The sequence below is a fragment of the Proteiniphilum sp. LBM24028 genome (assembly GCF_056629195.1).
Window position 1 is genome coordinate 57,672 of sequence record NZ_CM152817.1, and the last position, 57,671, is coordinate 115,342.

Below are 57,671 nucleotides of genomic sequence, written 5' to 3' on the forward strand. Positions count from 1 at the left end.
ACTGCCCAACATTATCCGGCAACTGGATCCGCACTCTGAATATTTCTCTGCGGCCGACATGAAACGGGTAAACGAAGATCTGGAAGGACATTTTTCAGGCATAGGTGTCAGTTTTTATGTGTTGAGGGATACCATCGTGGTGACAAGCATTGTTCCGGGCGGTCCGTCGGAGGCCGCAGGAATCATGCCCTGGGACAGGATTGTACGGGTAAATGATACAATAGTTGCCGGAACGAAAATACAGAATGAAGACGTGTTAAGGAAGTTACGTGGAGAAAAAGGTTCAGAAGTGAAGCTGGGCATCAGGCGTAACAATCAGAGTGATCTTCTTTATATAACAGTAACCCGTGGTGATATTCCCATGAGTAGTGTGAATGCTGCATACATGCTGACTGATAAAATAGGTTTTATCAAGTTGGGAAGAAACTTCGGCTTTAACACCTTTAGTGAGTTTATTTCTGCTATTTCAAAATTGAAATCCCAGGGGGCCGGTTCCTTCATGATTGATTTAAGAGGAAATGCCGGCGGATCGCTCGACATCGTGGTGGCGATGGTGAATGAGTTTTTACATAAAGGTGATCTGATTGTATATGCAGAGGGACGGAATTTTCCACGAACCGACAATTATGCAAATGGCTCAGGTACCTGTAAGGAAGATGATGTGATCGTTTTGGTGGATGAGTTGAGCGCCTCTGCAAGTGAAATATTTGCCGGTGCTATTCAGGATCATGACAGAGGATTGGTGATTGGCAGACGTACTTTTGGTAAAGGATTGGTGCAAAGTCAGCGGAATTTTCCCGATGGATCAGCTGTCAGGCTCACTGTGGCCCGGTATTACACTGCGTCGGGCAGGTCCATTCAACGAGGTTATGAAAAAGGAAAATATGATGAATATGAACTGGATGCGATCAACCGCTATATTGAAGGAGACTATATCAATGTGGATACAGCATCAAACAATCTTATTCCCACTAAAACCCTGGGAGGGAGAACAGTGTATGGAGGAGACGGTATTATGCCCGATATTTTTGTCGCCCGTGATACTACGGGAATCAACTCCTATTACAATGCGTTGGTAAACAATAGGCTGGATGAGATGTATGCCATGGTATATTCCGATATGTACAGAGACAGGTTAAGCAGTTTTGATACATGGCAGAATTTGTATAAGTATCTTCTCCAGCAACCGCTTTTATTGAATCTCGTAAGTTTCGCCGATAACAACGGCATCAGGAAGAGGCCCTATTATATTCAGGAATCGGGTGAGTTATTGGAAAATACAATGTATGCATATATTGTACGTAATTTTTTTGGAGAAGAGGCTTTCTGGTCTGCTTACTATAAGGAGGATCCATTGATTAAAAAGGGTATTGAACTAATAGAAAAGGGAAAAGCTTCTCATGAGGCTGTCATAAATGAAGCATATAATAATAAAAGATGAATAATTTACCGGTCGTCTGCAACTGAATGACGCAATAAGTGTTTATATGTATATTTGAAACTTTATTCAATTTGAATTAACATTGCCTTTATGAGTGATATAATACAAAATTTCTTGTCCAACAGGGTATTATCTCGATTTTCTATCCTGGCGATGGATCTCATCATAGTCTTGTTTTCATGTCTTTTCATGTATTTTGTAAAATATGGATTTGGCGGACTAACACCGGAGGTAAGAGGAGATGGCACTATTTTGTGCTTCCTGCTGATTATTTTCAATACAATATCATTTATCTCTTTTCGTACATTCCGGGGTATTCTCCGGTTCTCTTCCTTTTCCGATTTGTTGCGGATCATTTATTCCCTTGCATTGGGTTACGCACTCACGTTCATGGCCGTACTCGCATTGAAAAGATTAAATGCCGCATTCAATATTACTAATGTGACATTTAGTGCCATATTTCTGCTAAACATCTTTTTGATGATCTTTTCACGAATCCTTGTAAAGGAGGTTTATGAAGCAATCACCGGGAGCACAGTCAAACCGGTGAATGTGTTTATATACGGAACCAAGCAGGCCGGTATCAGTGTGGCCAAAGCTTTGAAGGGAAACAATGAGTTTAACTACAGGGTATTGGGTTTTATATCCGACGAGAGTCACATGATTGGAAAGGAACTGATGGGAGTGAGCATACATGCCAACAACGAACATCTTTTCAGAACACTGGAAAGCAAAGATGTGAAAACAATCATAGTTTCTCCCCAGAAGATGGAGGAGATCAAAAACTCCAGTTTGCTAGCCAACTTTGTGGACAATAATATTGCATTGTTGACAACTGTTCCGATAAACGAGTGGAATGGTAACGTCATGAGCAGAGAACAGTTGAAAGACGTGCAAATTGAAGACTTGTTGCCCCGCGATCCTATTCATATTAATATGAGGGAGATAGCTTCCAATATTGAAGGACGGCGTGTGCTGGTTACCGGAGCTGCCGGATCTATAGGAAGTGAAATTGTAAGACAGGTTGCATCGTTCAATCCTTACAGTGTCATCCTTATTGACCAGGCTGAAACGCCACTCCATGATATGAGACTTGAGTTGCAGGAGAAATGGCGGGAACTGCGCACGGAGATTGTGGTAGCCGATATAAGCAACAAATCCCGTATGGAAAAGATCTTTTCCAGAACGAGACCTCAGTATATTTTTCATGCCGCAGCTTACAAGCATGTTCCAATGATGGAGGACAATGTGTCGGAATCGGTTCAGACAAATATACTGGGAACCAAGATTGTTGCAGATCTGGCCGTAAGGTATAATGCACAAAAGTTTGTGATGATCTCCACCGATAAAGCTGTAAATCCTTCCAATGTAATGGGTTGTTCCAAACGAATTTGTGAAATTTATGTGCAGGCTTTGGCCAAACATGTCGAGAAGACCGCTCAGACTTCTACACAGTTTATCACTACCCGTTTTGGAAACGTATTGGGATCGAATGGTTCGGTTATTCCCCTGTTCAGGGAGCAAATCAAGCATGGTGGACCGGTGACAGTGACGCACCCGGAAATTATCCGTTATTTCATGACCATACCGGAAGCCTGTCAGCTAGTGCTGGAGGCAGGAGCGATGGGGAAGAACGGGGAAATTTATATTTTTGACATGGGCAGGCCAGTGAAGATATTGGACTTGGCCAAGCGGATGATTCGTTTGTCGGGATCCAAAAACATGAAAATTGAATTTACCGGGCTACGGCATGGCGAGAAGCTTTATGAAGAGTTACTGAATCAGGCCGAACGAACCAAACCCACACATCACGAAAAAATTATGATTGCCGATGTGCGTGAGTATGAATACGAAGAGGTAAGTAGAAACATCAATACCCTGATTCAGATTTCATACGATTATGACGATATGCGCACGGTGAAGGCGATGAAAGAGATGGTCCCCGAATTCCAGAGTATCAATTCACCTTTTGAAGCGGTGGACAGGCTGCTGAATAAGATGTCGAAAGATACCTTTATTGTATCACAATCCAGGCAATAGCAGCTATTGCAGATTACCCTGCATGTCGCACAATTTTGTGTAATATCCTCCCTGCGCGTACAAGGAAGCATGTTGGCCCCATTCTACAATTTGGCCCCCCATCATCACATAAATTTCATCCGCGTTTTTTATCGTGGATAGCCGATGGGCAATCACAATGGTGGTGCGGTTTTTCATCAGGTTGTCCAAAGCCTCCTGGACAAGTTTCTCAGAGTCAGTGTCGAGCGCGGAGGTTGCCTCATCCAGAATCAGAATTTCAGGATTTTTCAGAATGGCACGGGCAATACTGATGCGTTGCCGTTGTCCTCCCGACAGCTTTCCGCCCCTGTCGCCTATATTGGTATGGTATCCTTTTTCCGTGGCCATGATAAACTCGTGTGCATTGGCAATCTTTGCTGCTTCCATTATTTGACTTTCCGTGGCCTGACTTACACCAAAAGCGATGTTATTATAAAAAGTATCGTTAAACAGGATTGCTTCCTGATTTACATAACCAATCAGTGATCTCAGATCCTGTAGCCTGACATCTTTAATATTGGTGCCGTCGATATAAATGCCCCCCTTTTGTATGTCGTAGAAACGGGAAAGAAGATCGGCCAGAGTGGATTTGCCGGAACCCGACTGACCGACAAGGGCAATGGTTTTACCTTTCTTTATAGTCAGATGTACATCCTGTATTACCCAATCGGTATCGTAGGAAAACCACACATTGTCATACTCAATTTTTTCCTGGAAGTGCAGGGGTTGCGGATGAAGTGGGTCTGATATGGAATTTTCTGCCTGCAGTATCTTGTCGATCCGTTCCATTGAAGCCAGTCCACGTTGCACTGCATAGGCTGATCTGGACAACTCCTTGGCCGGGTTGATGATACTGTAAAATATCGTCAGGTAATAAATGAATGTAGCCGCATCAATCACCCCGTTACCTCCCAGAATAAGCGAACCTCCAAACCATAGTACAATGGCGATAGTAAGGGTTCCCAGTAACTCGCTCATGGGATGGGCAAGCTGTTGCCGGCGCGCTATTCTGTTCGACATCTTCCTGAATATGTAACTGCCCCTATGAAAGCGATTTGATATTTTACTTTCCGCATTAAATGCTTTAATGACACGCAAGCCGCTTAATGTTTCCTCCACCTGCGACATTAGCTCCCCCCACTTGTTTTGTGCCTCAAATGAACTTCTTTTCAGTGACCGGCCTACTCTTCCCATGATAAAACCCATCACGGGGAGGACGACCAATACAAATAGCGTAAGCTGCCAGCTGAGGATGGTCATTGTGGTCAGGTAGATGAAAATGAGGATTGGATTTTTGAAAAGCATATCGAGAGAACTCATTACAGAGTTCTCCACTTCATTTACATCTCCGGAAATTCTTGCCAGTATATCTCCCTTGCGCTCTTCTGTAAAAAAGCCAATGGGAAGAGTAAGTAGCTTGTCGTTGATCTGGTTTCGGATATCTTTTACCACACCGGTTCTGATTGGAATAATAAAATAGGAACCCAAATAGGCCGTCCCGGTCTTAAGCAGGGTCATCACCACCAGTACTGCCGCCAGCATCATCAGCGCGAAACCGCCCCCGTAGGAGTCAATCAGCTGCGTAACATACCAGTTCACATTATTCAATACAGTATCTATTAGTGAATAATCTGTATTACGCCAGGAAATGAATGAGTATGTTTTTGTATTTACCTTAAATAATACCTGTAGAATAGGTATGATTGTGGCAAGCGAAAACACATTGAGTACAGCTGTCAGGATATTGAAAGTAAACGTAAGAAACAGATATTTCTTGTAAGGGGGTAAAAAGCGCTTTAAAATATAGATGATACCTTTCATCAATTTTTTTCTATTTATAGTTTATAGACGGATGGAGACTCAAATACCTTCTCGGAAATTTCTACGAAGATACGCAATAAATCTAATCCGAAAATTTAAACTGGTTGTTTCTTCCGGTTTTTTTAAATATTTGAGAAAAAAAATATTTTTTCTTCTAGCGATAGTTGCCTGTAATTCTTGCCTTTGGGATAAATTGAGGAAAAAGGTTGAAAAAAACATTGATTTTTTTTGCTGAATTGTTTGCACAGTAAAAAAACAAGCCCTATCTTTGCACCCGCTTTTGGAAGGAACCCCCCGGGGAAACGGAGAAGGCAAAAGGAGATCTTTAGAAATTTTACATATACGTTTAAAAGACAAAGCAGAGTATACAAGGGTTCTGTAAGTAAGATTACGGAACAATTTGGTACCCGTTCAATAAAATTTAAGGAGCTATTTCCTTGATGCCGGACAAATGCAGCTTGCAGATATTTTTGCAGCTGGCACGGCCCTGGAGATAGCAACTATCAGGAAAAAAAATAAATCGTGAATCCGGGAGTTAATTTTGAAGGATCTTCAAGGACTGCTTCTTTTGTATGGACGTTTTTATTTGAAATGTTGCTCGAGAAAGGTGATTAACCTCGTTAGAGGTGGCCACAAGGCAGTTTCAAGGAAATATAAAAACAAATTTACAATGAAGAGTTTGATCCTGGCTCAGGATGAACGCTAGCGATAGGCCTAACACATGCAAGTCGAGGGGCATCACATGAAGCAGCAATGCGGATGGTGGCGACCGGCGCACGGGTGAGTAACGCGTATGCAATCTACCTACAACAAGGGAATAACCCGTTGAAAAACGGACTAATACCCTATAATACAGGGGTCCCGCATGGGAATATTTGTTAAAGATTTATCGGTTGTAGATGAGCATGCGTTCCATTAGCTAGTTGGTGAGGTAACGGCCCACCAAGGCAACGATGGATAGGGGAACTGAGAGGTTTATCCCCCACACTGGTACTGAGACACGGACCAGACTCCTACGGGAGGCAGCAGTGAGGAATATTGGTCAATGGACGCAAGTCTGAACCAGCCACGTCGCGTGAAGGAAGACGGCCCTACGGGTTGTAAACTTCTTTTGTAAGGGAATAAAGTGTAGTACGTGTACTATTTTGCATGTACCTTACGAATAAGGATCGGCTAACTCCGTGCCAGCAGCCGCGGTAATACGGAGGATCCGAGCGTTATCCGGATTTATTGGGTTTAAAGGGTGCGCAGGCGGGAGATTAAGTCGGCGGTGAAATTTTGCAGCTCAACTGTAAAAGTGCCTTCGAAACTGGTTTCCTTGAGTGTAGATGAAGTAGGCGGAATTTGTGGTGTAGCGGTGAAATGCATAGATATCACGAGGAACTCCGATTGCGCAGGCAGCTTACTAAACTACTACTGACGCTCAGGCACGAAGGCGTGGGGATCAAACAGGATTAGATACCCTGGTAGTCCACGCAGTAAACGATGATTACTAGCTGTTTGCGATATACAGTAAGCGGCTGAGCGAAAGCGTTAAGTAATCCACCTGGGGAGTACGTTCGCAAGAATGAAACTCAAAGGAATTGACGGGGGCCCGCACAAGCGGAGGAACATGTGGTTTAATTCGATGATACGCGAGGAACCTTACCCGGGCTTGAAATGCATCTGACGTAGGCAGAGACGCCTATTCCCCTCGGGGCAGATGTGTAGGTGCTGCATGGTTGTCGTCAGCTCGTGCCGTGAGGTGTCGGCTTAAGTGCCATAACGAGCGCAACCCTCATCATTAGTTACCATCAGGTCAAGCTGGGGACTCTAATGAGACTGCCATCGTAAGATGCGAGGAAGGTGGGGATGACGTCAAATCAGCACGGCCCTTACGTCCGGGGCGACACACGTGTTACAATGGGTGGTACAAAGGGCAGCTACATGGCGACATGATGCTAATCTCCAAAACCACTCTCAGTTCGGATCGGAGTCTGCAACTCGACTCCGTGAAGCTGGATTCGCTAGTAATCGCGCATCAGCCACGGCGCGGTGAATACGTTCCCGGGCCTTGTACACACCGCCCGTCAAGCCATGGAAGCCGGGGGTACCTGAAGTTCGTAACCGTCAAGGAGCGACCTAGGGTAAAACTGGTGACTGGGGCTAAGTCGTAACAAGGTAGCCGTACCGGAAGGTGCGGCTGGAACACCTCCTTTCTGGAGAGACGCCTTACATACGGCCGGCAATTGCCCGAAATGGGCAACAAGTAAAATGAAAGCTGCATACGAATTAAAAGAACAAGTAACGAGAATTTCTTTTCAGAATGCACTTTCGGTTCACGATTTTTTTTCAATTTTTTTCGATAACGGTACCATACGACAAGTATCCGCTGCCAGAAAAGATCTTTAGACGTATATTGATGATATAAACCTGCATTCAGGCGGAGATTCGCTCCGGTTCTTCTTCTTCAAGGGGGGGGGAGGCCGGGAAACGATGAGCGGATCGCCGGAGAAGACATCCCCGTCCCGTTCCAGGTCCCGGGCAAGACGAGTGGTCAGAAGGGATGCCGACAGCAAACCAGCCAGTCCTATAGCTCAGTTGGTTAGAGCGCTACACTGATAATGTAGAGGTCGGCAGTTCAACTCTGCCTGGGACTACAAGGATACAAACGGGGGATTAGCTCAGCTGGCTAGAGCATCTGCCTTGCACGCAGAGGGTCAACGGTTCGAATCCGTTATTCTCCACGGGTTTAAAAAAGGGAGGCATGCGGCAGGCGAGTCGCAATGCTTCAAAAGACGGGAAAGAAGGAATATTGATGTTTGAGAGGTCCGTTCGGGGACCGGAGAAAAGATGAAAAGATGGACAACGGTCCACTTCTCACCTTGAAAGAAGCGGTTCGACTCCGTATCAGACAGCTATCGATCAGCATCCTGGACATCGCGAGATGGTTCCGGGGCCTGGTTGAAGCGATCTTTGACATGATGAAATTAAAACAAGAGCAAATAACAAAGTAAATAAAGTTCATTAGACGGACCATTGCCATTTATGGCATGAAGTCTGTTGAGATACAATTGAACATTAGACGCTAGTATTTATCAAGCCCGGCTGCAGGAAGACTTGTCTTCGTGCGGAACCGGACGGCGAAAAGAAAGTGAATAAGGGCACATGGGGGATGCCTGGGCTCTGGAAGGCGATGAAGGACGTGATAAGCTGCGAAAAGCTGCGGGGATTGGCAAATACGAATCGATCCGCAGATATCCGAATGGGGCAACCCGGTACGAGAAGATTGTACCATTCCACGTAAGTGGAAGGCGAACGTGGGGAACTGAAACATCTAAGTACCCATAGGAGGAGAAAACAAAAGTGATTCCCGGAGTAGTGGCGAGCGAAACGGGAGAAGCCCAAACCGGTGTTGTTTCGGCAATACCGGGGTTGTAGGACTGAGACGTGGCAAGAATTCAAGGAAGCGGAAGCATCTGGAAAGTTGCATCATAGAGGGTGATAATCCCGTATGCGACTCCTTGAGGAAGCCTATCAGTATCCTGAGTAACGCGGGACACGAGAAATCCTGTGTGAATCCGGCGGGACCATCCGCCAAGGCTAAATACTCTCCAGAGACCGATAGTGAACCAGTACCGTGAGGGAAAGGTGAAAAGAACCTCGAACAGAGGAGTGAAATAGACCCTGAAACCATGTGCCTGCAAGCGGTCGGAGCCCCTTTACGGGGTGACGGCGTGCCTTTTGCATAATGAACCTACGAGTTACTCTTGCCTGGCAAGGTTAAGCATTTCAAGGTGCCGAGCCGCAGCGAAAGCGAGTCTGAACAGGGCGCACAGTCAGCAGGAGTAGACGCGAAACCAAGTGATCTACCCTTGGGCAGGTTGAAGTTTTGGTAACACAAAATGGAGGACCGCACCGGTAAACGTTGAAAAGTTTTCGGATGACCTGAGGGTAGGGGTGAAAGGCTAATCAAACTTGGAGATAGCTCGTACTCCCCGAAATGCATTTAGGTGCAGCCTCGGACTACGAACTTGCATGAGGTAGAGCTACTGATTGGATGCGAGGGCTTCGCCGCCTATCAAGTCCAGACAAACTCCGAATGCGTGCAAGTGATATCCGGGAGTGAGGGCGCGGGTGCTAAGGTCCGTGTCCGAAAGAGGAACAACTCAGACCATCAGCTAAGGTCCCGAAATATATGCTAAGTTGCATTTAACGAAGTTTTGCCGCAGAGACAGCTAGGATGTTGGCTTGGAAGCAGCCATTCATTTAAAGAGTGCGTAACAGCTCACTAGTCGAGTGGCGAAGCGTGGATAATAATCGGGCATAAGCATATTACCGAAGCTATGGAATTCTTATGAATTGGTAGGGGAGCATTCCAGTCTGCGTTGAAGGCGTACCGCAAGGTATTCTGGAGCGTCTGGAAAAGCAAATGTAGGTATAAGTAACGACAAAGGGGGAGAGAAACCCCCTCGCCGAAAGACCAAGGTTTCCTGATCAACGCTAATCGGATCAGGGTTAGTCGGGGCCTAAGGATAAGCCTTTGTGGCGATTCCGATGGAAGAAATGGTTAATATTCCATTACTAAGATGATAAGTTACGCGGGGACGCAGGAGTGACACCACTGCCTACTGACGGAATAGTAGGTTGAAGGGGGTAGACGTTGAGGGAGGTAGGCAAATCCGCTTCCCGAGTTGAACCTGAAAGTATGGCAAGTCTTCGGATGAGCTAATAATGTGGGTAAGCCGACTGCCGAGAAAAGCCGCTACGCATTGATTATCATATTACCCGTACCGCAAACCGACACAGGTAGTTGGGTTGAGAATACTAAGGCGCTCGAGTGATTCACGGTTAAGGAACTAGGCAAAATAGTCCTGTAACTTCGGGAGAAAGGACGCCCATGGCAACATGGGCCGCAGAGAAATGATTCAGGCGACTGTTTAACAAAAACACATGGCTATGCGAATTCGAAAGAAGCTGTATATAGCCTGACACCTGCCCGGTGCTGGAAGGTTAAGAGGAGATGTCATCGGCAACGAGAAGCATTGAATTGAAGCCCCAGTAAACGGCGGCCGTAACTATAACGGTCCTAAGGTAGCGAAATTCCTTGTCGGGTAAGTTCCGACCTGCACGAATGGTGTAACGATCTGAATACTGTCTCAACCGTGAGCTCGGTGAAATTGTAGTATCGGTGAAGATGCCGATTACCCGCGATGGGACGAAAAGACCCCGTGAACCTTTACTATAGCTTTACATTGAATTTGGGCATCCGATGTGTAGGATAGGCCGGAGGCTATGAATCAGGTACGCCAGTACTTGTGGAGCCGCCGTTGAAATACGGCCCTTCGGATGTTTGACTTCTAACTCCGTGCAACGGAGGACACTGTATGGTGGGTAGTTTGACTGGGGTGGTCGCCTCCAAAAGAGTAACGGAGGCTTCTAAAGGTGCGCTCGAGACGATTGGTAACCGTCTTTAAGAGTATAATGGCATAAGCGCGCTTGACTGGGAGACCTACAAGTCGATCAGGTAGGAAACTAGAGCATAGTGATCCGGTGGTTTCAGTATGGAATGGCCATCGCTCAAAGGATAAAAGGTACTCCGGGGATAACAGGCTGATCATTCCCAAGAGCTCATATCGACGGAATGGTTTGGCACCTCGATGTCGGCTCGTCACATCCTGGGGCTGGAGAAGGTCCCAAGGGTTGGGCTGTTCGCCCATTAAAGTGGCACGCGAGCTGGGTTCAGAACGTCGTGAGACAGTTCGGTCTCTATCTATCGTGGGCGTTAGAGATTTGCGAGGCTCCGACACTAGTACGAGAGGACCGTGTTGGACAGACCGCTGGTTTACCGGTTGTGCCGCCAGGTGCATTGCCGGGTAGCTAAGTCTGGGCAGGGATAAGTGCTGAAAGCATCTAAGCACGAAGCCTACCTCAAGATTAGATCTCTTTATAAGGGTGGTTGTAGACGACGACCTTGATAGGCTGCAGGTGTAAAGGCGGTAACGTCAAAGCCGAGCAGTACTAATTGCCCGTAAGCTTTTTTTCGACGAAAATATCCGTATGAAAAGGGTTTGATAAATACAATTAATAGCATCTCCAAGTACGTTCAGTGACAATTTCGATGGACGTCATATTCACGGCGTGACCTTGTCTCCTGTTTTCATCATGTCAATTCTTACAAGCGCACTCAGGCTGCGAGCCTTCATGGCTCCAGTCGGCAGCTGGCAATCATTCAGGTGGTTATAGCGTCGGGGTTCCACCTCTTCCCATTCCGAACAGAGAAGTTAAGCCCGATGGCGCCGATGGTACTGCATCACGTGGGAGAGTAGGTAGCCGCCTTCCTTTACAAGCCCCCGGGAGAAATCCCGGGGGCTTTTTGTATGCTTATAAAGTGTGTCATTATTGTACGTTTATCTTTTTTTATGGCCGAGAGAGGCTCGAAATCAAATTCAACATCTATTTTTGTTGTGACAACAGAACGGTTATGAAACATAACCTTTAAAAAATGAACGTATGAGAAAATGGATATTCTTTTTTACAGTGATCAGCCTTTTGGCGGGGCTTTCTGCCTGTGGCAGTGATAAGCCCGATGATCTGCCGATGTCGATGAATGCCTCTGCAACACAGTCATTCAAACTGATTACGGCTGCAGGTACCCCCCAATCGCCGGAAGTCGTTTTTAATCTGACTGATTTCACGGCCATCGCCCAGTATGTGAAATATATTGAAAAGGTGGATGTGCTTGCCACTTCCTATTTTGAGTTTACAGGCATCCCCACTTCCGACGGGGTAAAACTGACTAACATGAGTCTGACACTGGCAAGCAACAGCAAGACACAAATCGCATTGCCTGACATTACCGCCAATGAGAAGATCGCTGCAGATACGGCCGCCTATTTGGGTTTTCTACAATCGGTGATGGATGAGATTAAGAGGAAAGGCTCATCAAAAGTAGTTTTGAAGTATACCTCCGCAACTGATTTGCTCAGCCCGGATACGCTGTGTAAGATTTCACTGAATGCGAAATTTTCATTCAACTGAGTACCCTGTCCACGCGGTCAAATTCGGCAGCGTTGTTTTTGTAGTTGCGTACCAGGTCGTGTTTGCCCACCACGTAGTTGAATGTCGCCGTATGGCGATCTGAACGTGCTTTCACCGGCTCCACTTCAGGGACGATGTATGTCAGCTTGTATGTGGGCATGTAAGGTTCACGCAACACCCTGCCTGTCAACAATTGCTCCCCGCCGCCTTTGTCGCACTCGGCGCAGCCGGTAGCGTTTTTAACCAGCTTCAGCGAAGCATCGCTCATCCAGCTTTCAAAAGGTACGGCGGCACTATAGCTGATGGTCTGGCGCGTGTTGTTATTGCGTTTCAACACTGTCTGGGGTGTCTCGGCAAACACGGGACCGCCGTTTAATACCCGCGCCCGTTCCACCATTTTTTGGCGGCGTCCGCCATTGACCACCGCGGGAGGCAAAGCCCGGCTCTGCGTTCCCGTATTGGCCGTAAGAACGGGAGTGAGGGTAAGCATTTCGTCGGAGCCTATCTTCAAGGCGTCAAGCACAATGTCCATGTATACCGAAAGGGTGTTGCCTTCCTTTATGCCGGTGAGGTTCTCTACCGCAACCTGCCCCTGGTAGACTCGTTGCCCGTATGCCGCAGTTGTAACTCCGAGAAACAGGGCAACCGGTAAGATAAATATGTGTGTAAATGTTTTCATCGCCGCTTATTTGAGAAAATAAATGAGTGACAGGGCCGCTTTGGTTACGCCCCAGTAGTTGTACTTGCCTTCGTCGAGTTTTGTCCCACACTCGGCACACGGGTATTTGTCGTAATGGATACGGGCGAAGCCGCCGCCCAGACTTGTTTCAAAATTCCATCGGGGGCTTAGTATCCATTGATAGCCATAACTGATACCCCCGCCGTACAGATACCCTTCGTAACGGCGGTCTTTAAAATTCTCCAGACGCCCCACGGGAATATCCCAATTGCCGATGTTGAATTGTGCTCCGTGAGCGTGAAGGCCGAGGAAATGACCGTTGAATCGCTCGCAAAACCAGTATCGGAACTCGGGTTGTGCCAGCCAATGCTTGACTTTTCGGTTGTCTTTGAAATCCCAAAGGTTAAAGCCTCCACCCAATTCGAGCGAGGATTTCTTTCCGAGGGAGAATTCTAACCCTGCATTAGGCGACGCGGCAACTCCCCAATAAGCGAAATTGGTTTTAACCGCCGCTTTTTGAGCGTTTAGCGTAAACAAGCTACATGTAAATGCGATAACCGTAAAAAGAATGCTGTGCAGATAATTCTTAAACATACCTTGGAAATATTTTTTTAAGCTTTTGTTCATTTGACTGATTGAACGATGCTAAAGAATCAGAGATTATTGATCTATCTATCAGACCTTTAATTTTGCTTTTACTTTATCGTAAAAATGAAAAACAGATACGTTTCTTGATTTTGGCGACCGGTGCAAAATTAAAATGATAACCCTTTATATGAAAAGGAATAACGGACAAAAAATATAGAAAACAGGACATTTTGAACTCGTGAACCGATCAACTGTTTGCCTTTCGGATCTCGGACGGGGTTTTATTTAAATAGCGGCGGCAATAGTTACTGAGCTGTGTCTCAGAACCGAATCCCAACTGTGGTGCGAGTATTTTAAGTCCGTCTTCAGACTTCATCAGCTCCAATTCTACCTGTTGTTTATGTTGTTCCAGCAGCCATTGTTTGGGGGTGATCTGGAAGTATTGCTTGAAATGTCGTCTGAAGGTGCGTTCCGTCATATTGCAGGCTGAGGCGAGTTCAGCCACTGTTTTCACTTCCCGGCTTTTTTTCTTCACCGTTATAATGAATGGATTGTTTCCCCGGATAAGGGAATGAAAAAACAGGGCGTTCTCTTCTTTGGTAAAAAAAGCCCGCATAAGAAAGAACCATTCACTTTGCTTGATGTCTTGTAGATGGGCGCAGTACATTTTGTGAGCGATATAGAATCGCATTCCGTTCAGATAGTCCGTGATCTGCGGTAGTATGGGCAGCTTTTCGATGCAGTGGGTCTCTTTCGGAATGTATTTGCGGAGTTTGATGAGCGAAAACTCGTCACACCGTATATGCGGATTCTCGAACATCAGTATTATGGATTCCGCATCGCTCAGCGTGATGCCGGTATAGGTGTACTGCTCGTTCAGGGAGTACATGTTTCCTGCCGTGAGCCGGTGGGTCTGGTCATAACAGCAGTTGATCTCCACCTCTCCTTTCAGCATGAAGATAAAAGCATACAACCCCTTTGAATCTATAACGATACGATGGTGGGCGGGCAACTCGTGTACCTTGAAAAGAGAACGTACCTCGGAAAGGTAGTGCCGGCATTGTTGATGCTCATTGAAGTAAAGTATGTCCATAAAAGATCTTTTTATATGTTTCTGAAATTAAACCCTTGTTACAGGAATTCCAGGCCTTATTGAAAAACCTTGTTGTCCTTTATGGCTTCGTTTCTTATTTCTGTGGGACTCGAGCCAATCTTGGACTTACAGAAATGCGCCAGATGCGACATGCTGCAGAATCCTGTAAACGACACAATTTCATTAATGGGTATATTGGTGTTTTGCAAATAATGCATGACTTCATTTTTCTTGATCAAGAACAACCATTGTTTGGGTGTAGTGTTAAGTATCCGCTTGAAATACCGGGTAAATGTCTTTGTGGATTTGTAACCGCAGCGCCTGGAGAAATCCTCTATCGAAACAGAGTCCTTATAATGCATTAGAACCCGTTCAACAAAATTCACTTCCGTTCTCGATTTATGGTTGTATCTTACTATATTCACGGAGAGTAAATTCTTTGCGTTATCACTGAAAATTGTCTTGTATTTACCGTTGTTAAAATATAACACACACTTCACAACACCATTGTAAGACACATTTTCGTGATTTGCCTGCTTCTGAATATTATATGGTTCCGGTAAAATATTGTTTGTTAATTCTATAACGTTCATAATAGAATAGACCTCTTTGTATCATTCTTGTCCGATATTTCCTCTTTTTTAATGTCGGGAAAAATCATGACTTATCTCAAACATAACTGCAACTTCATATTTTATATGTAAAAAATAACATGAATTGATTTGCTATAAAAGTGTAACTTATTGACAGACAAAGTTATTCTTAATATAAATGAATTTTGAACATGTGTCTTTTTTTTATAGTTTTTCGGGTATTTATTCCACATAATGCGGAGGCATGTGTGTGTCTGACATCTCCACGGTTACAAAAAAATCCACTCGTCTGAAAGTCTCAAAAGAGTGGATAAAACCGGATAACCTTGTCTTCGGTTGTTCAGAAGTAGTTTCCTTTATTTGCTTAATTCTATCACGGCGGGGATCTTGAAGGTTTGTCCTGCCGTAACCTTTACCGGAACTTCCCGGGTTTGATATCCCGATGTGTTTTTTGTTACAAACTTAATGGTCCAGTCGCCCGGTTGCAGGCAGATAAAAGCAAAATATCCCTTGTCGGTACCATCAATGGCCCCTGCAATTTTCTCGGCAATGGTATACAACTTGGTCGTGCCGTTCGTAATCTCGATATATTTGACAGCGGTGGCCGGATGCACATAACCCGAAACATTGCCTCCGAAAGCCTCCACAAAAGCGCGGACATAGGGTTCTGGATCGAAGTTGAGATCTAAACTCACCGATTGTGCTGCATCAATATCTACGACAAAAGAATAATCTTTGCCTGCCTCGATGTCCCAGTCCACTGAAAAAGTGAAGCTTCCGTTGGTTTTCAATGTGGATGTGTTGCCTGTAACCAGAGTTTTTACCGAACAATCGCTGCCCAGGTTAAATCTCACTTTCGTGATATTGCAAGCTGAAATTTCCTGATCGACCAGCAATTTGTATTTTCCGTTCATGAAATCGAGCAAATTCACAACACCCGCGCCTTGCAGGTTCAATTTCATCCATCCGTCCTTTACTTGGGCACTTCCTTCCATTGTATTCCCCACATACACATCAATCCCTTGAATGTCGATGTTTACCTGACTATACAAAAACGAAGGGGCATCCGTCAATTTCAGCTGAAACTTTGAGGTTGTTTCAGGCATATTGTCATTCGAGCAGCTTGTTCCCGCCAATAATAAAGTGAAAGCAGCCGTCAGAACAAAAAACGATTTTGATAGTTTTTTTCTCATAAGCTAAAGTTTAAAATAAGTAATACTTAAATGGTTATTGGTAAACGCAAATTTCTGCATTTTTTGGATCGTGTACTGGAAGTCCCGTTAAAAAAATAAAAAATGATGCCAAAATATACATAATCCAGCTTTCTACTTTATTTCCAATGTATATCGGCAATATTTGCCGGTATGTCCGTGGCGGATGTTTTTACGGTTAATGCAACGGCAGTGTCATTTGTAATGTCAATTTAAGCGTAGGATATTTGAAGCTATATGTATATTTTACAAGGGTATCCTTATTGGTATTATAATCATGACCACTGAATACGCAATCGGTTGTGTTAAATTGAACGTTCAAAGCAAAACCATCCACATACCCACGCCAGCGAGAACCAATGATTAGTGCGCTGTTAGTTGGTAATTCTTTGAAAGGATCACCGTAATTAGGCCTTGAAGCTCCCAGTGAGTCTTCATCTCCATCATACACTTCAACGCAACCCGTTGCGAGTATGCCGCCCATCACCAAAATCAGTATCGTTTATAACCACTTCTCTTTCTTAACAGTACATGCATTTTTTAATAATAACCTCATATCTGTTTCCGAATTCCCTTATATGGGAGATGAAAAATCCAATTTCCGGCTTTAGTATGTTTTTTTCCTCCTATAGTACAGTTGTATCAAGCCTGTTTCGAAAGTTTTTGCTGTGATAAATTCAAGTCTTTGTTCAGGTCTTCCATCTTTAAAGAGCTTGATTCCATCCCCCAATAAAACAGGTATGACAGAAATTATAAACTCGTCTATCAAGTCATGTTTCAATAGTTCATTTATTATTTCTGCTCCACCGTCACAATAAATATTTTTCCCTTTTCCAGATTTTAGTCGTTTCACTAGTTCGGTTATATCTCCTGTATAGAAAATTGTTCTCCCTATTTGCGGCCTTTCAGTTCTTGTTATGACGTAAACATCTCGTTGTCCGTTGTCATAATGAGATGGACCTATTTCTTCAAGCACATAATCGTAGGTTCTTCTTCCAACAATTAATGTATCAATTGTGTTTGTAAATTCCGCATAACCATAGTCTTCGCCTTCCTTTTCTATGAGTCTTAAAAAACTAAGGTCGTTATCAGGTTTTGCTATGTAGCCATCCAGACTGGTTGCAATGAAAAGTGATATTTTTCGCATTTGTTTTGAATTTAGCTGTTTCTAAAAAATTACTTTTGAGCAACCACTTATTCTTTGTAAAAATGCAACAAATTAAAGTGGGTGAAGGTGAAAGTCCCGTGTTTCGCTTGATTTCATTGGCAAGATGCGCAAATGACTTTTTCCCATAATCATCAAAGTTGATATTTAATGAGATCAACGAGTCCGTCACCATCACAAACATTTTCTTTCATTAAAAAGTTCCCTCCTCTTTCTAATTTGATATGTTCTTCCATGGTATGCGCTATTAATGCCATTATCGCAGTGCCACATCAGCATCTTATCCATTTAAAATTGGCTTGAATGATATCCCCGCCAGACTGTCCTCGACCTCAAACAGTTGTATAGGGGCTGTCATTTTTGTGTTTGATGGAGAATTAATAAGCAGACCCTGATTATATCAAAAAAATGGGCAGAAGAAAATAGTTTTAGCAAAAACAGTATCTTTGCAAAACAATGATTATATACTATAAAATAACATGAGCGTTTGCTTTTAATTGATTACTTCCGCACAATAAACCAATTATCATCATAAAGACATGAAGAAAACGATTTTTTTGCTGATTGCTGTGTTCTGTTTATCAGCTACAGTCAAGAATGAACCGAAAGACTCCAAGACAAGTTATGCAAAAACAGTGCTGCAACCCTACGTGGACAGTGGTCAGTTGGCCGGTGCCATTAGTGTATTCTACAAGGACGGCGTGCAGGAAACCTGCTGCATAGGCTATGCCGACGTATCAAAAAAGCGCCCAATAAAGATGGACAATGTATTCATGCAATGTTCACAGACAAAAGGCTTCTGCGGAGTGACAATCGCCAAGCTGGTGGAAGAGGGCCGTATTTCACTCGACGATCCTGTTTCAAAGTATCTTCCGGAGTTTGTGGAATTATGGGTGTTGGATGCTGCAAATGACAGTGTCAAGACCCTTCGTAAGGCTAAAAACGTCCTTACCGTCCGTATGGTGCTCAACCATACTGGAGGCTTCCCCTTCGAAATTAGTGCCAAGCGCTCCGACGTCAGGGGTGGCGGATGGTCCGGAGGAGCTCCTCTTCGCCAGACAGCCTCCATCGCTGCCGCATCGCCCATCATGTTCGAGCCCGGTACCCGCGAGCTCTATTCCAATACGGGAATTGACATTGGTGCAGCTATGGTTGAGGTCGTCACAGGGATGAAGTGGGAGGTATATCTCAAGCAGGAGGTGCTTGATCCCTTGGGAATGAAGTCCACATGGTTCTGGCCTACCGACAAACAGCTTAAGAACAAGATAGAACTCTATGAGAACAAAGAGAACGCTCCAGCTGAGTGGCGTGAAGAAATGCCATGGCAGCAACGGCCTTATAATGACTCCCATGTATTTGCTTCTGCCGGTGCGGGTCTCTGGACCACCGCCGATGACCAGCTGAAGTTCTATAAGATGCTGATGAATCTTGGCTTGGGAGAGAATGGCGTGCGCATCTTGAAAGAAGAAACCGTGAAGAATCTTCTCGCTCTTTCCACCCGTCCCAAGGGTCTGGGCGGCTATTCCCTCGGCTTGTCAGCACCGGAACAGGACAGCGAAGACGCCTGGTTTGGTCATGGTGGTGCCTGGGGCACTAACTGTTCCGTCAATTGGCACAAGAAAGAGCTTAAGCTCTGGGTGGTCCAATCCGCCGGAGGAGGACAGCCATGGCTTGCCGAAATCGGCAAAGCTGCCGAGAAGTTCTTCGCACAGCCATTAAGCAAATCTGGCGTTGATGCATATACTGGAAGGATGGAATAATTCATTTCATGAGTCGGCTTGAATGATATCCGTGCCAGACTGTCCTCGACATTCTACTTTTTTCAGTGACTGATTTTACTTTACGGCCAGCTCTTCAGATTCCCTGGCTTCTCCCCGGAGCTTGACATTCTGTTCCGGCAAAGCGCGAAACGAGATTTCTTTGTACCATCTTGCTTGATTTTTATTTGTTACAATCATAAGACTTCAATTCTCTTTATCCGGTTACAATAGTTTTCTTTTTTCCCTTTCCCTGGGAACTAAGCGGCTGTCTCTTTTGGTAGTTTGAAATACATTCACTACATTTGTGCAAAATAGAAATTGTATTTATGATATGCAAAAACTGATCGACAGAAAAATAGAAACATTTGTAAAAGAGAATCTAAGCGTATTTCCTGCGGTTGTCATTTTAGGCCCAAGGCAATGCGGAAAGTCCACCTTGGTGAAAATGCTCTATCAAAATTCGAATGCCTATCTATATTTGGACCTTCAGAACCTGGATGACTTGAACAAGTTGAGAGAGCCTATGTTATTCTTCCAGGCTAATCAGGATGTAACAATTTGTTTGGACGAGATTCAGTTAGTACCGGAACTTTTTTCTGTCTTACGAAGTGAAATAGACCGTCACCGTCGTCCAGGACGGTTCATTTTGCTTGGATCTGCTTCGCAGGACCTTATACAGAAAACGTCAGAATCGCTAGCCGGAAGAGTCGGGCTTATTGAACTCACACCCTTTACAATTGAAGAAGTTGAGCAAAACATAGATTTTGAATTGAATAAGTTCTGGCTTCGTGGAGGATATCCTGATAGCTATCTCGCATCATCTGAACAAGGAAGTGTACTTTGGAGAGAAAATTTCCTTAGAACATATGTAGAACGGGATATTCCACAGCTCGGATTTCAAATTCCCGCATTGCAACTTCGTCGTCTGCTGACTATGTGTGCGCACAATCAAGGGCAACTTTTTAATTCGTCCAAATTGGGAGAATCGCTAGGTGTAACCTATCAAACTATTCGCCGGTATATCGACCTGATGGAACAGACCTTTATTATCCGTTCGCTACCGCCATTTGAAAAGAATATCAAGAAACGTCTGGTTAAATCCCCAAAAATTTTTGTGAGAGATAGTGGGTTATTACATAGGCTGCTACAAGTGGATGATTTCAATTCACTAATGGGCAACCCTGTTTTCGGATCATCTTGGGAAGGATTTGTAATTGAAAACATCATTTCTTCATTGAGAGATTGTAAGTTTTCTTTTTATCGCAGTGCTACAGGGGATGAGTTAGACTTGCTTATTGAGAGGGGTTCCCGAACGATAGCGGTAGAATGTAAAGCCTCATCGGCACCACAGGTGACCAAAGGCTTTTGGAGAGCTCTAGAAACCACAAAACCGGATAAAACATATATTGTTTCTCCCGTATCAGCATCTTATCCATTTAAAAATGATGTGGAAGTTTGCGGGTTGAGTGATTTTTTGAAAAAAGTCGTATAAATATAATCTGATCTCCACGAATTCTACTTTTTCATAAAAGTCAACTGCTTTTACTTTACGGCCAGCTCTTCAGGTTCCTTGGCTTCTTCCCGGAGCTTGACATTCTGTTCCGGTAAAGCGCGAAACGAGATTTCTTTGTACCCGTCGACGGAGAACTTCAGCATTTTGTTTACGCTTTGGAGATTTGTGAATGCAAATTCACCGTGCTCATCGGTCGTGGTTTCGTTGATCAGTACCGAGTCCGGCAGAGAGTAGACAGTTTTTATCTTGGCGCTCATGGGTATGATCAACCCGCTTTTTTATTTTCACTGGAAACTAAGCGGCCGTCAGGTACATTTCCACCGGCCTTTTACGCAAATTGTTTTGTCTAACTTGGGACTGTCCTACAAAAAGAGAAGGTTACAAGGGTAAGAATTATTTTGATATAACAAACCAAATGTAAACAAAATTGTTTATTTTTGTAGAAAGAATTATTTATGAATAATCTTATCGACATAATAAAAGGTATTCATCCTGGGAAATTTATTGAAAGGGAATTGAAAAAGAAGCACCTCACCCAACGTGCGTTAGCTGATGAGACAGGTATTCCGTTTCAAACTATTAATGCCATTATCGCAGGTAGGCGTAGTTTGACTACTAAGCAAGCCTTAAAAATAGATCAGATATTAGGGTATGAAGAAGGCTTTTTCGCTATTCTTCAAACTCACTATGATATTAAGCAATACAAGGATAAAGATTTAGCTAGTATTTATACAGAAGCTCCCCACATTCGCAAATCTTTATTTTGGGATACTGATTTCAATAAAATTAATTGGGCTAAATATAAAAATGCAGTTATCAAACGTGTTTTTGAAAGAGGAAGCAAAGACGAAATAGAAGAAATTACCCGATATTATAATCTATCAAATTAGACAATGGCTATCAAACTACATTATGAAACGGTTACTCCCTTGATGAGAAAGATTCTCAAAGAGATTATGGCTAACCCTATATTTGAGCCTTTTTATTTGGTTGGTGGAACTTCACTTAGTTTACGTTTAGGGCATAGAATTTCGGTTGATATTGATTTGTTTACCAATGCTTCTTATGGTAGTTTGGATTTCTCTGTTTATGAAAAGTTTTTTCGAGATAACTACAAATATTATTACTGTACAGACACATCAAATATTATCGGTTTTGGTCGTTCATACTATGTTGGAGAATCAATAGATGAAAATATAAAAGTTGATTTATATTACCATGATGAAATTTTTAATCCATGTGATGTGATAGATAATATTCGAATTGCTAGTCTTGATGATGTTGTTGCAATGAAAGTCGATGTTGTTTCTCGTGGTGGAAGGAAAAAAGATTTTTGGGACTTACACGAACTTTTGAATACTTACTCCTTCCCTCAAATGTTAGAACTACATAAACAACGACATGAATATACTCATGATCGGGATCAAATTTTTGCTAATTTTACAGACTTTACTTCTGCCGATGAGGATATTGATCCCATCTGCTTAAAAGGTAAAGAGTGGGAGTTGATAAAATTGGATTTTGTGGAGATACGAGTATAACTTTGCTTATAGTCACTTTGCAGGTAACCGGTAATGGAAGGGCGAGTTTTGAGTTACCTAGAAAGAAAGTAGTACTTTCCTGATGGGGGATGACCACCAAAAGTGACGAAGAACCTAAAAAATCGTTCATTTTTTTTCATAAAAGTCAACTGCTTTTACTTTACGGCCAGCTCTTCAGGTTTCTTGGCCTCTCCCCGGAGTTTGACATTCTGTTCCGGCAAAGCGCGAAACGAGATTTCTTTGTACCCGTCGACGGAGAACTTCAGCATTTTGTTTACGCTCTGGAGATTTGTGAATGCAAACTCACCGTGTTCATCGGTCGTGGTTTCGTTGATCAGTACCGAGTTCGGCAGGGTGTAGACAGTTTTTATCTTGGCGCTCATGAGGATGATCAACCCGCACATAATATTTATCGTTGTCTGTGTTTTTTTGTACTTTTGCCTAGTATGCTTATTGAAAACTAAATGGATATCTGGGATAAGGAAAAGCGGTCAGAGGTTATGTCAAAGATCCGGTCGAAGAATACAAGACCGGAAATGATATTACGGAAAGCTCTTTTTGCAAGAGGCTTCCGGTATCGTGTGAATGACAGGAGGCTTCCCGGAACACCCGATATTGTTTTACCCAAATACAGGACCGTCATTTTTGTACACGGCTGTTTCTGGCACGGTCACGACGGTTGCAAGCATGCAAGTACTCCCAAGACGAATACCGGATTCTGGGTCGAAAAAATTGACACAAACAAGAAGAGGGACAAGCTTCATACGGAGCAGCTTATTGTGCAGGGGTGGAATGTACTGACTGTTTGGGAGTGTGATATCCGTCACCATTTCAAGCAAGACTTTCCCAAGCTGATTGATGCTGTTGAAGCAGGAATCCTGCGGGGCAAATCCGGAAAGATATCCCTGAAAATCTATGAAGAACGGGAAAACAAGGTCGTATTGGTGGCAGAAGATATTGTTGAATATGGCCAGACCCCGTCCGTTTCGAAGACCGAAAATCATTGAGAGGCCCGCGTGATTTTAGATTTAAGCACTTCCGATAAAGTCGCTGAAAACGGTTTGGCCGAATTTCTATATGTTTCAAACCGGCTCAATCCCCTTAAATCGATTTTTATTTTCTCAAAATCGTCAGAAGCATCTCTCTCAAGTTGAAAAACGACATACAGCTCACCTCTGGGTTCAGGATAGCCCTTTTTCAGTAAATCATTTCTGGAGAAGATTCTCGGGCCTTTGACAGTTAGTTTGAAAATCTTGTCTGTCTCCAGTTCATCTTTCCCGTGAAGAATCAGGTATTTTGCATGAAGGTGCATATCGGACAGGGGAAGCGATCCCCTATCGGTACCGGTACGGAAGTTATAAAGATTGTTCTTCAAGATCCATTGCAGATGTTCCTCGTTCTTATAGAATCCGATCAGGACAGCTACTTCATCTGCAAAGACCTTCTCCTTATCTACATACTCGGGTATCCGTTCGTGCAGGACATTGTCATCCTCTTTTGGCTCCTTGAAGATATGATAGGTCTCGTCCGATAACTTTTCATGCTGGGAAGTCCTGTCGAGCAAGTGATCGATCACAAGGTCGATAAAATTCGAAAGCTTGTATGTCATCAAAAAAGGACCTTAAAGCCACTGAGAATATTTTCATGCCGAAAAATTTGTATCTATCTTACAAATAAAAACTATGAAAAAAATTATCACCCGTTGAAACCATATGAAATGAATTTCTCAGAAAAGAAAATCCAATACATCAAAGCTTATGTAACTTGTAAAGCAACTTCTGATCAGAAATTTGCAGAAAGGTGATTCAACTAGGAAATCTGACTTCAGAGAATTAAGAAACTTCGTATGTTAATTACAGAAGGTTTTGAAAGCAGTAAAAGCCTCTATAATCTATGATTATTATAATGTTCACAGTGGGTTGTGTAATAAGACTAAAGAATATAAGAGCCATAAGAATGCAACGCTATTTGTAACAAGTTATTAAAAACTAATTTTTGTTTACTATGCATTATTTTGATTATGTTATTATCTTTACACTAAATATCAAAATTTGACAATAAGGCACTTATACAATCCAAAAGAAGTTCTTGTTTAACAAAATAAGACTGATTAGCATATATATTAAAAAAACAAAGTTACATTATCATGTTGGGGCACTAATGAATTCTAACTATCAAATGAGATACTTGCAGTTAAAGCGAAAGTACTAAATATGGATGACCTACTATTCTATACCAAATTATGTAAGCATTACAACCTGATTTATGAAATATTTTGATTGGAACATAGCTATTGGCAACTACTTTTTTAATTACGATAAAGCAGGGAAAGATATACACCTTTTTATTTCAGCATCTGAGATTGGAGAAATAGGAATAAATCAACTAGGTTTTATCTCAACAGAAGATGCTATATTGGATTACTACAATGCATTATGTAGTGGTTATGGTGGATTCACTAAAGCAGTTCCATTTGTTAGACGTATTGATATATTATTTTCATTGTGGAATAAAAGGAAGGTTGGGATATTCAAATGGAATAGGACGGACTTACAAATAGAAGGTTCTTATATTACTGATCAAGTAACGTATATTACTTATCCATTTTATTTAGCGATGCTTGCAGCTTTCATTATACCTCTGACAGGTAATGATGAAGACTATAGAGCGAATGCATATTATCCTAGATTAAACAAATTTTTAAATGAAAACGGCTTAGATAAAGGGAACATTGGAGCTACAGACTTTGGAGTTATTGACAAATTATGGATAGATTTATCAGAATGGTCTACTTCTATTTATAAAACAGATATAGGGATATTTAATGTGGGCCACTTTGGGAACCGAAATTGGATACATGTTGGGAAAGTATTTGCTCAATGTGTGTTAACACCTTCTGATATAAGAAATCTTCCCAGATTATTTTCATTAGCTGGACTTATGCCAGATACTAATATCTCCCCGCAGGTTATTAAAAATGCTTTATTGGAAAATGGTTCTGATGCAGGACTTTCTAAGAATGCGCTTAAAGTACTGAGAGATGGGGATAGCGATTTACAAAATGTAATTATCAATATTGCAAAAGAGGAACATTATAAATGGAAAGGAAATGTTGACCGGAAACAAGGTGATAAAATAGCTGAAAAAGAAGCATGGATTCATGCACGCTTATTTTCTTCATTCACAATTGACAAAGTAAATGAAGAACTTAATCATTGCTATTTTATTTATTCAACAAACGATTTTCCTGACAACTTGAGTTATAATGATTTTACTATCAAATCATTGGTTCATGGATTTTCCTATCCAATTAAGGCTGCGTTTAACCCTTTATTGGAGTTAGAAGATAAATATAATAAGTGGAAGAGTCGGCCAGTTTTAGATGATGTAATTTTATATAGAAATAATATTAATGGAATACCTAATGATTATTGGATACAAACAGATAAACTATATCCAACTTCGAAAATGTATTTGCTTTGCAAAGAGCGAAAAAAGGAATCAATAATAAGTTGGGGTAAATCTGCTTTTTCTAATGATAACTTCAAAGAAGTTGACTTAGACGGAATTCCTCAAGGTTATACTTTATTTAGCATTTTAAATCCACAAAAAAGTCATCCGGAAGAACCTATTCTCCAGTTACAGACACACTTGGAAATACAATTTATAGGTGGTCTTAAAGTGAAAAATAGGGTTTTTCTTAATTATTACTTACCTAGGATAAGAATTGAAGGAGTTGAAGAATCAGCTAAAGTATATGCCTTATTTTGCCAGTCAAAAACTAAAATATACTTGGATAAATCTGTTCCATGGTGTGAAGAATGGGGATTTCCTGAGAAATTTCCACTTGATGAGGATTATATAATAAAAGTTGAAGAAATTGAGGCACTAGAAACATATCCACACCAAATTATATCATGCAGTATGGGAATAGATAGCATGGATAAATACAATCTTCCATTTCGGAATTGCTATGATGAGATTTTACAAGATCCGTCTGAAGCTCATGTGATAGGGAACAATGCTATACTATCTAATTTTTCTCAACAGGCCGGTGATTTGCCTGAGTTCTGGGGAATCCAACAAGTTTCTAAACCTTATATAGAATGTCAATATTATTACTTTCATGATAAAGGGAATACTCTTCTATATTATCTTTCAAGCATAGGGACATGTAATACTCAAACCTTTGGACTTGCTTTTGATACAATTTTCAGTGCTGAGAATATGTTCGACATTCTAACAAAATCCAATTTGAGAACGATAAAAAGATATGCTCTACTTTATTTGGATTATTTAGGATACATCGACCTAGATAATTCACAGCAACAAATTATAATTAATAAGCCTCAGATAATGCTCATTCCTGACAGAACTGAAGTAAGAGCATATTTAACTGGAGCAAGAACCAGAGAATTTATAGAGAGAATATTTAAGTATGCCAAACAGGAGTCAATAGAAATAACAATTTTTAAACAAGATTGTTTTTTTGAAAGTTATCTCATTCCTAATACGATTATTCTTACTCCCAAAAATCGTCAACATACTACAGCCGGACTAAAAGCATTGGAAAAACTAGCGCAACAGTTCAATATTTGTTTTGATTTTATTGAAAAACCATATCCACAGCCCAAAATAATCCAGTGGGGACTACGAGATTTTTCTGCGGATTTAAGCGGGTATCGAAATAACATGCAAGAGAAAAGACAAACAGAAGAAATCGATTATCCATATAAGCGTGATGTTTTCGATGAAGATACATTGAAATTTAACCGTTCTGAGGAAGGAGAATTACTAAATAGGGAATTATCTTTAGTACAGTACAACATTCATTACGAATGGTTGTATAGATTTTGGTATGATTCAGTTTGCTACGATGTAGACAAAAGTTGGGGACAGTTCTTGTTACTTTCGGGAAAGAAAAGAAATGTAATCTACTACGATGAAGAAAAAAGAATCTTGGGCGCGCCATCACATGTCCATTTGCCAAAATTTATAGCTAAGTCGCTTATTTTATTAAGTGGTAAAATCCCATATTTCCAAAATATACAGATAAATGGGAGTTACATTTCCTACCAGTTATATAAAAACGTCCCCAAAACGTTCGCAGATAACTTATTTAGAAAACTTGAACAATCTGTACAATCTATAAATCTTGATTAATATGAGAAATCCAATCCAATCATTTGATACTATAAAAAACAACTTCATAAGATATATTGAAACTGCATTTGGAACCCGTTTTGAAAAGTTTGAAGAAGAAAGACGGAAATTGTTAGATACAGACAAAGTTTTGTACCGCGAGCCTTGGATTGAACCACTTCCTGACTATTTATCAAGTGATAAGAAAATTGACGACTTAACGTCAGAGGATGTTAGTCAAAGTATGTCACTTTCCCAATTAAAATTATTCCAAGGATTAGTGAAATGTGGGTTATTCCCAAAAGATGTCCCTCTTTATAGCCATCAAGCTCGTATGCTAAGTGAAGCAATGAGTGGAAAAAATTGCATCATAACATCCGGAACGGGTTCTGGAAAAACGGAATCATTTTTGTTGCCTCTTTTTGCCCAACTCTCTAAAGAAATGGCCTCATGGGGTGTACCTACAATAAAAAATGATTTATGTGATAATTGGTGGAAAGAAGATTTACAACCTAATGAAATAGTTGATGATAACACTTTTGAATTAAAAGATTCATGCCAACAACGTTCTCATGACCGACGTCCGATTGGTCTACGAGCAATAATTCTTTATCCAATGAATGCATTGGTTGAGGATCAATTAACAAGACTGCGTAAGGCTTTGGATTCTGACGATGCACGTAACTGGTTTAGTAATAATTTACATGACAACCGTATCTATTTTGGTCGTTATAATAGCAATACCCCAGTATCAGGAGAATTGAAAGTAAAAAAAGAAAATGGAACTTATGCAATAAATAAGTACAAGATAGAGGCATTGAAAAAAGAGTTGGAAATAATTGAGAAAGATGCTAATCGTGTAAAAGAGTACATTGACGAGAAATTAGAATCGGTAGAAGATGCGAAAGATCTCATCGCATTTTTTCCAAGACTGGATGGAGCTGAAATGCGGAGTCGTTTTGATATACAAGTCTCTCCACCTGATATACTTATAACAAATTACTCAATGTTAAGCATTATGCTAATGCGTGATATTGACAATGGAATTTTCGATAAAACAAAAGAATGGTTAGAGTGTAATGATAAATATTCCAATAATTTAAGTCCAGAAGAAAAGGAACAGGAAAGAAAAAACCGGATTTTCCATTTGATTGTGGACGAATTGCATTTATATAGAGGAACTCAAGGGACAGAAGTAGCTTATTTGTTAAAACTGGTTTTGGATCGATTAGGGCTACACCCCGGACATCCACAGCTTAGGATTTTAGCCTCTAGTGCTTCTTTAGTAGCTGATGAAAGTGAAGATGGGCAAAAAAGCTTTACATTCATTCAGGACTTTTTTGGCGTTGTCAATGCTAAGCAAGACTTTGAAATTATTGACGGTGAGAATAATAAAATTAATGATTTATCGGCCGATACTCATTTTTTACCCGCCAGTCCATTTGTGAAGCTTTACGATACATATTATAGCGTCGATGAAAACATCAATAATCAAGATTTTCAAGAACAATGTAAGAATACAGCTCAATACCTTACTAGATATGCAAACATAGAAATTTCAACTAATTTTTCCCCTGTTGAGTTGCTCCTTCGCATTTTGTTATCTCCTAAACTGCAATTACGTGAAAGGATATATCAAGCATGTAGAATCGAGGGAAAAGAGCGGGCGGTTTGTTCATTACGGGCTAAGGGAGATAATGAAAATATTCATATTCTTTCAGAATCTATCTTTGGTCAAATTGAAGACCCAAGAAAAGCATTGGGTGGATTACTAATTGCAAGATCATTATTTGACGAACCGATAGGGCGCGATATTGAAAGAGATTCAGAAGATAGAAAACTGCCACGCTTTCGTTTTCATTATTTCTTACGTAACATTGAAGGATTATGGGCATCCGTAAAAGCCGATGATGTAGAAGAAGAGTTTAGAGATGACGAACGGACTGTTGGCTATCTTTCTTCTGTTCCAAATATCAAGAGTGCGGAAGGATACCGTATTTTAGAAGTACTGTATTGTGATAATTGCGGGACTACATTTTTTGGAGGTAGTCGCTTAAGAATCGATAACGAAACGGTGGAGTTACTTCCTTTAAGTCCTAACATTGAGGGAATTCCAGAGAAAACACCTCACAAGCTTCTAGAGCGACGTACATATCAAGAGTATGCAGTATTTTGGCCGCAAGGTAAACAAGAATTTATAGCTCACGAGCGTCCGATTGGATATTGGAGACAGACAACAGTTGAGGGTGCAAACCAAGGAAATTATCGTGCATTATGGGTCGAAGCATCTTTAAATGTATATTCTGGTGATATCAAAGAAAGCTACTTGAAAGCAAATGAAGAACCGAACAATTGGATAAAAGGACGTTGTTTTAAAGTAATAAACGAAAACAACAATGAAGATGTTGCATTTCTAACAGATGATAATAACCAACCCATTAATACTCATAAAGCCACTCCATGTGTTTGTCCTGCTTGTGGGGTAAATCATCAAAAATATAGCCAAAACAGTAAGAAAAGTAAAACAAGCCCAATAAGAGGATTTCGTACAGGTTTTGCCAAAACATCTCAAATGTTTGCTAAAGAGTTAATGTATCAATTGCCACAAGGGGAAAAGGAAAGAAAATTAGTTGTATTTTCTGATAGTAGAGAAGATGCAGCTCAAGTAGCAAATGGCATTGAAAGGAATCATTTTACAGATGTATTGAGAGAGCTTCTCATAAAAGAACTTAATATAAAGCTGATATTGAGAAACCAAATATTAGAATCTTTTGAAAAAGGAGATATATCTGCAATAGAAAAATATCGCAATGCTTCAACAGAAGAAAAGGAGATTTTTGATGATGTAGAGGAAATCTTTGATGATGCTAAGTACATAGGGAATAATCAGAAAAAAGTACTACGGAGACAAAATGCTCAAAAGAAAATTGATGAAATTAAAACAAGAGTTTTTAAAGTCTATGATTTAGTTGATGAAGTCAACTCTACAAATCTTGCACCTTTGGTCCGCCAAATCGTTTCTTTAGGTATGAATCCTGGAGGTAACGACATAAAACTCCAAAAAGCACTTAAGAACGATGGTTCGACTGTTCATTGGTATGAAGTGATAGACTTTACAAATTCCTTAACATGGTTAAATACAGGAGATAGCTTTATAAAAGACATAAAAGATGGTACATTTTCCAAATTGGCGAATATGTTTTTTGCTACATTATTTTATTCTTTTGAAGGTTCAGGACTTGGTTATGTGACTATTAATCCTCCGACTGAAAAATTGAATTATTATGCAAAGCAAGCAGGCCTATCACCCAGTATATTTAAAAATATTGTTGATGCTGTTATCAGAACTTTAGGAGATAAATACAAACACAATTATGCACTTGAAGATGGCGATTCACATGACTTAACTGATTATACAAAATTCCCTGCAGCAGTAAGAAAATATGTCCGTGCAGTTGCTAATAAAAATGCAATTGGAGAGATTCAATTAGGACAAAGCATATATAACATACTTGCAGATACTGAATATGGATGTTTACAAGCACGGGATGGATTAATTATACAGAAACTTTTTATTAAAGCTGCTTTGCCAACAGACCCTGTTTGGATAAGTAAAATTGGCAGCCGCCCCCATCTTCATCCGGCTGGAGGCATATGTACTTATTCGCATACAAGTCTTAATGTAAATCCAGCTACTACATGTGAAGAAGTCTGGAAGAAAAATTATTTGGCATATACTGCGGCTTACGAGAAACGTAATCCAATTCGCCTGCATTGTGAGGAGTTAACAGGACAGACTGATAATCAATTTGAACGACAACGTCATTTTAGAAATATCATATTACAAAATGAGGGGGTTCCTCAAGTAAAACAAATTGATTTGTTGAGTGTAACCACGACTTTGGAGGTAGGTGTAGATATTGGCGCTTTGCAGGCTGTTATGCTCGCCAATATGCCACCACAAAGATTCAACTACCAACAACGCGTTGGGCGTGCAGGGCGGCGAGGACAAGCATATTCGGTAATTCTTACATTCTGTCGTGGACGTAGTCATGATGAATTTTATTTTGCAAATCCACAACGTATAACAGGTGATAATCCTCCCACTCCTTTTTTAACCATGAAGCAAGAAAGGATATATAAACGTCTTTTATCAAAAGCGATTTTAAGGGAGGCTTATAAAGCCATCCACATAAATGAATTTAACGATGAAGAAAAGTCAAGTATTCATGGGGAATTTGGCAAAACCTATAATTGGAATATATATAAGCCAGAAATCTCAAATTGGATAAATGCCAACCATGAAGAGATACGCCATATTGTTACATGTCTGTTAAATGATGGATTGAGAGATAAACAAGAAGAATTTGTAGATTGGATTGTTGACCCAGATAAATTTATGACCCGACTCGATGAGGTAATTAATAATCCTGAGATCCCCACAGATGATATCTCTCAAAAATTTGCCGAAGGTGGAATACTACCTATGTTTGGGATGCCTACAGGTGTAAAATATCTCTATCATGGAATTGGAAGTAACAATACTATTCTATCAATCGACCGTCCAGAGTCTATGGCGATTTATGAGTTTTCTCCAGCTATGCAAAAGACAAAGGACAAAGCTGTATATCAATCTATTGGTTTTACTAGTGAATTTATAAAAAAATCTAGTTATCAGACTGGAGAAACTATTACTAACTCAAACCATAATGATGACAAAAATCCATTCTATCTAAATAGATGGATGTCCAGATGTAAAAGATGTGGGTATAATCAAACCTTTTCAATGGAAGAAGAACTTACAGATACAGCATGTCCAAACTGCGGGAATACAGATGGATTGACATTTAGCCAATTCCTTATTAAATCGCCAAGAGCATACCGTACAAATCTTTTAGAAGGTACAGATACTCGTGATGAAGCGGACATGGTTACCAACCGACCACCTATTTATGCAGATCAGTCTATAGCAGATGACCGACACATAGAAGTTAAATCACATGGAAATGTGAAACTCACTATTTCTGATAAGGATGTGACTTGGAGAGTTAACACGAATGGAGATAGGCTCTATAAAGGGAAGTATTACCACGTGAAAAATTATAATCCATTATTAAGAAAAAGTTTTGATTTTGAGAGGCAGTGGATTATGAACGGGTTAGAGACGTTGGTAAATCCAGCTAATGATTTTACTTATGTACCAGACCAACCACAAGATGAAGAACCTTTAGCGTTAGCCATTTACAAAAAAACAGAAATGTTTAAAGTCTCACCAAAAAAAGTTCCAGAAGAGTTGAATTTAGATATGTTCAGTTTTTCAAGGCAATCTCTTGGTGTACGCTCAGGTTTTTATTCTGCAGCATTTTTACTACAAAGAATATTAGCTGATAGATTGGATGTTGATCCGACAGAAATAGAAATAGCTGATATTACAAAATGCATTATCAACGAGAATAGAATAGAAAAGAATGTGGCAGAAATAATTTTGACAGATGAGTTGGCAAATGGTTCTGGTTTTGTTAGAAGTCTCTATAATGACTTTGAAGCGATTTTATCAGAGACACTTCAACCCTTAAATTCAGATAGCTATTTAGGAAAAATACATAGTCAGTCACATCAAGAAAAATGCTCAGATGCATGCTATGATTGTTTGAAAATATTCAGGAATATGAATTGGCACAGCTTACTTGACTGGCGGTTGGGTCTAAGCATGATACGATTATTTAAAGACTCAAATTTTAAAGCTGGAGCAGATGGTATTTTTGACCAATTTGTGGAACTGAAGGATTGGTTAATGTTTGCAGAAAATCTTCGAGATTCATTTATTGAAAGCTTTTCAAACTTTGGTAAAACTCCAGAAGAACGTGAAGAATATAAATGCAGCTTTAATGGACTACCAGCCATAAAATATGGAAGAAGAAAAAGAAAAGTAATATTGATTGTACATCCTTTTTGGAATATTGAAAATTTAGCAGAGGATGCGTGGTATACTCAATGTTTTGCTGACGCACAAAATTATGTAAATACACAAGGCGGTGATCCAAATTACCCAACTTCTGATGATATCAACACCTTGGACACGTTTAACTTGCATCGTCGGATTGGATGGTGTTATGAGAAGATAATGAAATAGATATGAGGTCATTATCAAGTAAAATTGAATATAAGCCAATAACGCGTATTTCACCTAGTCACTTTTACGCGATGGTGCGGTGTCCATATAAAATAGTGTTAGCGGAAGCTTTTGAAAAGCGTTCGTTAATGCCTTTGTCTCCCAATGCTTATATTGGTTCTGTAGTTCATAAAATAATGGAAAAAATAGCAAAAAGGCAACTGACAGAAGGAACTTTTAATGAAGTTTGGGAAAACGAAATTAAATTAAAAGAGGATGAGTTAAAACAAGAAGGAATTACATATTGTATACCATTAGTGTCCACTAAAAAATCATAATAGTTCTTTGAAATTGTTGATATTCAATTTATTGTATCCGATTTTCGAGTCAACGGATTTGAATTTATCTTTGCGGTCAGAATCAGACCGTTATGCATAAAGACCCATTCGTTTTCTCCCAATTAGTCCAGTTCATGGATAGGAATCACTTCAATTACCTTGTACGCAAGTATGAAGGTGATAGATACGTCAAGAGCTTTACCTGTTGGAATCAGCTACTTACGATGATGTTCGGGCAACTGACCAACCGCGAAAGCCTCCGCGATCTAATTGTAGCGACCGAGGCGCATAGCGGCAAACTTTACCATCTTGGAATGGGAAAGTCGGTGACCCGAAGCAATCTTGGCAAGGCTAATGAGCAGCGCGACTATCGTATATTCGAGGACTATGCCAAGTTCATGATCAACGAGGCAAGGAAGCGGCGGATTGACAAAATCTTCGAGCTTGAAGGGCATGTCTATGCGTTCGATTCGACTACGATTGACCTGTGTCTGTCGGTGTTCGAATGGGCTGAATTCCGTAAGCATAAAGGCGGCATCAAGATGCACACGCTTTACGATATAGAGGCTCAAGTTCCTGCTTTCGTGCATATTACTCCGGCAAACGTACACGATTCCAAGGCTATGCTTGAGATACCATACGAGCCAGGGGCCCATTATATTTTCGATCGCGGCTACAACGATTACGGCAACCTGTACACTATTCACCGCACTAAAGGATTCTTCGTTCTGAGAGCCAAAAACAACGTCCAGATGAAGCCGAGAACTTGGAAAAGGCGACTTGCGCGGGGCATCGTTTCCGACATAGTCGGCACTTTCATCGTGTATAAAAGCACCAAGGTTTATCCGGAGGAACTGCGAAAGGTGATTTGCATCGATCCTGAGGATGGTAGCAAATACATCTTTCTTACCAATAATCTGACAGCCACGGCCTCTCTGATTTCGGAACTTTACCGCAATCGGTGGAGTGTGGAACTATTCTTCAAATGGGTGAAGCAACATCTCCGAATCAAGAAGTTCTGGGGTACATCAGAGAATGCCGTGCGTGTCCAAATCTATTGTGCAATAATTACTTATTGCCTTGTAGCAATAGTTCAACACGGCATGAAATTGGAGCGCAGCATCTACGAAGTCCTTCAAATTCTTGGAATCTCGCTTACCGACAAGACCCATTTGCGGGACTTGTTCGACAAAAAGAATATCAATGATGTCAAAGATCTCTATGGTTCGAGTGAACTAAATTTATTCAACTTTTAACCGTGTCCAATTTTTAGTGGACACTTGTGATTGTATACCTCTAAAAAGCCATGTCCCGAATATTGGATTAAAGAAAATCTTATTAAAAAATCAATTAAAATCAAGTCCCAAAATTTTTATAAATAAAAACCAAAAGATAGAATTTCTTTCAGAAAAATGGTTGCAAAACGAAGATGGGACAATTGCGGGAATGGCTGATCTAATAACTAAAAATTTTAATTCAATAAGTATTTCAGATTTCAAAACAGGAAAAATTACTTACAATATGGTTAATGAAAGAGGAGAGATGATTTCTTTAATCAAAGAAGAATTTGAATATCAGTTGAAGCTTTATGCTCAATTATATTTCATCAATTACGGCGTTTATCCTAATAATCTGTACATAGTTGATTTAAATAATAATTCAACCCGAATTGATTTTACTTTTGAAGAATGTCAACGCTTATATGAGCAAGCAAGGGATCTCCTTTTAGAAGTAAATTCTAATATTCATAAAAGGCAGTTTGATACATTGGCAAATTGCTCTGTTTCAAATTGTAAGTATTGTTTATACAGACCAGCGTGTGATTTTTATCATTCATGGTTACCAACAAATTTGTCAACAAATGACATATTGGGGGAACTTGTTGAATTAAAGCGTTTCTTAAATGGTAATGTTAATGCGACTTTGTATATTAATGGAAAATTAGTTTCTATAATAGAAATAGATCCGTCATTTGCTGTTGAAAAGTGTAATTTAGGCAGTATCTTTGGATTTTATGGGTTAAAACGAAGGAGCGAAAACTCGTATTCTATGAATAATTTTTCATGTATATATAATGTCCCTCAACAATAAAAATGATCAGAAATGAACACCATTAATTTTAATGAGCTAAATAAATCAGATCTGGTATTAGATTGTATCTGCAAGGGGGGAACTGCTAGCAATTTATCAAGTGAACCAATCTCAAAAATATTACCAGTAGGGAATCAGTCCGGGATACGATTTACTGGTTCTTCAGAACATCCATTGCTAATAGTTCTTTATTCAACTTTTAACGATATTGATTGGCCGGATTCAATAGATGACAGCATACTAACTTATTTCGGTGATAATAAAGCACCCGGTAGGGAAATACATGAAACTCCCGGTAATAAATTGTTAAGAAGAATTTTCAATAATCTTCATTTGGACAAAAGAATAGAAATTCCACCGATTTTTTTATTCTCAAAGGGAGCAAGAGGGTTTGACCGAATTTTTAAGGGACTTTTTATTCCTGGCAACTCGAATTATTCAGAAACAGAAGATTTAATAGCAATTTGGAGGACAAAAGAAGGCCAAAGGTTTCAAAACTACAAAGCATTATTCACGTTGTTGCCAGTGCAAAGAATTACGCGACAATGGATTAACGATATAATAGCTGGTAATAAGTTATCTAAAAATAGTCCAGAGGAATGGAGAAAATGGATGATAAAATAGAAAATATCGAAAAATCAATACCCGTACTTTCTTTTTTTACAGGAGGTGGGTTTATGGATATGGGTTTCATGCAAGCCGGGTTTGATATCGTTTGGACAAACGAAATAGAACTAGCTTTTGCCGAATTTTATGAGCAAGGGATTACGTCATGGAAGATAAATCATAGATTATTACCTAAAGGACAGAATTGTTCAATTTCAAATACCTGCTCAATAAAAGATATTTCATCTGATACTATTCTTGAAGAAGCGTTTGATAATAACGTTCCTCGATTATTTGGAGTAATCGGTGGCCCACCCTGTCAAGATTTTAGTATAAACGGAAACCTTGTAGGTTTCAAAGGAGAACGAGGCTCATTAACAGATACCTATCTGTGCAGGGTGCTTGAACTTAATCCTGCTTTTTTTTTAATGGAGAATGTTACCGGATTAATTCGCGTAAAGAGAAACGCAATACATTTTCTTGATTTATTGAGTACCATTTCGGAAGAATATCTAATAGATTGGGATATTTTAAATAGTTTGGAGTTTGGAGTTCCTCAGTCTCGTGAACGAATCTTTGTCGTTGGACTGAATAAGAAATATTTTGACTTAAATGATATAAACATTGATTTCAAAGGCAAATGGTTTCCTTTCCACGAAAAACAGAAATACCTTAATCCTCTGAAGCAATACAATTGGCCACAAGCTATTGATTTTGGTTCCAAGAATGTTGAAAAGCCTAAAGACATTCCTCTTCAACTCTGTCTAGACTCATGTCTTGTATCGAGAGATAAGGAGTTGGTTGTATCCAATGCCAATGAGTACTTTAATTTGATTGGTGATGAAAAGCGGTTTCATTCAATAAAAGAGGGTGAAACAAACCGACCTTCATTTAAGAGACTACATCGATATAAGTACAGTCCAACTGCTTGTTATGGGAATAATGAAGTTCATTTGCATCCATATCTTAATAGACGTTTGTCTGTCAGGGAAGCACTTCGCATCCAAGGAGTAGATGACTCCTATGTTTTAACTAGTAAAAATCGTCTTTCAAAAAAATTCAAGATGATAGGTAATGGTGTACCAGTTCCATTGGCAAAGGCAGTGGCAGAAACTTTGAAAGAGTTTATTGAAAACTTAAAAATGTAAGCACCCGAGCAACTACCTCTTGATTATTCCGGAGCATACGCACCCACGGATTTGATCTGATTATTCATTCCGACAGTTACTGGATCTCCAGTAAATTGTTAGCGTATTATTAGAGTGCCTATAGGCATTTATTAGAGCATTATTAGATTTTGACTGGTGATTCGTTAGTTTCCTTCGTTTTTCCAGTAATGCGGCAAGAGCTTCTTCAGGTTTTCATCATTCCCCGGTTTCTGGTAATATGGCATCTTGCCTATAACATCGATGAGCCACTCCCGCGGGTTCACGCCCTGCTCCTTGCATGAGGTCAACAGGGAGCAGATTATGGCCGTGTTCCCGGCTGCCTCGTGGTTGCCACAGAACATGAATTATCCAAAGTATCCGATTATCCAAAGTACAAGCCATAATTGCTTATAAGATATTGAATGTCAACCCCTCTTTTGATAATACTTCATGAATAATCATATTATATTTGAACGACAAGCAATGTTGCTTCAAACTTAACATGAGTGTTTATGAAAAAAAAACAGATTAAAGCGGATGAATTATACCATCTGTTTAAGGTTGGGCTTCAAGGATTTCAATTGACATCAGTAACCGTTGAACAACACACACGTAGCATACGGCACCTGATTGAATACATGGAGGATACGGGTATCACCATCTACACGAGTGATGTCGGGGAGTTATTCCTTAAGCAATACATGGCAGGCTCCGATATTGGACACTTGCCAAAGTTGCGTTTGAACCGGGCGATTGTATTATTGAACATGATAGCCAACGGTGATCCTTACAAGTTAAAAAGTCGCGCGGTCATGCATGAATTCCCAGGCGAGGTGGGCCGAATGGCACGCGAATTCATTAATCATCTCAGGCAGAGTTCTAAAATCAGTGAATCCTCGTCTTTTTGTTATGGTTCAATATTGAACCACTTGTCAATTTATATGGATATGCGCGGTATTGTGCTATACTCGATGAACCATGATAATTTGGCCGGATTTTTTTCTTCTTCCCACAACTCCCGATCCCAAGTGGTCATGTTGGTCAAAAGATTTTTGCAGTTCTTGTATGAGGAGGGCAAAACAAGAGTTAACTTGTCTTGTGCATTAGCCAATGCACGTTATACAAGAAAAGAAAAGTTGCCTTCATATTATGACAAAGATGAAATTTTAAAAATAGAATCCGTTGTTGATCGAACCAGTCCGATAGGAAAAAGAGATTATGCAATCATATTATTAGCATCAAGATTAGGATTAAGGGCGTCAGACATAGTCAGTCTTACATTTGCGAATCTCGACTGGGACAACAGTCTCATTATCCTATCACAGCAAAAAACAAAAAAGGACATAACCCTGCCTTTGTTGCCTGAAGTAGGCAACGCAATAATAGACTACATCAGGGATGGCCGTCCACAGGCTAACCTTAAAACTATTTTTCTTACTGCCGGCCATCCTTATCGAAAGATGTCACCTGGAAGAATATCAACAAGATTGGGTGAATACATCAATAAAGCGGGAATATCGACTCGGGGCAGGCACAAGGGATGCCATAGCCTCCGCCATAGCCTGGCAATGTCATTGTTACAGAGCGGAGCTTCTTTACCGGTCATTAAAGAGTGCCTGGGGCATGAAAGCTCAGAGTCCACCATGTGTTATCTTGCTGTAAATATACCGTCATTACTTGACTGTTCTTTAGATGTTCCACCCGTTGAAGAAAGATTCTACCGGCAGAGAGGAGGTATTTTCTATGAAAAGTAAAAACGAATTCAAAAGTAAACTTGCCATTTACATGGAAACCTACATCCATCTTCGGGCAGCAACCGGAATAGACGTGAGTCATCTCATTTATACCTATAAGGAGCTTGATGAACACCTCGTTTCTTTAAACCATGACCGTGATTATATAAACAAAAATGATTATGATGGCTGGTATGAAAAAATGTCCATGAACGCGGGGATTGCCACGATATATCGTAAAGTGAGCACCATACGGCAGTTACTAACATTCATGTCTCAACAAGGACAAGAGTGCTATATGCCAAGATTACCCAAGAAATATAAAAGCCCCTTCGTTCCATACATATACACCAGGGAAGAAATGTGGCTGATGTTTAATGCTTGTGATGAACTGAGAGCCCAGGCGCGTCATCCCAAGAGTAGCCTCATGGCGATTCCAACGATTGTAAGATTGCTTTACAGTACTGCAATCAGAATTAGCGAAGCATTAAATATAAAGATGAAAGACATCAACTTCGAAAGGCATGTCATAGTCTTGAACAAAACGAAAAATGGATCGCAGAGATTGGCACCCATAAATAGATCCCTGGAAACCGTGATAAGGCAATACCTTGAATATCGGGACAGGATCGGACTGTCTAACTTAGCCTCACCAGAATCTTATTTGTTCGTGTCCACTTTAGGAAACCAATGCAAAAGAGACACTATTTATCACTGGTTCGAGATCGTAAGGGAAAAAGCCGGGATACCGTACAAGGGGAACCATGAAGGGCCCAGGATTCACGATATCCGGCATACTGCATGTGTCCATTCCCTCGTTAAAATGCTTGCATCAGGAACAGATATTTACTGTTATCTACCAATGCTGTCCATGTTCATGGGACATAAAAATATTTATGACACGGAAACATACTTGAGGTTGACCCGGGAGTATTATCCAGACTTGATGAAAATGGATGCGTCAGTAATATCTGGGATAACCAAAGTACTATCTCGTTCACTAATAATTAAAACAAATGGAAACATATAAAGATTTTGCATTTGCCCTTCAACACTTCTTTAAGGATTATCTGGTAAAAGAATGTGGGGCAAGCCATAATACAATCAGGTCTTACAGGGACACTTTCGTCCAATTCATTGATTTTATGCATATCCAATATAAAACTCCCCCGGATAAAATAACATTTGAAATAATCAATAAAGATGTGATCCTTGATTTTCTTGAATGGCTTCAAAATGACAGGAAATGTGGTTCGCGAACCCGAAGCCAACGCTACGCTGCCATACGTTCGTTTTTTAAATACATGCTTTATGTTGATCCTGTCCACCTGTCCCAATGGAAAATTATATGTTCCTTAAAACAGGCAAGGGAAAAGAAGGATACCATAAAATACCTGACTGTTAATGGAGTGAAATGTCTATTAGAACAAATCAACATGAAGACACGCAAAGGGCGTCGTGACCTTACGATGTTGTCTCTTCTGTACAATAGTGGGGCACGCGTACAAGAACTGATAAACCTCACTCCTTTATCAGTGAGGAGGAGCAAGCCTTATTATATTGAACTCATTGGCAAGGGTTCCAAAAAGCGTGTTGTCCCCATAGAAGAAACAATGATGAAACTTCTGATATCCTATATGGAGGAAAATAGATTGAATATGCCAGGGATGGAGCATCATCCATTGTTCTTCAATGCCTGGGGAAGCAAGCTGACTAATCCCGGTATAACATATATACTGCAAAAATACGTGGTTGAAGCCAAGAAAGTAGAGCCAGAGCTAGTACCTCAAAATATTAGCCCACATATATTAAGGCATTCTCGTGCCATGCATCTTTTACAAGCCGGAGTGAACCTGGTTTATATCCGTGACATACTTGGCCACGTTTCTGTACAAACAACGGAGATTTATGCTCGAGCCGACTCTAAATGTAAACAGAACGCGTTAGAAAAGGCATACGAGGATATTGGCATAAAAGAACCTGAAATTAAAAATTGGGAAAAAGATCCAAAATTGAAGTTATTCCTCAAGAGCCTTTGCTAATCAAGGATATTATTATCATAAGCAATTTTTCAAAGTGGCTCATATAACTTGTTGAATAATAGACATAGTTTTATAACCACTTTGGATAATCGGATACTTTGGATAATATCTTTTTTGCGGTAACCACGACGCTGCCGAGGATGCGGCTGTCATGTACTCATTGCTGGGGTGCTGCAAGGCTGCCGATGTGAACTTCCGCGACTGGATGGTATATGTGCTGAGTCATATCCACGACTATGACGAAGACTACAACAGGGATCTCGCCGAACTGCTTCCCGGGAGGCTGCTCTTGGAGAAAAACTCCTAAAAACTCCATATCGACTCCGAATGTTTTGGAGGTTTTTGAAAGTCCACTTTCTTAAACAGGAAAATCATAGAATCAAATACGGACATCACCGAATGCTTACCATCAGCTTGCACGCCCGAGAGATGCTTATACCATATTCTTCCACTATCTCTCCTGCCAGTTCTTTCTTTACCTCGGGCTCTAGAGTTTTTTTTCGATAACCTCCTTCAGGATCTTGTTGTCAAGAGCAAGGTCAGCATACATCTGCTTCAACTTGCGGTTCTCATCTTCAAGCTCTTTGAGGCGTTTGACCTGACTCACCTCCATCCCACTGTACTTGGACTTCCAATTATAAAGGGTTGCCCTGGATATGTTGTAGTCACGCGCTACAACTGCGGCATCCACTCCACTTTCAAGCTGATGGACTGCCTTTACCTTCTCTGACTCGCTGTGTACTGTCTTTTTCATTGTTGTTCCTATGCCAAACAAAGTTAATAATTTTGTCTAACTTGGAACTGTCCTACAAATAGGGAAGGTTACAGTATCAGGCTCTCTTTAATGGCGTCGGTGTGGATTTGGTAATTTACTTTAGCCAATGTCCGCTGTAAATTCCATTCCAATTGGAGACGGTTATTCTCTTCGGCTTTGAGGCGTTGGAATTCTTTTACCAGGTAAATCTTGAATTGTGGGCTGATCCACATTCCAAACTCAAAAGCAATATCCGGATGCGCATAAGTCCCCCCATATCTTCCTGTTGTGGCTTTTAAACCGACCGCATTTGTTTTCTCGACCCATTCCTTGACACTTAGTTTATAATTGTTCAATCCTGCTAAGCTTTTAATTATGGCGAATTCGCCATAATTAAAATGCGGATTATAAACAGACTCCCAAATACCAAGGTATTCGACCGTGTTTCTATTACGAAGCCAGTCGGAAATGAAAAAATCACCGTCTTTAGCTTTAAGCATGTCAGTGAGAGAAATATATTCCCTATCATTGTTCAGGAGAACATTTATTTCCTGACCTTCGACAAACAATTTTTTATTCTTGGCCATTATTTATTGTGTTTTTAATGTTTGTCTGTTTTCTAAACCTCTCGAATTCGGTAGGGTTGGATTATTCCATTTCAATATCCCCGAATTCGGTATAATTAAAAGTAGATGTGTAGGGCAGAATGAGGTAATATCAAAGGCGACAGCACATTCCCGGGATCTTATTTCTTCTCCTTTATCATTTGCTCCAAGAGGGCGCTTTTTTCTTTTTCCAGTTCGAGCATCCGCTCGTAGAGAGCTGTTTTTTCCTTACTCAGTTCAAGAATCTGTTCGATTGGATTGTATGTGTTGCCACAGTTTTCATTTGAAATATCACTACTTGACGCTATATTGTTTACGCTTCCATTTTCAAAAGTGTTGTTTTCAACGATGAAAGTTACCGGATCTTCTTCCAGTTCCTTGATCAGTTCGGGAGCCACGTTCAGGGCTTTGGCAAAACGTTCGATTACATCGTCGTTGAGGACCTTCCTCTGTTCGTAGGTGGAAATCAGTGCCTGGCTAAGCCCCATCTCGGCGGCGAGGGCTTCCTGCTTGATACCCAGTGTATGGCGGAAACGCTTGATGGCGTGCCCGTGATGGGTGTTTTTTAATTTTTGTTCCTTGGTTTCCATATATCTGTCTGGATATTATTTTATTACCGCAAATATAGACAAAAAATGGAATGTATTGATAACTATCAATGCAAAATTGATAATTAACAATGAATATCTCAGTATATGTTTGGTTAAATTTCGTTTTCTTTGAGCCATCAATCTATAATTGTTAAATTTTAAAAAACCCAGAATCATGGACCCATAACAGAATTTAAAATGAATTATTATCTTTGTGCCGTAAACTACGGTACGAAATAATATAGCGCTTTTTTGGCCTTTTAGTCGAATCCGCAAAATTCAAATCAGGAGGCCGAAGAATGGAAGCGCCCTTAGAAATAAGGGCGTGGACATTGTTCTATTCTCCTGAGAGGGCCCTTGCGGAGCCTGACTAAAGGGATAGCGACAATCGTCCGCGCCTCTTTTTTATATCCCCATATATTCATCAGAGTGTATGACGAATAGGATTTCAGAAGTCCGGCTATAGGCTGTCCCGTTCTGTAATCAGAGATTCATATGTTGCCCGCACGATTGCCCTTTATCGCACCGGGTTTCAGTTATCTGCAAACTCCCTTCTCCTTCAACCGGCTCTGTCCGGAAATACCCGTTTAATACCCGTTTAATTTAAATCGTAAACCAGACAATGAAATTTATTAAATTATCCCGGTGGAGGAGGGCAGTCCGCATTTTTTTAACATAACCGCAAAAAGAACAGGTGGCGGGTATCATGTAAAACGACGGTATACTCCAGGTCTCCTACATCACAAGGCAGTTCATTGATGTCTTGAGGGCGTTTTCCCGAGTTCCGTTCAATTCCCAAATGTTAAGTAACAAATTCTTCGTTGAAAAGTAACCGCTTCTTAACATGTATTATTTTTCTTTGCGTCTTGATTAGAAATTTCGATTTGATTAACAAAAAAATTATGGTTAGAATTAAATTGTCAAGTATGTTTATAAGCTTGATTGTGTTCTTTACGGCTCTTTCAACAGGAGCAGCTGCGCAGGACAGTACCTTGAGGGGGACTGTAAAAGACATGGCCGGCACCCCGCTCATAGGGGTGAACGTGATTCAAAAAGGAACCACAAACGGAACGGTGACGGATGTGGACGGGAGCTTCTCGATCAACGTGCCCGCAAAAGCAGCGGTAGTTTTCACGTACATCGGTTTCTCAGCGCAGGAAGTTGTCTGGGATGGCGCTTCCGCGATGAATGTGGTGATGCAGGAAGACACGGAGTTGTTGGACGAAGTTATCGTGGTTGGGTATGGAGTGCAGAGAAAAGTATCAAACACTGCGTCTGTCTCTTCAGTGAACGGAGAAGACTTGACCAGTTCCCCTGTCGCAAATATAAATAACAGTATTGTCGGGAGAGTTCCTGGAATACTGTCTTTTCAAAACAGCGGGGAACCGGGTAGTGACGCAGCCTCACTCAGAATACGTGGTATTGGTACAACTGGAAATGCAAACGCTTTATTAGTCATCGATGGTATTCCTCAAAATTACAATAGTTTATCTAAGCTGAATTCTGATGAAATTGAATCAATTTCAATACTTAAAGATGCCGCAGCGGTAGCTCCATACGGCATAGGTGGTGCCAATGGAGTAATTTTAGTGACAACGAAGAGGGGAATAGAAGGAAAAATCGGCATCAATTATAATGGCTATTATGGTGTTCAACAACCTACAGCATTACCCAAATTTTTGGATGCATACGGATATGCAAGCAAATTGAACGAAGCAAACTTAAATATCGGGAATAAACAGACATTTACAGATGAAGAGCTCCTGAAATTTAAGAATGGTACCGACCCGGATCATTATCCAAACACAGACTGGATTAATGAAATAGTTAATTTTCAGGCTCCGATTACGAAACACTCTCTATCATTTAGCGGTGGTACTGAAAAAATCAAGTTTCATAGTAATCTGGGTTATTTGTATCAAGAGGGAATTATTTCTCAAATAAATTATAACCGCTTCAGTCTACTATTGAATGTTGATGCGAATGTTACAAAAACAACCAAAATATCTTTTGATTTGAATGCCGGCAAAGAAACAAAAAATAATCCAGGCAATGCAAGCGGTTCCGGTTTATTTACTGATATTACAGAAGTACCTCCGATTTATCCCATAAGATTTAGTAATGGATTACCTGCTCACAATATGTTACCTTCGATCACCGAGAGTGGATACGGAAAAAATACAGATAATAATTTAAATATAAGATTACTGGCGGAACAAAAAATTCCATTTATTCCCGGCCTGATAATCAAGGGAGTCTTTGGCTATAATACAAAATATTCATTTGACAAAACCTGGAGACTTCCATACACATTTTACAAATTAAGTGCAAACAATGAATATGTTCCTCAACCATCAGGCCCAATAAAACCATCGTTATCTGAGGGTTTTAATCAAAATATTCATATGATTACCCAGTTTTTTGTCACATACCAAAAAAAGTTAAAGAATCAGGAGATTAATTTTCTCGGGGTCTATGAAGGGAAAAGTACGAATTTCAATGATTTAAATGCTTCAAGAGTTAATTATGAACTTTTTGTAGACGAACTTTCGCTAGGGAGCAGCGACAAAAATAATTTTGATAACAGTGGCAATTCTTCGAAATCAGCCCAGATGGGATGGGTTTATCGTTTAGATTATTCATTATTAGATAAATACTTGTTGCAATTGTCCGGGCGCTATGATGGCCATTATTATTTTGCACCGGAGAAGCGATTTGCTTTTTTCCCTTCATTGGCAGTTGGTTGGAGGATCTCAGAAGAGAAATTCATTAAAAATAATTATCCGTGGATTAATAATCTAAAGATTCGTGGATCATATGGTTTGTCCGGAAATTTAGCAGGCAGCGCATTTCAATATCTGACTGCGTACGAAACACGAAATAGTTATGTATTTGGAGGTATAAATCCCTATCAGGTACTGGGAATCTATGAAAGTGTACAAGCGAATCCGGATATAACCTGGGAGAAAGCAAAAAAAGGTAATATAGGTATTGATGCACTATTATTAAATGGAAAAATAGATGTTACCTTCGATCTTTTTACCGAAAAGCGGTCAGATATGCTAATAAACCCTGCTACAATTGTTCCTGCAGAGTATGGTATAGGCCTTTCTCAAGTAAATGCCGGAGTTATGAAGAATAAAGGTTTTGATTTTAGCATTGCCTTAAATCATGGTTTTAATGATCTCAATATTAATTTTGGGGTGAATCTGTCTCATGCTAAAAATGAGTTAATAGAAACATTTGAAACAAAAGCAACTTATAATAATCCTAATAGAAGAGAGACCGGCAGACCGCTTAATACCAGATTCGGACTCAAGTCACTTGGATTGTATCAACTAAGTGATTTTGATGATCAAGGTAATTTGAAAGCAGGTTTGCCTGTACCATCTTTTGGAAAAGTTCAGCCGGGGGATATAAAATATGCTGATATTGCAGGTGCACCAGATGAAAATGGAAATATTACCGCCCCAGACGGGAAAATAGATATTAATGACTATACCGTGATTGGAGATCCATTATTTCCTCAGCTAATATTCGGATTTAATACCGATTTGAGCTGGCGAGGTTTATATTTGAACATGTTATGGCAGGGAGCCGGTGAAATGAGTGTCTATATAGATAATGAACTGGCAGCGCCTTTCTTTAATGGAGCGAAAATTTTTGAGGAACAGACTGATTACTGGACTCCGGAAAACCCAAATGCAACATATCCCCGTTTGACTCCGAATCCAATTACTCATAATACCCAGCCTTCAAGTTTCTGGGTAAAGGATGGCACCTATTTAAGATTAAAAAATATAGAATTGGGGTATCATCTCCCGACAAAACTTATAAATAAAACTTCGATAAAGTCAGTTAGAATTTATGTCACGGGTCAGAACTTGTTAAGTTTCAGCGGTCTGAAGTTTATGGACCCTGAGTTGACGAGCGCGCGGGGCAGATATTATTATCAGCAGAGAGTATTTGCCATAGGAACAAGTATTTCATTTTAAAAAATCAACAAGCATCAACATAATTATGAATAAGATATTATTTTTTATTATACCATCAGTCATTTTCCTCTCATGTACTGAGCTCGAAATCAGTCCAAAAGACAGATTGTCCGATGAGTCGGTCTGGAGTAATCCGGAAACTGCCGATTTATTCCTTAATGATATTTATAACAGTTTAAATGCAGGTCCTTATCCTTCAGTATGGACAAATTTACCGAGTGAGATCAGTAACGATCCATTGGATAATTTCACTGATAACACCACATATGGTCCCACAGGTACTCCATCTTACTCTCTGTTTGACAATGGAAGTTATGGCCCTTCTAACCCCTTGTTTAATAACCAGTGGAGAAAAATGTATCAAAACATACGGCAATGTAATTTGTTTATTGAGAAAGTAACAGCTTCAGATTTTAATGATGAAACAAAAAAGGGGTTTGTTGCGCAAGCAAGATTTTTAAGGGCCTATTTTTATAGGCAGTTAATAGATTTGCATGGAGGGGTACCCATTATTACAAAAGTTTTAAGAAATAGTGGCGGTGAAGAAATATTTTATCCGAGAGATTCATATGAAGATTGTGTTTCATTTATTCAGAATGAATGTGATGAAGTTGCTAAAGACCTGCCACTGACTGTTAGCGGGGCAAACTTGGGTCGCGCAACTAAAGGAGCCGCGCTGGCGTTAAAAGGAGAGGAGGAGTTGTATGCTGGTAAATGGAGTGATGCAGTAAACACACATAAAGAAATTATGGAGCTTGGAGTGTATGATCTTTTTCACAACTATGGTGATTTATTCTACGCAGCAAATGAAAACAATGAAGAAGTTATTTTTGATATTCAATTCGCACCTGAAGTGAAAAGGAAGAGAATCAACCAGTTCTGGGGAGTACCTATGGTGCAGAAAGGTGCAGGATGGGGATCCTGTAATCCAACACAGAATTTAATTGACTGTTATGAATTTACAGACGGGAAAACTGAAGCGGAAGGTTCTTCCATGTTCGATCCTGGCGCACCTTATAAGAACAGAGACAGTCGTTTTTACGCATCCATCATTTATGATGGTTCTGTATGGAGGGGAGATACTATTTACACAAGATTGGGCATACCCAATAACTACAATGAGATTAATATAGTAGGAAAATCGGGTAATGCCGGTAGAACAGGATATTTTACAAAGAAACTGCAGGATTCAACTATTTATTCTACAAATAGCATGTTGGATGGAACAAATTTCATCGTTTACAGATATGCAGAAGTATTGTTGAACTATGCAGAGGCGAAGAATGAAGTAAGCGGGCCGGACAGTGAGGTGTACGATGCGATTAACAAGGTGAGGGCACGGGCTGGACAACCTCCTCTGCCACCCAATTTGAACAAAGAGCAAATGAGAGAAAAGATCAGACATGAACGGAGAATAGAATTGGCATTTGAAGGAAAATACTTCTATGATATTATGAGATGGCGTACTGCCGAAACGATATTTAAAAGACCAATTTACGGGATGAAGATAACAAAGAAAAGTGGTAAATTAATTTATGAGAAAATACCTGTTCGTACTGTAATTTTTGATCCTGATAAAAATTATCTTCAACCAATTCCGCAGTATGCCATGGATCAAAATACCAGATTAAAACAAAACCCAAATTATAATTGATGAAATTATGCTTAACTATATAAAAAGCAATATGCTGATAAATAGACCGGGTGCTATAATTATTTTTTTGTTACTCTCCTGTTCCTGTTCATCGGGACGCAAGGAAATTTCTACAGATGACAGGTATTATTTAAATTTTGATTCTGCAGCCCATCTTCATTCCTATTTGAATGACACTATCCGTAATAGCCACAGGATAAATTTATTAAGTGCGCACAGAGGAGGGGCGGGAAAAGAATTACCGGAAAACAGTTTGGAAACTTTCGAGAACACGCTGAAATATACCTATAGCATAATAGAAGTGGATCCAAGATATTCAAAAGACAGCGTGATTGTTTTGCATCACGATAAGACACTTGACAGGACAACAACCGGTACCGGTTTGGTATCGGACTACACCTATGAAGAGTTGCAAAAACTGTTCTTGCGGGATATAGATGGCAATGTTACGCCATTTAAAATACCCACGCTTGAAGAAGCGTTGAAGTGGGCGAAGGGAAAATCCGTGTTGGTCCTAGATAAAAAAGATGTGTCAGTGGAAGATCGATTAAGAGCAGTGGAAGAATGTGACGCCGAGGCTAACGCCATCATTATGGCTTACACATTTGAGGAGGCAAGACATTGTTATGCTATGAACAAGGACGTAATGATGCAGATTTTTATAAACAATCAAGATAAAGTACTTGAATTTGACAACATTGGTGTACCCTGGAAGAATGTTATTGTTTTTGTCACACATGAAATTCCGGAAAGTCCCGAATTGTTTAACATGATCAACAGTAGAGGCAGTACATGTGTGGTAGGGACTTCCAGAACATTGGACAAGGAGCTTATGCAGCATGATGATGAAAATATTGCAGAAATGAGATCCAAGTACGAATCGATTCACAAAATGGGTGCGGGTATCATCGAAACAGATGTGCCAGTTAATTTAAGCAAGTTGATTACAACTAATTAAATTGGGAGTGTTATGAAAAGAAACTTTGTTATTTCATCAGAATTGGCTTCTTTGACATTGTGTTTTTGTGTATTACCACTATATAGTCAAAAAGATAACGAAAATCCAAACATCATATATATCCTTGCCGATGACCTGGGATACGGGGATGTAGGGTGTTACGGACAAAAATACGTCAAAACACCCAATATTGACAAGTTGGCAAATGAAGGGATTTTGTTTACTCAACATTACGCGAGCGCCCCTGTAAGCGCTCCCACGCGAGGATGCCTGATGACCGGGAAACATTTGGGTAATGCGTATATAAGGAACAACAGGGAGTTGAAAGAAGACGATCCACGTAAAACAGGACAAGAACCACTGCCAAAAGACACGTACACTCTGGCTGACATGTTAAAAGAAAGAGGGTACGTTACCGCGCTTATTGGAAAGTGGGGATTAGGAAGTATTGCGTCACACAGTTCTCCAAACAAGCAAGGGTTTGACTTTTTTTATGGATATGCTGACCAGGTCCATGCGCACAATCATTATCCTGACTTTTTGTGGCGAAACGACAAGCAGGAGTTTTTAAACGGGAATGTGACAACTGTGCACCCTGAAATATCAAAAGAGGAAGAAGTCGCTTTGGATGCATACAAGAAATATCAGGGGAAGAATTATTCCCTGGATTTAATGGCTGATGAAGCTGTCAAGTTTATCAGGAGCAACCAGGATAAGCCATTTTTTCTTTATCTGGCTTTCACAGTTCCTCATAAAGCATTGCAAGTTCCAGATGAAAGTTTAAAAATGTATAAAGGGTTATTGGACGAAATTCCTTATGATGGCAAAAGAGGGTATACCCCTCACCCAAAACCTTTGAGTGCCTATGCAGCCATGATTACAAGAATGGATGAGAAAATAGGCGTAATCATGGATTATTTAAAAGAGGCAGGGCTGGATAATAATACAATCGTCATGTTTACTAGTGACAACGGACCTGCTTCGGGAGGTGGTTTGGATACACAGTTTTTCAATAGCTCGGGAGGACTTAAAGGTCAAAAAGGCCAACTTTATGAAGGTGGAATCAGGGTTCCTTTTGTTGCCCGATGGCCGAAACAGATAAAGCCAGGTACTAGAACCGATCACATTTCTGCACAATATGATGTTATGGCCACATTCGCTGAACTGACGGGGGATATTATTGAAGATACGGATGGAATTTCATTTCTCAATACTTTGTTGGGAAATGATGAAGCACAGGAGAAGCATGAATATTTATACTGGGAATTCTCGGGAAGCGGGGGCCAGTACGCCATCAGAATGAATGAATGGAAAGGTGTGAAAAATAATGTTCGTGGTAACGCTGATTCAAAATGGGAAATTTATAATATCTCTGAAGATGATTTTGAGTCGGAGAATGTGGTTTCCCAACATCCTGAGTTGGTATCTGAATTTGATAAAATTATTCGCAAGAGAACGCCGGCAGTCATTGATGAGTGGAATTTTGAAAAATGAAATGGATATGCACAGATTGATCTTTTTTTTCGCAATATTTCTTTTCTTCTTTGTGAAACTTTTCTCTCAGGAGACAGGCACAGTATTACCTCAGTGGAAACAAGGAGAAATGGAAATACATCATGTCCATACAGGCAGAGGAGAAGCCGTTTTTTGTATTTTTCCTGACGGGACTACCATGGTGATCGATGCGGGAGATTCCGGGCCACACAGTGATCCGAGAACCACTCCGGGTTTTCCCGATGATAGCAGACAACCTGGAGAATGGATTGCACGTTATATTTCCAAGCGATTAGATTTTAGGAATGAAGTAAAGTTAGACTACTTTCTGCTGACACATTTTCACGGTGATCATTTGGGAGGTGTCTACACCAATTCCGTTAAAACAAAAAAAGGAGGTGATTATTTTTTAAGTGGGGTCACAGAGTTGTATGAACATGTTCCATTCTCTAAAATAGTAGATCGTGGTTGGCCAACCTATTCATATCCTTCTCGGCTGAAGGGCAAAGCAATTGAAAACTATTTAAAATTTATAGAATGGCATCACGGGAAAAGCGGAACAGTTATTGAAGGTTTTGTCCCGGGAAGTAAAAGCCAATTTGCCCTGCTTAAAGAGCCAGAAAGATATCCTGATTTTGAAGTAAGAAATATCATTGCGAACGGAATAATATGGACCGGAGAAGGAGAGAACACACGCAATCTCTTTCCTCTGGATTTGAAAAATGTGCATGAAAATAAACTATGTGCAGGAGTTCGTATCAGTTACGGAGCATTTGATTATTTCAATGGTGGCGATATCAATGGACGCCTACCCATTAATCTTGAGAAGTGGCTTGATGTGGAAACTCCTGTTGGAGAGGTGCTTGGTACCATAGAGGTGTGCGAGGCAAATCATCACTCCTGGATTGATGCCATGAGTGAATCTTTTCTTCAGCATATACAGCCTCAAAATATCATTATACAGGTGTCCCACGTATCACATCTTAATTTATCGGTATTGCAAAGCATGGCCAATAAAAGTATAAACCCCAATTTAAAGCATATTATTCCCACCAACATACCTGAATTGTCACGTGCTTATTTGGGTGAAGATCAAGTAAGGAAAATGTCAGGGGAGGGAGGTCATGTCGTGATTAAGGTAGATCCGGGAGGTGATACTTATTCCATCATACTGCTAGACAGCAACAATGAGTCAATGCGGATTAAGTCAGCCTATGGCCCGTTTCAATGCAGATAAACATGAGAAAGATGAAAAAGACATCGCTACGGCAATGCGGTGGCTTCAGCTCAAACAGGAATGCGTTCGAGCCTTTTGCTCCCCTTGCGAACGAGCCCGATGTCAAGTCGGTCTATTACGACGAAAAAGCGGATCATCTCATTTATACCAAGGGTGAAATAAGCTGGTGGACCCACAACATTTACTCCATGAATCCAACCAAACAAATAACGATCCCCGAAATTGACGTGTATAAGGTGAGGGTCATCAAATAAGAGGTGAGGGTCATCAAATAATTCCGATTAGTTTAAATCAACAGTGACCGTTCGAAACAGGGAGACACTGTGCTGGAGCGCCCGTAGGACGGTTTTATAATCCGTCTCACGGGCGTTAACGTTCATGTAATATCCTGATGTGGATGGTATTCCACTTGTCGGGGGTCAATGGGGCGGGGAAGGGGACTGTGAACTGAAAAGTGAACTGAAAAGTGAGCGGAACAATGAACGGATGAGGTAATTGGTTTATAATTTTATAGGATTGGGGTATTCTTTTCCCATCGTCTTTTTATATTCGATCAGAAACGAGAGATATCTTAATTTCGCTTCTTCGTGCCTCTTGAGTTTCTGCAATGCCGCAACCAGGTAAGTTATGGCCCTGTCGTTTACCGGATCAATATGAAATGCTGCATCGGCCAGTTCTACAGTTGTAAGGTATGCTTCCGTTTCGTAGCTCCATTCAATAGTGCTGATAAGCAGCGGCTCAATACTTTTTTCGGTATGTTCTTTCAGGAAGTCATATTCCGGTTCGTTTTCATTTCTCATAAATTTTCCCCGGGTAACAATGGCTATAAATTCTTTTAGTTGTTCCTCGTCGCGGCTTCCCGAAAGGATCTCCAAACATATAGTGAAGTCGCAATACAGGGGATCTGCCTGCACTAGCTTGAAAACACCCTTCTCGTACAACAATTCAATGCCATCCAGTTCTTCCAGTATTTTACGCAACCTGTTCAGTGTGACATTACGCGTGTTTTTTACTGTATGAGACGGTTTGCCGGGCCACAATATCTCACTGAGATGCTGCGAGGTGATACCCTCCTCTACAGCGCTAAAATGCAGGAGTAAACAAAATGTCTCTTTTAGTTTTTTACTGAAAAGATAAGTAATATCCCTGTTGCTGCGATTGCGAATCATGAAATCTCCAAATAGATAAATTGCGTTGGACCGGAATGTGGATACCTGTTTCTGGCTTGTTTTAAAGGGTGTACCACTATCGGGAGAAAAGGTCTCTTTGCGTTTGTATTTGAGGAAACGTCCGAGAGAAATGACGAAAATAACTACGATAACTCCCGTGAGGATAAAAATAAAGAGGAGTTTATCTGAACGCGTCTTCGTTGCATAACTGACCAGCTCATGGCCGGTGATCGGTGGAAAAGCAAGTGAATATACATGTACCTCTGAAGCAATATCGTCGGAAAATTCATGTACTACCGCATAAAGAGCGTGCAGATCGTCGTCATAATAGAGATTTGCATTGGTGTTTATCTTGTCGGAGAATATCGGGATGGAATCACCCAATATACTAAAATTACCATCTTTCAGTGAATAGCGGTATAATCTTAGGTAAGACTGGGTGAAATGCTCTGGATAACATAAGGTATAAAATGAATCATCGTCATTGATCACCATGCCCCTCACGGGTACCATGTTTTCCTGCTCCCACGGGATTTCCCATACTTTGGATATCTGTGATGTCTGCAAATCCAATTGATAAAAATCATAATAATAAGTTCTTCCCAGCAGCTGGTTACCCGTAACATTTCCCATGCCCCCAAAGAGGTAGAGTTTCTTCTGCTTCAACTGGTGCCCCATTGACGTGAAATAACGTGGGTTGATTGTTTCTCCATCCCGCGTGGAAAGTGTATCCCATTGCTGTGAATTGATATCATAGAGATAAAAGATATTGCTGTAGCGCATATTACCGAATCCTCCGAATATCAGGTACTGTTGTTTTGACGAATCGAAATAGGAACCATGATGATGAAGTTGAATTGGCAGCCGGTCATAACTCTCAATGCGCCATTCGTAGCTGTGAAGATCAAGACTTGCTACCGTAGGCCCCTGGTAGGTACTATCGTAATATACCTCATAACAGTAGAGCTTGTCCTGTACAGGATCAATGAAGTTGGTTCCCAGTCTGAGGTCTACCGGACAAGGCTCCTTGAAGATCACCGTTTCCTTGTTCGTGGTTCTCAGGTTATAGATGATGATGGAATCTCTGTTGAAATGATACAGTTCTTTTCGCGTCTCATGGTAATTAGTCCCGGAGACCTGTGCCGAACGTGTTGAAGTCTCCGGTTTCCAATGATAGGCGTCATTGATCAGCCAATAGGGATTAATAACATTTCCCATGACGGTTCCCTTGTTGTTATGCACCTCATTGCCCTGATACTCCTTCAATGGGAACCGATAGCTTCGCGTGTTGCCCACCCTCAGGCTCCGGATGGCAAAAGGAGCCACGTCAATCACATGATCACTTTTACCGAATATGAGGGTGGGTGTGAACGATTCCGGAAGGGTTACATTGGCCGCACTGTTGGTGCTGTCGCCAATGGTTAGCGTGATGAGATTGTTTTCAAGGTCGAATGAGATATCTATCTGAAACCATTCACGTGGCGGATATTGACTCTTTTCCAGCGAGATATGAATCAAATTGTTTTTTCCTTCCTCATTGAAGAGAAACAGATGGTTTTCTTCGTGTCCATCATAAAAAAGATTGAAGATGCTCCCGTTTTCAGCCGATTTTATTCTGAGGATGTTACCAATATCAGTTGTCATATACAACGATAGACGGAAACTGATGTTGAAGTGATCCGAAAAAGTAACCTGACGTTCACTGAAGACATCGTAAGAGGTTCTCTGCTCAATTGGATAGTCGTTTCCAAGAAAACGAAGTCCTTCTGCGAAAAGAGGCCGGGAGAGAAAGATGAAAAAAAAGAGGAGAGTATATATGATTTTTTTTGTCGATGTAACCATGAAAATGAATAGCATTTGGAACCGATGGAAGGATGTATCCTTCCCGTGAGAAGCAATTGTCTATTGCCTTTACAAAGATACCATAATCAGTCTTATATTGCAAATGATCAATTTTGTTTATTGATTAAGAGCTGTTTGGGAAAAGGTTAAATAGCGTGTTGATTACTGTTATTTTGTAAAATGTAACCCCAATGTAACCCTTTGGCTAACCCGTCCGCCTTTATATTTGGTGCAGAGAAATTGCAGCAGGCTTATATTGGAGAGGCTGCACGGGAAAAATGATATCATGACATATTTGATGATATGGGATGAAAAACAAAAAATGCAAATTAATTAATGAATGGAATGAAAAACTTGAGAGAATTATTCTACACGTCTTTGATTGTGTTTATATCGATCGGACTGTTTTCCTGCGAAAAGGAAGAATCTTCACAGAGCCTGCTCGGTGAAGTGGCCGGAGTGGTAAAGGATGTCAACGGCAACCCCATCCCGGGAGTGAATGTCACTCTTTCCGGGATTAATGAAGAGAACATGGTTACAACCACCGACGAAGAGGGAAGGTATCAGATGAACAATGTAACCTTGAAAACACATGCCATCATGTTCTCCAGGGAGGGGTGGCAGACGGTCAGTGTAACCATTACAGCCGATAAATTCGGTGAAAACAACCGCGCAATCGGAGATGCTGAAATGATCAGGGCTTCGGCAAAGATAACGGGAATCGTGACTGATGCCAAGAATAATGGAGCACCGCTTGCCGGAGTGACTGTCTCGGCCGGGCCGGCAGGAACGGTAATCACCGGAAACGACGGTAAGTATATCATTGCAAATCTGGTGAAAGATAAATACACGCTCACTTTCACAAAGCAAGACTATGTGACGATTATAAAGGAGGTTGCAGCGACCGATTTTGTGGATGAAACTGTGACGATCGATCTCAGAATGGGGGGCGAGGAGCTTCTCCGTGGCTTAACGGCCGACGATTTGAAACATGCCGAGAAATGGTATTATAACGAATATCGCGGTGGAAGAAATGCCGATGAATATCCTCACTGGGACTGGGCCTGCAACTATATGTCCACACTTGATTTCCGCGGGGCATGGGAAGAACAGAATGAGGGTACCACACTTCAAATCAGAAATAATGACAGCGACCGTAAGAATCCGGCCGACCTTGATGTGTTTGACTCCTTCGTATTCGGAAGTAAGTTGATCACTGCAGAGAATAAGATCCTCTCACTGAGAGCACGCACCCATAATGCCGACGCATCTGCTCCTGCCTATTTTGGTGTACAGGTTGTAGACCTGTCTGAAAATCAACCCAAAGCTGTGAAAATAGGAACAACACGTACGTATGGTTCAGGTAATTATTCAGACTTCGAGTTCGACCTGAGCGCCTATGTAGGGAAAGAGGTCGTTCTGGCCATCGGAATCTACCGTCAGTCGACAGGCGATTACTGGAAGCAGCTTGTGTTGCGTGCCATCAGGTTTGCCGACAGGAAGGTGGAAAACTATGGCTGGTTGCCCGGCACCGAAGTGATTGAAGGGTGGAAGCTGACCAGAGAGACTGTGCGCTCCACAATGCCGCATACCAAAAAGCTGTTTACCGGAATCAGCCCCGTCACCGGAGATCGCGGTAATTATGTAAATGCCTACCGTGCCTGGAGAAATGTCGGAC

Annotated in this window: 40 protein-coding genes, 2 tRNA genes, 3 rRNA genes and 4 pseudogenes (2 of these 49 cut by a window edge); 32 read left to right on the forward strand and 17 right to left on the reverse strand. The window is 40.7% G+C overall.

All coding sequences use genetic code 11. The features are described from left to right. Both AC1HCU_RS00275 and AC1HCU_RS00280 read left to right on the forward strand, forming a co-directional pair. A protein-coding gene (locus AC1HCU_RS00275; RefSeq protein WP_480367665.1) for a S41 family peptidase crosses the window boundary here: on the forward strand, nt 1–1,441 show its 3' portion. The gene continues 203 nt to the left of window position 1, outside the view; 1,441 of the gene's 1,644 nt are visible here — the last part of the coding sequence; the start codon falls outside the window, past its left edge; the stop codon is at nt 1,439–1,441. Between the two features lie 90 nt (nt 1,442–1,531). Beyond that, a complete protein-coding gene (locus tag AC1HCU_RS00280) occupies nt 1,532–3,481 on the forward strand; it encodes a polysaccharide biosynthesis protein (protein ID WP_480367668.1) in 1,950 nt (649 codons plus the stop codon). Between the two features lie 3 nt (nt 3,482–3,484). Here the strand turns inward: AC1HCU_RS00280 and AC1HCU_RS00285 are convergent, their stop codons facing one another. Beyond that, nucleotides 3,485–5,320 (reverse strand): ABC transporter ATP-binding protein, encoded by a 1,836-nt coding sequence (locus AC1HCU_RS00285; RefSeq protein WP_480367670.1) that lies wholly within the window; start codon nt 5,318–5,320, stop codon nt 3,485–3,487. A 667-nt stretch (nt 5,321–5,987) separates the two neighbouring features. Here AC1HCU_RS00285 and AC1HCU_RS00290 point away from each other — a divergent pair. From AC1HCU_RS00290 to AC1HCU_RS00320, 7 genes are all read left to right on the forward strand, one after another. Further along, a 16S ribosomal RNA gene (locus tag AC1HCU_RS00290) occupies nt 5,988–7,518 on the forward strand. Nucleotides 7,519–7,885: 367 nt separating this feature from the next. Further along, nucleotides 7,886–7,959 (forward strand) — tRNA-Ile (locus tag AC1HCU_RS00295). 13 nt (nt 7,960–7,972) lie between these two features. Beyond that, a tRNA-Ala gene (locus AC1HCU_RS00300) sits at nt 7,973–8,046 on the forward strand. 114 nt (nt 8,047–8,160) lie between these two features. Further along, a complete protein-coding gene (locus AC1HCU_RS00305) occupies nt 8,161–8,316 on the forward strand; it encodes a hypothetical protein (protein WP_480367672.1) in 156 nt (51 codons plus the stop codon). A 131-nt stretch (nt 8,317–8,447) separates the two neighbouring features. Further along, nucleotides 8,448–11,344 (forward strand): 23S ribosomal RNA (locus tag AC1HCU_RS00310). A 187-nt stretch (nt 11,345–11,531) separates the two neighbouring features. Continuing rightward, a 5S ribosomal RNA gene (rrf, locus tag AC1HCU_RS00315) occupies nt 11,532–11,641 on the forward strand. The 16S, 23S and 5S rRNA genes sit together here with 2 tRNA genes alongside, the layout of an rRNA operon. A 171-nt stretch (nt 11,642–11,812) precedes the next feature. Continuing rightward, a complete protein-coding gene (locus tag AC1HCU_RS00320) occupies nt 11,813–12,340 on the forward strand; it encodes a hypothetical protein (RefSeq protein ID WP_480367674.1) in 528 nt (175 codons plus the stop codon). Here the strand turns inward: AC1HCU_RS00320 and AC1HCU_RS00325 are convergent. The 7 genes from AC1HCU_RS00325 to AC1HCU_RS00355 all read right to left on the reverse strand — a co-directional run bounded on the left by AC1HCU_RS00325 (nt 12,333) and on the right by AC1HCU_RS00355 (nt 17,651). Continuing rightward, nucleotides 12,333–13,019: a DUF3868 domain-containing protein gene (locus tag AC1HCU_RS00325; protein ID WP_480367676.1), complete on the reverse strand. Its 687-nt coding sequence runs from the start codon at nt 13,017–13,019 to the stop codon at nt 12,333–12,335. The two genes, AC1HCU_RS00320 and AC1HCU_RS00325, sit on opposite strands and share 8 nt — an antisense overlap. A 6-nt stretch (nt 13,020–13,025) precedes the next feature. Beyond that, on the reverse strand, nt 13,026–13,613 hold the full coding sequence (locus AC1HCU_RS00330; RefSeq protein ID WP_480367677.1) for a DUF3575 domain-containing protein: 588 nt from the start codon (nt 13,611–13,613) through the stop codon (nt 13,026–13,028). A 241-nt stretch (nt 13,614–13,854) separates the two neighbouring features. Beyond that, nucleotides 13,855–14,700, reverse strand: coding sequence for a helix-turn-helix transcriptional regulator (locus AC1HCU_RS00335; RefSeq protein WP_480367680.1), 846 nt, complete (start codon nt 14,698–14,700; stop codon nt 13,855–13,857). A gap of 56 nt (nt 14,701–14,756) precedes the next feature. Beyond that, nucleotides 14,757–15,293 carry a helix-turn-helix domain-containing protein gene (locus AC1HCU_RS00340; RefSeq protein WP_480367684.1) on the reverse strand — a complete coding sequence of 179 codons (537 nt, stop codon included), beginning with the start codon at nt 15,291–15,293 and terminating at the stop codon, nt 14,757–14,759. Between the two features lie 356 nt (nt 15,294–15,649). After that, nucleotides 15,650–16,486, reverse strand: coding sequence for a DUF4382 domain-containing protein (locus AC1HCU_RS00345; RefSeq protein ID WP_480367686.1), 837 nt, complete (start codon nt 16,484–16,486; stop codon nt 15,650–15,652). Between the two features lie 196 nt (nt 16,487–16,682). Continuing rightward, complete coding sequence (locus AC1HCU_RS00350) at nt 16,683–16,988, reverse strand: hypothetical protein (protein ID WP_480367689.1); 306 nt, start codon at nt 16,986–16,988, stop codon at nt 16,683–16,685. Between the two features lie 123 nt (nt 16,989–17,111). After that, nucleotides 17,112–17,651 (reverse strand): dihydrofolate reductase family protein, encoded by a 540-nt coding sequence (locus tag AC1HCU_RS00355; protein ID WP_480367691.1) that lies wholly within the window; start codon nt 17,649–17,651, stop codon nt 17,112–17,114. Between the two features lie 557 nt (nt 17,652–18,208). Here AC1HCU_RS00355 and AC1HCU_RS00360 point away from each other — a divergent pair. Continuing rightward, on the forward strand, nt 18,209–19,429 hold the full coding sequence (locus AC1HCU_RS00360; RefSeq protein WP_480367694.1) for a serine hydrolase domain-containing protein: 1,221 nt from the start codon (nt 18,209–18,211) through the stop codon (nt 19,427–19,429). A 75-nt stretch (nt 19,430–19,504) separates the two neighbouring features. Here AC1HCU_RS00360 and AC1HCU_RS00365 read toward each other — a convergent pair whose 3' ends face one another. Further along, nucleotides 19,505–19,627 (reverse strand): hypothetical protein, encoded by a 123-nt coding sequence (locus AC1HCU_RS00365; protein ID WP_480367697.1) that lies wholly within the window; start codon nt 19,625–19,627, stop codon nt 19,505–19,507. Between the two features lie 133 nt (nt 19,628–19,760). Between AC1HCU_RS00365 and AC1HCU_RS00370 the strand changes: the two genes are divergently transcribed. Then, nucleotides 19,761–20,921: an ATP-binding protein gene (locus tag AC1HCU_RS00370; protein WP_480367699.1), complete on the forward strand. Its 1,161-nt coding sequence runs from the start codon at nt 19,761–19,763 to the stop codon at nt 20,919–20,921. Nucleotides 20,922–20,971: 50 nt separating this feature from the next. Here the strand turns inward: AC1HCU_RS00370 and AC1HCU_RS00375 are convergent, their stop codons facing one another. After that, a complete protein-coding gene (locus tag AC1HCU_RS00375) occupies nt 20,972–21,199 on the reverse strand; it encodes a hypothetical protein (protein ID WP_480367701.1) in 228 nt (75 codons plus the stop codon). A gap of 198 nt (nt 21,200–21,397) precedes the next feature. On the opposite strand from AC1HCU_RS00375, the gene AC1HCU_RS00380 reads away from it, so the two are divergent. Both AC1HCU_RS00380 and AC1HCU_RS00385 read left to right on the forward strand, forming a co-directional pair. Continuing rightward, the gene (locus tag AC1HCU_RS00380; RefSeq protein ID WP_435088179.1) at nt 21,398–21,832 is read left to right on the forward strand and encodes a HigA family addiction module antitoxin; all 435 of its coding nucleotides are present in this window, start codon (nt 21,398–21,400) and stop codon (nt 21,830–21,832) included. A gap of 3 nt (nt 21,833–21,835) precedes the next feature. Then, entirely contained in the window at nt 21,836–22,483 is a 648-nt protein-coding gene (locus AC1HCU_RS00385) for a nucleotidyl transferase AbiEii/AbiGii toxin family protein (protein ID WP_480367704.1), read from the forward strand. Between the two features lie 155 nt (nt 22,484–22,638). On the opposite strand, the gene AC1HCU_RS00390 is transcribed toward AC1HCU_RS00385, so the two are convergent. Then, the gene (locus AC1HCU_RS00390; protein ID WP_480367707.1) at nt 22,639–22,866 is read right to left on the reverse strand and encodes a hypothetical protein; all 228 of its coding nucleotides are present in this window, start codon (nt 22,864–22,866) and stop codon (nt 22,639–22,641) included. A gap of 117 nt (nt 22,867–22,983) precedes the next feature. Between AC1HCU_RS00390 and AC1HCU_RS00395 the strand changes: the two genes are divergently transcribed. After that, nucleotides 22,984–23,490 carry a very short patch repair endonuclease gene (locus tag AC1HCU_RS00395; RefSeq protein WP_464621268.1) on the forward strand — a complete coding sequence of 169 codons (507 nt, stop codon included), beginning with the start codon at nt 22,984–22,986 and terminating at the stop codon, nt 23,488–23,490. Here AC1HCU_RS00395 and AC1HCU_RS00400 read toward each other — a convergent pair. Beyond that, nucleotides 23,484–24,092 carry a hypothetical protein gene (locus AC1HCU_RS00400; RefSeq protein ID WP_480367709.1) on the reverse strand — a complete coding sequence of 203 codons (609 nt, stop codon included), beginning with the start codon at nt 24,090–24,092 and terminating at the stop codon, nt 23,484–23,486. The genes AC1HCU_RS00395 and AC1HCU_RS00400 overlap by 7 nt on opposite strands. Nucleotides 24,093–24,748: 656 nt before the next feature. On the opposite strand from AC1HCU_RS00400, the gene AC1HCU_RS00405 reads away from it, so the two are divergent. The 7 genes from AC1HCU_RS00405 (at nt 24,749) to AC1HCU_RS00435 (ending at nt 37,920) form a co-directional block, all read left to right on the forward strand. Then, nucleotides 24,749–27,646 (forward strand): hypothetical protein, encoded by a 2,898-nt coding sequence (locus tag AC1HCU_RS00405; protein ID WP_480367712.1) that lies wholly within the window; start codon nt 24,749–24,751, stop codon nt 27,644–27,646. Nucleotide 27,647: 1 nt separating this feature from the next. Beyond that, complete coding sequence (locus AC1HCU_RS00410; protein WP_480370956.1) at nt 27,648–33,758, forward strand: DEAD/DEAH box helicase; 6,111 nt, start codon at nt 27,648–27,650, stop codon at nt 33,756–33,758. A 2-nt stretch (nt 33,759–33,760) separates the two neighbouring features. Beyond that, entirely contained in the window at nt 33,761–34,075 is a 315-nt protein-coding gene (locus tag AC1HCU_RS00415) for a PD-(D/E)XK nuclease family protein (RefSeq protein WP_480367714.1), read from the forward strand. 92 nt (nt 34,076–34,167) lie between these two features. Further along, nucleotides 34,168–35,331, forward strand: coding sequence for an IS4 family transposase (locus AC1HCU_RS00420; RefSeq protein WP_480367717.1), 1,164 nt, complete (start codon nt 34,168–34,170; stop codon nt 35,329–35,331). Nucleotides 35,332–35,347: 16 nt separating this feature from the next. Beyond that, nucleotides 35,348–36,166 (forward strand): PD-(D/E)XK nuclease family protein, encoded by an 819-nt coding sequence (locus AC1HCU_RS00425; RefSeq protein ID WP_480367719.1) that lies wholly within the window; start codon nt 35,348–35,350, stop codon nt 36,164–36,166. Between the two features lie 12 nt (nt 36,167–36,178). Continuing rightward, nucleotides 36,179–36,790 (forward strand): hypothetical protein, encoded by a 612-nt coding sequence (locus tag AC1HCU_RS00430; protein WP_480367722.1) that lies wholly within the window; start codon nt 36,179–36,181, stop codon nt 36,788–36,790. Continuing rightward, a complete protein-coding gene (locus AC1HCU_RS00435) occupies nt 36,766–37,920 on the forward strand; it encodes a DNA cytosine methyltransferase (protein WP_480367725.1) in 1,155 nt (384 codons plus the stop codon). The genes AC1HCU_RS00430 and AC1HCU_RS00435 overlap by 25 nt, the downstream gene beginning before the upstream one ends. A gap of 164 nt (nt 37,921–38,084) precedes the next feature. On the opposite strand, the pseudogene AC1HCU_RS00440 reads toward AC1HCU_RS00435, so the two are convergent. Next, nucleotides 38,085–38,285 (reverse strand): annotated as a pseudogene (locus AC1HCU_RS00440) (transposase domain-containing protein); the annotation flags it as partial. Between the two features lie 147 nt (nt 38,286–38,432). On the opposite strand from AC1HCU_RS00440, the gene AC1HCU_RS00445 reads away from it, so the two are divergent. The 4 genes and pseudogenes from AC1HCU_RS00445 to AC1HCU_RS00460 all read left to right on the forward strand — a co-directional run. After that, nucleotides 38,433–39,674, forward strand: coding sequence for a site-specific integrase (locus AC1HCU_RS00445; protein ID WP_480367726.1), 1,242 nt, complete (start codon nt 38,433–38,435; stop codon nt 39,672–39,674). Further along, entirely contained in the window at nt 39,625–40,683 is a 1,059-nt protein-coding gene (locus AC1HCU_RS00450; RefSeq protein WP_480367727.1) for a tyrosine-type recombinase/integrase, read from the forward strand. Before AC1HCU_RS00445 ends, AC1HCU_RS00450 begins: the two co-directional genes overlap by 50 nt. Continuing rightward, nucleotides 40,670–41,695: a tyrosine-type recombinase/integrase gene (locus AC1HCU_RS00455; RefSeq protein WP_480367729.1), complete on the forward strand. Its 1,026-nt coding sequence runs from the start codon at nt 40,670–40,672 to the stop codon at nt 41,693–41,695. Before AC1HCU_RS00450 ends, AC1HCU_RS00455 begins: the two co-directional genes overlap by 14 nt. A 106-nt stretch (nt 41,696–41,801) precedes the next feature. Further along, a pseudogene (locus AC1HCU_RS00460) lies at nt 41,802–42,002 on the forward strand (IS66 family transposase); the annotation flags it as partial. A 174-nt stretch (nt 42,003–42,176) separates the two neighbouring features. On the opposite strand, the pseudogene AC1HCU_RS00465 reads toward AC1HCU_RS00460, so the two are convergent. The 3 genes and pseudogenes from AC1HCU_RS00465 to AC1HCU_RS00475 all read right to left on the reverse strand — a co-directional run. Next, a pseudogene (locus AC1HCU_RS00465) lies at nt 42,177–42,449 on the reverse strand (transposase); the annotation flags it as partial. Nucleotides 42,450–42,523: 74 nt separating this feature from the next. Beyond that, nucleotides 42,524–43,036 (reverse strand): annotated as a pseudogene (locus AC1HCU_RS00470) (KilA-N domain-containing protein); the annotation flags it as partial. Between the two features lie 158 nt (nt 43,037–43,194). Beyond that, complete coding sequence (locus AC1HCU_RS00475) at nt 43,195–43,644, reverse strand: helix-turn-helix domain-containing protein (protein ID WP_480367730.1); 450 nt, start codon at nt 43,642–43,644, stop codon at nt 43,195–43,197. Between the two features lie 902 nt (nt 43,645–44,546). On the opposite strand from AC1HCU_RS00475, the gene AC1HCU_RS00480 reads away from it, so the two are divergent. The 6 genes from AC1HCU_RS00480 to AC1HCU_RS00505 are packed head-to-tail and all read left to right on the forward strand — an operon-like array spanning nt 44,547 to nt 53,236. Further along, nucleotides 44,547–47,639, forward strand: a complete 3,093-nt coding sequence (locus AC1HCU_RS00480; protein WP_480367734.1) for a SusC/RagA family TonB-linked outer membrane protein — start codon at nt 44,547–44,549, stop codon at nt 47,637–47,639. 25 nt (nt 47,640–47,664) lie between these two features. Beyond that, a complete protein-coding gene (locus tag AC1HCU_RS00485; RefSeq protein ID WP_480367737.1) occupies nt 47,665–49,293 on the forward strand; it encodes a RagB/SusD family nutrient uptake outer membrane protein in 1,629 nt (542 codons plus the stop codon). A gap of 31 nt (nt 49,294–49,324) precedes the next feature. Beyond that, nucleotides 49,325–50,251 (forward strand): glycerophosphodiester phosphodiesterase family protein, encoded by a 927-nt coding sequence (locus AC1HCU_RS00490; protein WP_480367740.1) that lies wholly within the window; start codon nt 49,325–49,327, stop codon nt 50,249–50,251. A 12-nt stretch (nt 50,252–50,263) separates the two neighbouring features. Then, complete coding sequence (locus tag AC1HCU_RS00495; protein ID WP_480367742.1) at nt 50,264–51,745, forward strand: arylsulfatase; 1,482 nt, start codon at nt 50,264–50,266, stop codon at nt 51,743–51,745. 7 nt (nt 51,746–51,752) lie between these two features. After that, nucleotides 51,753–52,982, forward strand: a complete 1,230-nt coding sequence (locus AC1HCU_RS00500) for a ComEC/Rec2 family competence protein (protein ID WP_480367745.1) — start codon at nt 51,753–51,755, stop codon at nt 52,980–52,982. An 11-nt stretch (nt 52,983–52,993) separates the two neighbouring features. After that, nucleotides 52,994–53,236 carry a hypothetical protein gene (locus tag AC1HCU_RS00505; RefSeq protein ID WP_480367748.1) on the forward strand — a complete coding sequence of 81 codons (243 nt, stop codon included), beginning with the start codon at nt 52,994–52,996 and terminating at the stop codon, nt 53,234–53,236. Nucleotides 53,237–53,482: 246 nt separating this feature from the next. On the opposite strand, the gene AC1HCU_RS00510 is transcribed toward AC1HCU_RS00505, so the two are convergent. Next, the gene (locus tag AC1HCU_RS00510; RefSeq protein WP_480367750.1) at nt 53,483–55,993 is read right to left on the reverse strand and encodes a Kelch repeat-containing protein; all 2,511 of its coding nucleotides are present in this window, start codon (nt 55,991–55,993) and stop codon (nt 53,483–53,485) included. 345 nt (nt 55,994–56,338) lie between these two features. Here AC1HCU_RS00510 and AC1HCU_RS00515 point away from each other — a divergent pair, with 345 nt between their 5' ends. Further along, nucleotides 56,339–57,671 carry the 5' portion of a carboxypeptidase regulatory-like domain-containing protein gene (locus tag AC1HCU_RS00515; RefSeq protein ID WP_480367753.1) on the forward strand. The gene runs 473 nt beyond the window's last position, so only the first 1,333 of its 1,806 coding nucleotides appear in the window; it begins with the start codon at nt 56,339–56,341; its stop codon lies beyond the right edge, outside the window.

What these genes read in the sequence shown, in the direction of transcription:
- AC1HCU_RS00280 (WP_480367668.1), top strand. Translation starts at nt 1,532, where the DNA reads ATGAGTGATATAATACAAAATTTCTTGTCCAACAGGGTATTATCTCGA.
- AC1HCU_RS00285 (WP_480367670.1), bottom strand. Translation starts at nt 5,320, where the DNA reads ATGAAAGGTATCATCTATATTTTAAAGCGCTTTTTACCCCCTTACAAG.
- AC1HCU_RS00305 (WP_480367672.1), top strand. Translation starts at nt 8,161, where the DNA reads ATGGACAACGGTCCACTTCTCACCTTGAAAGAAGCGGTTCGACTCCGT.
- AC1HCU_RS00320 (WP_480367674.1), top strand. Translation starts at nt 11,813, where the DNA reads ATGAGAAAATGGATATTCTTTTTTACAGTGATCAGCCTTTTGGCGGGG.
- AC1HCU_RS00325 (WP_480367676.1), bottom strand. Translation starts at nt 13,019, where the DNA reads ATGAAAACATTTACACACATATTTATCTTACCGGTTGCCCTGTTTCTC.
- AC1HCU_RS00330 (WP_480367677.1), bottom strand. Translation starts at nt 13,613, where the DNA reads ATGTTTAAGAATTATCTGCACAGCATTCTTTTTACGGTTATCGCATTT.
- AC1HCU_RS00335 (WP_480367680.1), bottom strand. Translation starts at nt 14,700, where the DNA reads ATGGACATACTTTACTTCAATGAGCATCAACAATGCCGGCACTACCTT.
- AC1HCU_RS00340 (WP_480367684.1), bottom strand. Translation starts at nt 15,293, where the DNA reads ATGAACGTTATAGAATTAACAAACAATATTTTACCGGAACCATATAAT.
- AC1HCU_RS00345 (WP_480367686.1), bottom strand. Translation starts at nt 16,486, where the DNA reads ATGAGAAAAAAACTATCAAAATCGTTTTTTGTTCTGACGGCTGCTTTC.
- AC1HCU_RS00350 (WP_480367689.1), bottom strand. Translation starts at nt 16,988, where the DNA reads ATGGGCGGCATACTCGCAACGGGTTGCGTTGAAGTGTATGATGGAGAT.
- AC1HCU_RS00355 (WP_480367691.1), bottom strand. Translation starts at nt 17,651, where the DNA reads ATGCGAAAAATATCACTTTTCATTGCAACCAGTCTGGATGGCTACATA.
- AC1HCU_RS00360 (WP_480367694.1), top strand. Translation starts at nt 18,209, where the DNA reads ATGAAGAAAACGATTTTTTTGCTGATTGCTGTGTTCTGTTTATCAGCT.
- AC1HCU_RS00365 (WP_480367697.1), bottom strand. Translation starts at nt 19,627, where the DNA reads ATGATTGTAACAAATAAAAATCAAGCAAGATGGTACAAAGAAATCTCG.
- AC1HCU_RS00370 (WP_480367699.1), top strand. Translation starts at nt 19,761, where the DNA reads ATGCAAAAACTGATCGACAGAAAAATAGAAACATTTGTAAAAGAGAAT.
- AC1HCU_RS00375 (WP_480367701.1), bottom strand. Translation starts at nt 21,199, where the DNA reads ATGAGCGCCAAGATAAAAACTGTCTACTCTCTGCCGGACTCGGTACTG.
- AC1HCU_RS00380 (WP_435088179.1), top strand. Translation starts at nt 21,398, where the DNA reads ATGAATAATCTTATCGACATAATAAAAGGTATTCATCCTGGGAAATTT.
- AC1HCU_RS00385 (WP_480367704.1), top strand. Translation starts at nt 21,836, where the DNA reads ATGGCTATCAAACTACATTATGAAACGGTTACTCCCTTGATGAGAAAG.
- AC1HCU_RS00390 (WP_480367707.1), bottom strand. Translation starts at nt 22,866, where the DNA reads ATGAGCGCCAAGATAAAAACTGTCTACACCCTGCCGAACTCGGTACTG.
- AC1HCU_RS00395 (WP_464621268.1), top strand. Translation starts at nt 22,984, where the DNA reads ATGTCAAAGATCCGGTCGAAGAATACAAGACCGGAAATGATATTACGG.
- AC1HCU_RS00400 (WP_480367709.1), bottom strand. Translation starts at nt 24,092, where the DNA reads ATGACATACAAGCTTTCGAATTTTATCGACCTTGTGATCGATCACTTG.
- AC1HCU_RS00405 (WP_480367712.1), top strand. Translation starts at nt 24,749, where the DNA reads ATGAAATATTTTGATTGGAACATAGCTATTGGCAACTACTTTTTTAAT.
- AC1HCU_RS00410 (WP_480370956.1), top strand. Translation starts at nt 27,648, where the DNA reads ATGAGAAATCCAATCCAATCATTTGATACTATAAAAAACAACTTCATA.
- AC1HCU_RS00415 (WP_480367714.1), top strand. Translation starts at nt 33,761, where the DNA reads ATGAGGTCATTATCAAGTAAAATTGAATATAAGCCAATAACGCGTATT.
- AC1HCU_RS00420 (WP_480367717.1), top strand. Translation starts at nt 34,168, where the DNA reads ATGCATAAAGACCCATTCGTTTTCTCCCAATTAGTCCAGTTCATGGAT.
- AC1HCU_RS00430 (WP_480367722.1), top strand. Translation starts at nt 36,179, where the DNA reads ATGAACACCATTAATTTTAATGAGCTAAATAAATCAGATCTGGTATTA.
- AC1HCU_RS00435 (WP_480367725.1), top strand. Translation starts at nt 36,766, where the DNA reads ATGGAGAAAATGGATGATAAAATAGAAAATATCGAAAAATCAATACCC.
- AC1HCU_RS00445 (WP_480367726.1), top strand. Translation starts at nt 38,433, where the DNA reads ATGAAAAAAAAACAGATTAAAGCGGATGAATTATACCATCTGTTTAAG.
- AC1HCU_RS00455 (WP_480367729.1), top strand. Translation starts at nt 40,670, where the DNA reads ATGGAAACATATAAAGATTTTGCATTTGCCCTTCAACACTTCTTTAAG.
- AC1HCU_RS00475 (WP_480367730.1), bottom strand. Translation starts at nt 43,644, where the DNA reads ATGGAAACCAAGGAACAAAAATTAAAAAACACCCATCACGGGCACGCC.
- AC1HCU_RS00480 (WP_480367734.1), top strand. Translation starts at nt 44,547, where the DNA reads ATGGTTAGAATTAAATTGTCAAGTATGTTTATAAGCTTGATTGTGTTC.
- AC1HCU_RS00485 (WP_480367737.1), top strand. Translation starts at nt 47,665, where the DNA reads ATGAATAAGATATTATTTTTTATTATACCATCAGTCATTTTCCTCTCA.
- AC1HCU_RS00490 (WP_480367740.1), top strand. Translation starts at nt 49,325, where the DNA reads ATGCTGATAAATAGACCGGGTGCTATAATTATTTTTTTGTTACTCTCC.
- AC1HCU_RS00495 (WP_480367742.1), top strand. Translation starts at nt 50,264, where the DNA reads ATGAAAAGAAACTTTGTTATTTCATCAGAATTGGCTTCTTTGACATTG.
- AC1HCU_RS00500 (WP_480367745.1), top strand. Translation starts at nt 51,753, where the DNA reads ATGCACAGATTGATCTTTTTTTTCGCAATATTTCTTTTCTTCTTTGTG.
- AC1HCU_RS00505 (WP_480367748.1), top strand. Translation starts at nt 52,994, where the DNA reads ATGAAAAAGACATCGCTACGGCAATGCGGTGGCTTCAGCTCAAACAGG.
- AC1HCU_RS00510 (WP_480367750.1), bottom strand. Translation starts at nt 55,993, where the DNA reads ATGGTTACATCGACAAAAAAAATCATATATACTCTCCTCTTTTTTTTC.